Below are 57,671 nucleotides of genomic sequence, written 5' to 3' on the forward strand. Positions count from 1 at the left end.
AAAGAAATATCGATTAATAGACAAAGAAAATCATTATCGAATTACAAGATTATCATTAAAATTTTTAAATCCGAAAACAAGGGAAAAGCAATATGAGAAGATTTCTTTGGTGGAGATTTTGGATTGAATTAAATATCTTATAAAAACGTCTTTTTGTATTTTATGAACATCATTATTTGCTTCCAATAATATACCCTTCTTTGGAAATTATATAATTCTTTTTGCTAATGATTTTATTATTATCACCAGATATAAGTGATTCTGTTATATCAATTTTATATTCTTTAGTGATATTGTATGTAAATGTCCTTGCTCCTTTTTCGGTTTCTATACTTGTATAAAGAATAATATTGGAGACTGGCTCGAATTTTTCGTTTAAAGTAAATAGATGTCAAGTGGATTGACCGGCTTCATTATATTTAATTAATATGATTGGCTTAATATTATTAATAATAGGTAGTTTAATAATTTTATAGTTATCCTCATGTTTAATTGGAAAAATACTATAACTTCCTTTATTAAGGTCTTTAAATCCTTTTTCTTCACTTATTTCATCATAATTATACTTAATTGGTAATGAAAGCTCTTCACAATCATTATAAACTTTTTCTAATATATTTTGATTTTCAACTTCTGCTTTTGTATCGCTATTTTCTTTTTTAGAAAAACATGAATCGAATAATTTTTTCCATTTTACATCATACTTTAATTCAAGAGGATTCTCAAGATTTGCAGAAGTATTGAATAATTTTCCATTTTTTTTGTGATATTCTATCCATCCAACAGTACCTGTTCCATCAGTATCAAACAAAAGCTTACACAATATAATATCATCATTCTCTTCATCGATTAAAAGATTTATTTTATTTTTATCAATTTTCCATTCTGAAAAAGGAAAATTACTACTTCTCACAAGTTCAGTTAAATATTCGTAACAATTCGTCGATATTTTATTTGAAGATGTTGTAGCTTGTACTGTAGCACTACTCTTTGTATTAGTATTAGTTTTAGTATTATCAATAATTTCTTTTTTAATAGGTTCTCCCTTACAGGAAAATAGAAATAAAATAAGAAATAAATTTATTGTTTTTTTCATTTTTTATTAAGTTTATGCCACTCATAATCAATAAATCTTTTACTTCTAATATAATATTGAGTTCCTTCCTTTTTAATATCAAAGCTACTATCTTCTATATTACTTGTACAGATCCCTGTTTCTCCTGTATGAATTAAATGTATAAATTCATCTTTTTGAGACAGTGAATATTCTCCCTCGCAATAAATTTCATTTGGGTTTGTACAACTAATACTTAAAATGGCGTTGTTTTTATTAATATTTATAAAATATGCCATATCAATTTGATCATCACTTTGTATACTCTCAACTTTTATTTTAAGGTAATAATCCCCATCCCATTCTTGAGGAATATTATTTTGAGAATTTGAATCTAATGAAGAGTTGTTCTCATCAGAACTACAATCTTCTTTTTTAAGACTTGCTGATTTTAGTTTTAAATTTTCAATCGCATAAAAAGATAAATCTTCATTCGTTTTATTATTTGAAATATTTTCCCAATATGTAACACCCAGTTTATCATCAACATTAGTTACTTTATAATAAAATTGTTCATTTTTTAAAAGTACCTTATAATATCCATTTAATTGTTCTATTTTATTAACTTCATAGTTAATTGGCTCAACTATTTCAAGATGAAGTATTTTATCTGTAAGTTTTACGTGATTGTAATTTTCTGGTTTAGCACAGCTCAATTTAAATTCATTATTTTGTTTTATAATTTCTGTATATTCTTTGTTGATAATTACCGTATTATCAGAACTAATATGTTCTGATTTAATTTCTGGCTTATTTTGTTTACACGAAATAAATAAAATTAGAATGATTATTATTGTCTTATAATTCATAATTGGAGTATATTTTGTTAAAGGTTTATTTTTTTTCAATAGGAAAAGTATCGCTAGATAGATTTATGAAATAAATTACTTTACCAGAAATAAAAAAATCTCCATTCTTATTTTCAATATAAATAACACCCATATTTTCATATTTGGGGTTAAATACAATTTCAATTTTATTAGAATTTATAAGTTTACCCGTTAAGTTTTTATATTGTTCTGAAGCATTTCCATCACTAATATAATCTAGAGAAATATTATTTAAATCCTTAATATTTATATCAAAACTATTTTTTTTATGATCTCCATTATATAATTCGAAATAATATTTCCCGTTCCAATTATTATTTTGAACATCGTCTTTTTGGTTTGTTACTTCATTTGTAAGATAATTTATATTTGAATATTTAACATCTTCATCATAATTTTTTACTTGGATTGTTTTTTTTAATTTCCATAAATTATCTTTATTAGTATACAAATTGAAAGTGTAAGGAAAATTGATTATATAGTCAGATCCATTTTCAACTGTCAAATATTTTTTTGCTATAAACTTTCCAAAAGAAGTAAAATCTGTTGGTTTTTTGATTTTTTCCTTTAAGATAGTATTAATTTTTTGTTGTTGTGAAATTGAATAAAAGTAAGATGAATTAAGTTCATCATATTGTGGCTTTATTCCTGTTTCCTTTTCAAAATTTTGGTAATATTTTTTTACGTTGACTTTTGGTATATAATAAATGGTATATTGTCCATAATTCTTCAAATAATAGATTTTATATGGTATTTTATTTTCAATGTCAAAATAATATTTAACATTGAAATTATTAAACCCGTTTTCAATTCCATTAATCTGATAACTTGATGTTTCTTTTTCAGTAATTTTAATTTTGGCGTTTTCTTTATCTTGACCTTGACAATTCCCTAATAATAGAATAAGGAACATATAAATTATCTTTTTCATCATTTTAATATATTTCCCTTTGTAGTTTCATCAAATTTTGTTTTCATAAATTGTTCCGGATCTATTCTATTATTTCCAAATGAACTGTCTCGACTTGCTTCAATGTGTACATGTCTATATTGAGGATTTATTCCGTGAATCAGTTTTCCATCTCTATATACTGAAGCCGCATTTCCCGTACTTCCTGACTTCCCTATTTCATCCTTATGTGAAATCTTATCTCCTTTTTTCACCGAGACAGAATCCAAATGGCAATATTTAATATATACGTCTTTCTCGTCCTTATCTTTAGAGTATATAACTACATAATTACCTAAACTATTTGCAATGTATTCATTTGTCTTTAGAGTATTCTTTAAATCATATACTTCACCACAAAGCATTGAATGAACACTTGTTCCGACGGATGCTAAAATATCTACTCCAGTATGATAATATCCATTTGGATGTGTACTGTTAATTCTTTTTGATCTGTGAAATCTATTTTTATTAACATTATCACTTTGATTATTAATTCTTGGATTCTCAATAGGATCGGCATAATTTACACACTTATTATCTCTACATTTCGTAATTATAGGTTTACTCGAACTAATTTTTTGACATGAATATTCTTTTGTTTTATTTTTTAAGCCCATATCAAACCATTCTTTGACATTTTCGGCAATTTCCCAAACATAAGTTTTTCCTTTTTCCTTCTTTCCCTCTTTGTGAAAGGCAGGATTTGCCGCATAGCTTACATTTCTCCAATAATTGAGATTTTTAATTGGTTTACCATTTTTATATGAAATAGGCAGACTATTATCAAAGACAATATGATTTGATTGATTACCTTTTCCGCAATCTACAGGAAATAATACTGCTAAATAAAAATCTGTAAGAGTATTTAATTTTCCTTTAAATTTTGGAAGAGAGATATAACTTTCCATAGCGTCTAATTGTTCTTCTGCTGTCTTACTCAACAATTCTGTGCGAGTAATTTGAATGTCTTTTGCTGAATCTTTTCCTATTTGTAACAAACCTACATATCCTTCTCTAGATTCATCTTTATGTTTTTTAAACGTTCCACAAGTCGGGTCAAAAGTTCCTCCCGTTTCGTGAGCCATCGCTGCCATAAAATTATTTGCATCCACTCCATTTCTCCGACTTATTTCAATTACTTTTTTTCTAAATTCGCAACTCACCTTATTTCCCCATATTAAATCGTATTGTTTACATAGGCATCTCTCGTCTTCTTTCTTCTCTTGTTTTGGTTCTTTCACAATAGCCGGAGATTTCCCATCCGGTTTCTGTACAGTAGGCTCTTGTTCTTTTGTAGCAGTTCCTTTACTTTCCCACCAATCCCAAAGTTCTTTCCCTTTTTCCATCATCGTTTCTCCAATTCCTTTTTCCTCTTTTTTACTTACCGGTTTAGTTTCTGCAGGTGAACCTTTAGCTTTTGGAATAGCTGCAGGTTTCGATGGTTGTTTTGAAGAAACAGGTGGGGTTTGTGGGGTCTGTTTTGGAGTTTGTGGAAAAGGATTATTAACATCTACATTTTCAGTAGCATGCTTTTTATTTTTGTAGTATTCTACAGTTACATAAAATTCTAATTTCTTCGGGTCGATTTCTCCTTGTATGGCTTTTTGCATTAAAGCTTTGGTAAGTAAAAACTCTGCAACAGCAACCCCGTTTTCATCAACTCTGGCTTTCTTTGTATCTATTGGCTTATTACTTTCATTATGTCCAGAATTTTTAGCATCATCTTCCCAAAGAGTAAAGACCAAGTCTTTATTAAACATGTTAACACAATAAGCTTTAGTTCTCAGCTTTTCCCTAAAACTAAATGTACTGCCTTTACTGTCATCTACATACAACAACTCAACTTTACTTATTTTGGAGATTTTAGATTGTTTTGGTGTAATAATCAATCCGCCTCCTTCCGGTTTGTGAAGATAGCCTTCTAAACGATATGTGTTTCCTAAAGAGCTTTCTCCGAATGTAAAGTCACTGTCTCCCAATTTTTTAATATGGGTAGATGTAAATTGACCATTGCTCCTCTTCCTGAACAATTCCCATGTTACTTTTGCCGGATTTCGTTCTGCCGTTGGTGTATCAGGATAACATCATTAAAAACATATTTATTCTTTGCTTGGCAAGATTTATTTTCAATAGTTATTTCCATTTTAATCTTTATTTAAATGTTAAAATTTCACCTGTTTCACTGATTTTAAGTTTTTCAAAAGCAACATCATTAGTTTCATTATTGTTATACCTTTCTATATTATAATTAGGTAACACTTTGAAAGTAATAGGTTCACTCTCTCCAATTGCACCTATTTCTTTATAATCAATAATATTACTATTTTTTATAGTTACTAAAACGAAATATTCTGAATCTCCACGTTGGATAGAAATAATTAAATATAAAAATTTAACATCCGAGCGTATTACAAAACTTTTATAAGATTCCGCATCGTAATTTTTCTTTTTTAGAAAATCTATTAGATAAACAGTAGGCTCATAAGTTGGATATTTGATTTCAGAAAAATCATCTTTAAAATATTGCTGAAAACTGAATGGCAAAATAATTTTTTTTGGATTATTAGCAATGATGAATTTATTATTATCTAAGACATTTTGATCATTAGAAACTAATGAACCATTTAAATTTTCACTAAACTCTACAAATGATTTTTGAGCACCTGTTGGTAGAGTTTCTAATATATTTTGTTTTTTACCATCCTGCAAGATCTTATCAATTTTTCCGAATCTATCATACTCAAATAAATAAGTTTCATCATATGTATCTGATAAAACCTCATTTATATACATTTCCACCGTAAATTTCACGATGAATTTAGATTCTTTTTTTTGTATTCCAATAGCTTTATAAGTCATTGCGCAACCACCGCCACAACTAACTACAAATGATTTTTCATGAAGTTTTTTTAAATAATCATCATTATTCTTTGACGTTGTATATTTTTCTGTTTTAGTTGTATCTAATTTAGAGATATCTTGAGCATTTACTTCTTTTTTACAGCCAACTATTAAGAATAAAAGTATGTTTAAAAAAATTATTTTATTTATTCCCATTTTTTGAATTTATTATTGCTGTTTTTATTTGTTCAGGTGTGATATGTGATTTATTCAGTCAATAGTAGATGTTGTGAAATTATCCGTAATAATATTTTAAATTATTTTTTACCTTGAAATATAATTTATCCACAAAATTCATATATGTTATTTAATCTTTTCCAAAGGCATTTCGTTATTTCCAGGGTTAATAAAATATATGGGATTGCCCGAAATGAGATACCCATTATCTGATTTTTCTATATAGATAGTCCCCATTTCACCTTCTAATGAGGAATCATATATTATTTTAATTTTTTCATCGCTAATATTTTCAGATTTTATATGTGAATAACTACTTTTTGTACCATCTTCATTAATGCATATTGATAAGTCATTCAATGATTTTATGACAATATCAAAAGACGTTTTAGAATCATCTCTATTTGAAGCTTCAAAATGATAAACACCTTTCCATTGATTATTGACTTGAGAAATGTTCTTTACATTTGAGGCAACTAAAATATCATTAGCATTCTCATTACTTTTTACGGTATTTTGCTTACAACAACATACTATTAAAGAAATTGATAAGATTAAAATTTTATTTTTCATTGATCTTTTTTTAATTTAATTTTCTAAGCATCATAATATAAATCTAAAATTAAAGCCCCATTTTCATTACACCACTTAATCCAAAATTTCTCTTTATTATCATCCTCAACCATTAACCAGTTACCATTAATCTTAATAGGATAATAAAAACTATTTTTATTTTTTGAAAATTGTTTGGCTTTATCATCAGGTTCTGACTTTAAAGGATTTTTCTCTTCATTAAAATCAATAGAAAATACTGTTAAAATATGTTCTTTAATAGTCTGATATTTAAAATTAAGATCAGACTCTTTTATATATTTAAAGATATTTTTTTCATCATTAACCACTATTTTATAAAAACCATTTTCTCTCCCTAAGCATTTAAAAACCAATAAAGTATTTTCAGGTTTTATAGCATTAGGAGCTATATCATCATCATTAAATTGGTCATTAAATTTAAAAGACTTCCATTTTGATTTATCTAAATTATAGATTGTCAATATATTATTTTGGTTGTATGTGTTTTTTAATACCAAAAAGCCTTTATCCTCTTTTGATTTCGTGGTTTTAATTTGTAATTGATTATTATGTTTGTTATTTGGATTAAATGCAGAAATATTATCTGCTTTTTTATTGGTACACGATAGAAAAAGCATACTCAAAAAAAATTTTATATACATAATATTACTTTTTATTACACATTAATATTTGTCAGTATTTAGAAATTACTTTAATATTTATGTTCTTGTTTAATTAAAATTTTATCTTGTGCTTTTTGCTTACATGAAACTAATAAACACAAAAAGATTATGATATTTATTATATTATTTAATTGCATTCCCATTTTTATTCAATTTCATTTCCATATAATGAAATTTTATTCAAAAAATTAGTATTCCAATTTTCTATATATATGTCTTGAAGCTCTGACGCCCAACCTGAAGCTTCTTTTTTCTCTTTATTAAAAGAGCATGAAGAATAATATTTCCCTGTGATAAAATTAAATGATTTAACATAATTCCCTTTTTTCTCTTTCGTGTAACTAAGATCATATCCAATAATTTGTATTTTCTTATTTTTAGCATTAAATCTAAATTTAATCTTCTCTATAAGATTTTTTTTCTCCCCAGAATTATTTGGTACCGTAATTTGATCTGCATAATCCACCCGAAGTTCCATGATTTTATTTTTAATAACAGGCTCACTGATATAATATGCCGAATAATCATTATTATATAAAATACTGTTATTCAATATAGGTATTTCAATTGCTTTATTTGAAGTTGACAGATGGAAAGATAACTCATAATTTAAAACCTCATTATTTGGCTTTGCAAGAACTTCTGCTTTGTCTTTAATTCTGTCATCATCAAAATATAACACTTCAGGCTCTTCACTTAAAGTGTCGATAGTAGATCTTGTGAAATTATCCGTAGTAATTTCTTTTTTCTGACATGAAATGTTAATAACCGTTACACATACTACTAAAAAAAATATTTTTTTCATTTTCTTTATTCTTTACCTCTAATCATACTTTATCAGCAAAATCACTATTGTATTTATTTAATTTTTTCCAAAGGCATTTCGTTATTTCCCGGATTAATAAAATATATAGGATTACCCGAAATAAAATAATCACTGTCTAATTTTTCTATATAAATTGTTCCCATTTCATCTTCTGAAGAAGGATTATATATTATTTTAATTTTAGTATTATTTAATTTTTCTGCTTTCAGATTTGAGTAATTATATTCGTTTTTATCTTCATTAATTTTAATAGAAATATTTTCTAAAGAATTTATTGTAATATTATAAATTGTATTAATATTATCTCTATTTGTTGATTTCAAAAAGTATTTGCCATTCCATTCATCATTTTTAAAGGCATTATCAACATTGTTTTCCGATAAAATGTCGCTCTTATAATATTTGAAATTTTTCCCATTATCAGAGGATGTCTTAATTAAAAGAATATCATTTTCTGCCCATGCAATTTGATAGATTTTAAAATTTTCGGAAATGAAGCTTTTGAATTCTTTTAGATTATTCTTTGTGTCAAATTTAACTATTCCTAAAAAACTATTATTGTCTGTATAAACTTGATTATAAAAATATGCTAAATATTGATTTTTAGAAGATGGCACAGGATTTTCTATTTTACCATCACCAAGTGAAAGTATATTAGATATTTGTCCATTTGATTTATTTATTAATATAAATTCACTAAAATTTAAATTTTCAGTAATAGAATTCTTAGAAAAAGCGTACATATTCAAAGTTGGATAAAATCCTAAAAAATTGTACCAAGCTGCTCCATCAATATTTTGATTTGTTACTGTCTTTTTTATTTTTCCTTTCAATTTGATAATTTTATTATCAAGTTCTACGTGATAAAAGTCTGCTTTATAATTTATAGGAATTTTAGCAATTGGATTTTTTGTTGTATTCAATTTATTAAATTCTTCAATAGAAATCTCTTCAAGACTTAATTTAGGAAGTGATTCATATTTATCAGAAAAACCAACTGAATTCTGTTTTATTTTATCAATATTTATAATTGTCTTAACCTCAGAATTGTTCTCTTTTTTTTGGCAATTAAGAAAATTTAGAAGTAATATTATAAGTGCTATATTTATTTTTTTTTTTGTTCTCATCTAAAAAATTAATTTTAGTATAATTATTATTTGTAATTATAGATTTCTTATTTGGAGAATCTATTTTATCTTGTGTTTGACCATTACAACTGTTTAGAACAAGCAAAATTGTAAGTATAAATATTTGTTTCATAATTTAATTGGATTTCCCATAGAGTTCAATCTATATTCTTGAGACTTATAAGGATGCTACAGTAAAGTAATATTTGATCTTGCTATTTTTTATAAACTCTATATCCAAATTTTGTTAACTTATTCAATGCTTCTTCAGGTTTTAGAGCAGTTGTTTTAGTATAATAGAAATCTTTAAATTTATACATCTTCATTATTAGTTCATTGTCATCATAAATTTGATATCCATCAATGTATTTTTTCGAATAAATGAAAATCACATCTTTATCTTCTTTTACAAAACATTTATATTTTGTATAAAATTGAAAACCTGTTCCTTCATAATTACAAGAATCTTTTGATAATGTAAAATTATGCTCCCAATACATTTCGGGAGCATAATTTCTTTTCCTTGAAAAATTTAATGAATAACTACCAATCCATTTCGCTGAAATTTTTTCTTGTGCAAAAGTGAAAGCATATATTAAAACAAAGAAAATAATACAAAAATAATTTTTCATATATTTTTATTATTTAATAATTAGTAACAAAAATTTAGTTTAATAAGTTTACAATTTCCATTTTTCCATTTTATCCATTTCGAAATATCCTTATAGTCTTCAATATAATCACAGTCCGTTTTAGAAACTGACTTTATTAACATAGAATCTGCATTTATCTGAATAGCTTTATACCAGTACTTTTGTTCTTCTTTACTAATATTAATAATATCTGAATCTAATTGTATAAATGCAGATTTTATATATTTATCCCAATTTGAAAAAGTATATTGTAAATTTTTTTTTCGTAATAATTTTTTCTCTTTATTAACATAAATTATTACAAATTCAGAAGCATTATCAGGTTGTTCCGCATCAAAATCAAAAATTCTAAATTCTATATCCGGAATAATCTCTCTTGCAACAACATTTTTGGGTAAATGAATATCATAAGGAATTAAATCATTTTTACTTGGAGATATGCTTCCATATATTGTTTTATCCAAATTAAGAATCTCAATCTTAGTATCTACAGATATATTAATAACTCCTTTACCTCTCATCGTATTTTCAGAATAAAAGTTGATACCATTAAATTCCGAAATTTTCATTTTCATGGAATCGATTGGACAATCATTTATAGACTCAGTAACTCCAATATTTTGTTTATAATTTTCATCTTTTACTTCTTGTTTATTTACTTTTTTACATGAAATAAGTACAATTACAAGGAGCATAATGTTTAATGTTTTCATAGGTTCTATTCTTTAATTTCTTTATATTTTGGATTATATCCTTCTCTTCTTATATGTAAATGATGATTATGATCGGCTAAATGTGTGGAGTTTTTAAGAATAAATGGTTTTCCATTTACTTTAATATTATAACTATAAAATTTAGAATAACCAAATTTAATCAATGCATCAATAAATTTCTCTTCTCTCAATATATCTAATGAATTTGGCTCTGTGTCAATATGCAGATTATTACCTGTTCTATCTTTTCTTAAATATCTAAAATCAAATGAAACTCCATTTACATGCGTTACACTAGGCGCACCAGTTCCATCACTGGAAGTTGAACCATTAAAATTAAAATCATTATATCCACATTCAGCGACAGCTCCTAACATTGATGCAAACGCCTTAGGATTTATATATTCCCTATCGGTATTATCTCCAATTTTAATATTTACCCCTTTTTGATTATAATTTAATGGAACTTTAACTTTAACTAATTCAACCTCTCCATTGCCTTTTTGATAATATCTTGTTTTTCCACCAGCAACTCTCTTTTCCCAGCCTTTTCCACCATTGATTTTTGATCCAACAATCCAATTTTGAGCAATTATAAAATCTACTATACAAATATTATGTTCTTTTCCATCTTTATCATGATACGTGTATTTGTACTTTTTCTTATATTCTTCTTTTATATTTTTAGGAATATGTTTTTCTATTTTGCCATCCGCATAAATATGAAAAGTAATAACGTCTTTGGCATTTATAGGTGTTTGAGATGTATTACAAGTAAAGTTAATTTCTTTATAATTTATCCCTGAAACTTGTTTTACTTTTAATCTTGGACGTAATTCTCCTTTTGTAATTTCTCCGTTTCCATCACTTTTCCCAACAGTATTATATACTGTCTTTCCTTTAGCGTTGATATATTTTTCTCTATAATATTCTCCATCAATACTTTTATTAGCATTATAATTCTTAGAGCTATTTTTCTCACTATAACATATAAATGAATCTTCTTTTCCTACAGCAGCAGGACACCAAATACACATATACATATCAAGTGAATCATTTATTACTTTACCAGAATCTATCCACATTTTAAAATATAATTTTACATACTCTAATTGTTGTAGAATAGTCATGTTTGCTAATGCTTTTTTTGTTAAAATTTTGCCATAATTATATTTGTTATTTTTATTCATCCCATCTATTGCAGATCCCGTCCATTGAACTAATCCTGTTGCTCCTCCACTAGAATAACCTGTATCAGGTTTAAACTTCTCTCCGGTTTCTAAAGCCATACAATTCATTAAATGGTCTGTCATTTCTTTTTTTCTAGACTCACCCCATAATTCGGCGCAGATCTGAACAACTTTCTTTCTTTCTTTCTTTCTTTCTTTCTTTCTTTCTTTCTTTCTTTCTTTCTTTCTTTCTTTCTTTCTTTCTTTCTTCGCAAGTAAATTTATTACCCCATGACAAATTATATTGTTCACAAATACAAGTCGATTTTGTGCTATCCCTTTTCACTCCCTTCACTACCGCCGCACTTTTCACCTTTTCAACCTCCATCAAACCATCCGAGCTCACTCCAATTTTTTTGGAATAAGCCGATACATCCAATGGTAAAACTTCTATAAAATAGTTCTGTGATTCAGAATCTCCCACATCTGCACCTTTCTCAAACATTTTTTCAGTAATGGTAAAACCTCCCGTTGTAATAACATCTCCTTTTACTTCAAGTCTTCCACTTCTTGAAATTTCATCATTGGATATTGTATCATATTCCCAAACGACATACTGAACATGCTTTCCAATCATATTACTCGTATGGATACAAACTCTTACCCAATCACCAACTACGGCTTTTGATAATTTCTGTCCACTATTATTCACAAAATACGCATCCGTTATTCTTGCCTGTGCATCTGCCTGTCTTGGCGCAGTAGAAGTTTTTGTGGCAGGAAACTTCGGTGTATTCTGCTTAGGCTGAGATTTTTGAGGTTGTGAAACAGGTTTCTTTGGCTCTTGTGGTTTGGGAGTTGAAGGAGATTGATGTTTTGGATGAGTCTGTTGTTTAGGCTGCTCCTTTTTATAATCAGGATTGGAGACATCTACATTTACCTGACTTTCTTTCTGTATTTTACCATGATAACTTGCTGTTATATAATATTCATGATTTTTGCCTTCACTTTTATCACCTTTCATCAAATATTTATTAGCAATCTTCCTTAAGATTCTTTCATCTCCACTTAAAGGAATTCTTACTTCTGCAATCCCTTTTTTATTGATTACCGCATCATGCCCTCCTCCCGGAGCATCATCTTCCCACAGCTGAAACTCAACCTCCTGATCAAACATGGCGGTACAAAATGCCTTTGCAACTAAGGTATCTCTGTAATTTGCTTTATTTACATCTTTCGAACCTCTGTTTAATAAAACAACTTTATCTATTTGTGCTGTTTTGCTGTTGCTTGGGATAAGGTCTAATTTTGCAATCTGTTTTTTTATTGGTGCTATTCCTGTGATCGATCCCGATTTTGTTTCAAAAACCCGTAGTTCAATTCATTTCCCAAAATAGGTTCATGAAAAGTATAGCTAACTGATCTTCCTACCTTGGGAGTCGTTGTAACATCCCGCCAACTTCCGTTTTTTTGTTTCTTGAACTATTCTAATTTATATAAAAAGCATATCTATTCCATTCCAGGATAGCCAATTCCTCCGGTTCTTGTTTCGTCCCAAGCTTTTTTAAAATCTGAAATATTATAATAATTATTTTTACTAAATTCTTTTTCATAAGCCTCACCTCCTTCTACACTTCCTATAATGCTGAAGAATTGATATTGCATGTCAATTTTCTCACCGATTTTTTCAGAATAATAAGCTAATTTGCCAAGTACTTCAGCTTTTTTTGAAAAATTATCATTAAAAATAGCATTGTTATTTTTTACTTCCTTAACAATATAATCAGAAATAATATTTAAATATTTGGTTTGTTTATCTTTGGGAAATTCTGCTATAATATCTATAATATCCTTATTAAATTTGATTTCTCCATTACATCTTTTATTCCATAATATTTTTCCAAATTCATCTGAATCTGAATTCTTTTCTAAAACATATATACTTAATTCCTTATTTTTAGTATAGCCAAAAGTTTTAACTAATGATTCTAAGAAGGTTGAATCATTTGCTTTTAACCATGCATAATCAGCTTTGCTGTCATTGAAGATATATTTATTTTGAGCAACTATATTTTGAGGAACGTGAACGGAAAGATTTTGACCATTAACTTTAACAATATTTTTCAATAAAATAAAATTTGTAAATAATGTATTTTTTTGATCAAAAAATATATTTCCAGTCTCAATGTATGGTTCAAATAGATTATCCTTCAACGTATTTTGTGTTCCATCCATAAGATTACCATGATATACAAGATATCTTGTATCAATTTGTCCATGCTGGTTACATTTGGTATCTAGATTGAAAATAGAGTTTATTTTTTGTAAGAAGACTTCGCTGGATGGTTCTTTATACCCTTTATTCTTTAAATCTTTACTAATTAGATCTGATAAAATATCAATATCTATTTTTGATAAGTTATATTTATCTTCAGTCTCTTCATTTTCCAAATATGATTGTTTGTCAAGAATTTCTTTGATTTGACCATTATTAATATTTTGTTGCATGCTTGTATTTGTTGGCTTAATAATATTTTCTTGTTCTTTTTTATTTTGACATTGTATAAAAAATGTAGTCAATACTAAAAGTTGAAAGATTCTATTCTTCATAATTAATTTGTTTTTCCTGTTGCTTTTCCTGCAACAATACCATATTTAATGTTAATTTCATTGGATGTAGCATAGGTATCTGCATCTGTTAAATAGTCTACATCCTTTATTTCATAATCTATCGGAATATAAAAGCCGTAGAGTTTCTTTTTTTTACTACTACTAGTATATTCTCCATAATTATCAAATCTTATCGTATTATCCTGATTACCACCTAGTAAAATATAATTTCCTGATTTAGTCATTCCATATAAGAAACCAGTATGCCCTTTCCATTTGGTTTTATGTTTATAAACAACAATACATCCATATATAGGCTTTTTTATTTCTTTATATTTTTTTCCAGCCACAGCGTCTAATGGAGCGAGAGAAGCGGCTGATTTTGCATGTGAGTAAGATACTTGCCCAATTGTCCAATTCATAAATGCAGCACACCATGGACCGTTTTCTCCATCTGTTGGTTCAAAAGAGTTATTACAATATCTTAAATAACTTTTGGCTTTACTATACATTGGATCTTTGTCTTCAGTACAACCTTTCATTTCTTTTGCAATTTTTATAGCGACATCCATCCAAGGAGCTCTTGCACCTTCCGCTTTTGTATTAGTTTTAGGTTGGTTTTCACACACACTATTAAATATCTGTGATTTTCCTAAATCATAATGCTTCTCTTTTAATATTTGTGTTACTTCCCACACATATGTTTTTCCTCCTGCAAATCCTCTTTTTTCTTTAACGCCCTTACTGTACGTTTTAAATTGTCTTTTATTAGAAAACTCTCCATTTTCTGCCATATAGGTTGGATTTGCAGCATATCCATATTTTGTAACCCATGGTTCTTTACCTAAGTTATCTTTGTCAAAGGGTACATCTGGTACTGAAATACTTTCATCGAATAAAATATATTTAGCAACATTTCCTTGACCCACAGCATTTGGTTTTAATACCATTAGATATAAATCAGTCATTGTTGTTAATTTATCTTTCTTTTTTGATAAATATTTTTCTACATAATCCATTTGGTCAATAAAAGTCATAGCCTTTAATTTAGCCCTAGTAGTTTGTACACTTTTAGCTGATGCATCACTAAATTGTATCAACCCAGAAAAACCAGCCCCATTGTCTGCAGATGGCGAAAATGTTGTAGCGGTTTCTACATGCATTATAGACATCAATTCACTAGCCTTTTGAACTTTGTTTGTTTCTCCCCATAAGTTTGCACAGACTTGTAAAATTTTTATTCTTTCTTTACATGTTAGCTTATTTCCCCAATAAAATTGATTTTCTTTACAAATACAAGTACCATTCGCTTTATTTTGTTTTGAATTATTTACCACCGCCGCACTTTTCACCTTCTCAACCTCCATCAAGCCATCCGAACTCACTCCAAATTTCTTGGAATAAGCCGACACATCTAATGGTAAAACTTCTATAAAATAGTTCTGTGATGTAGAATCTCCCACATCTGCACCTTTTTCAAACATTTTTTCAGTAATCGTAAAACCTCCTGTTGTAATAACATCTCCTTTTACTTCAAGTCTTCCGCTTCTGGAAATTTCATCATTTGATATTCTATCATATTCCCAAACGACATACTGAACATGCTTCCCAATCATATTACTTGTATGGATACAAACTCTTACCCAATCTCCAACTATGGCTTTTGCTAATCTCTGCCCATTGTTGTTCACAAAATACGCATCCGTTATTCTCGCCTGTGCATCTGCCTGTCTTGGCGCAGTAGAAGTTTTTGTCGCAGGAAACTTCGGTGTATTCTGCTTAGGCTGAGCTTTTTGAGGTTGTGAAGTCGGTTTCTTGGATTCCTGTGATTTAGGTATTATCTTATCTCGTTTAAATATCGTATAACAAATCGTTTGTGATATTTAATAATGAAAAATTAGTATTATTTTATTAATTGTAACAAAAATTCTTGTGTTATATTTTCAAATTTTATGACACCAAAATCATTTGATGTTTTTACAATACTTTTTATATTTTTATCTGGATTACTTCTATCAGTATATTCTTCTCCATATTTATGAAGTAATATACTTCCGTCAACATTTATTTTAAAAGTAGTATAAGATTGAACAAACAGAAAATCTTTACAATATGTTTGTTCAATTGTAAAGTAATTATTTTTTGACACTATCCTTTGAAAACCATCGGCAGGACAATTATCATTATATGCAAAAATAAGTTTATTGTTCTTAGCTTTTTCAATATATCCTTTTTCTGTTTTCCTAAGTATCTCAATTGGATTAGAATTATGTTGAAAGTTTTTTTGATCTTTCTTTTTATTGTTTTCCAAAATTAATATTTCATATTTATCTTTTTCTAAATTTATTTGAGTACTATCTAATTTGAAATAGTTCTTAGGAAGAATATATTCTTTATTTGATCTAAATAACTGTGGAAAATTCTGAATAAAATAATTATTATCAACATATGGTGGTAATATTTTAGATTTAATCGTTTTTAAAAATTCCCATTTTTTACTTTCTTCATCGTAAAGATAAATTTTTGCACTACTTTCATTTTTTAAAAAAACACTTTCAATTGTACAACCATTATTTGAATCTAAATATTTTTTTTCTATTTGATATGAAAAAATATTATAGTTATTAAAATGGCTTTTCAGCTTTTTTCTTATGTATTCATTATCTTTTTCTAGGTCAAAGTTATTAAAGTCATAATTTTTAAAAAAACCTTTCTTCCAAAATTGCATCAAGGAATCTGATTTTGGGACAAAGTGAATAGAAAAATACCCTTCATCTTCACAATTTAAATAAGATAAAATAGGATGCTCAGAAATAGTTGATTCATCAATTAGCATACTGAAAGTTTCGTTATTATACTTTTGGTCAAAGAAGTCTATTTGTAATTGTTTTCTCTCAATATCTTGTTTAATTAAAATTTTATCTTGTGCTTTTTGCTTACAGGAAACTAATAAACATAAAAAGATTATGATATTTATTATATTATTTAATTGCATTCCCATTTGTATCAAATTTTGTTTTCATATAATTTTCTGGCTGTAACCTTGTTTTTCCAAAAAATGTCACCGCTTCAGCTCCATCTGAACAAGCTTCTATGTGACAATGCCATTTTTCTTTTTTTATTCCATGTCCCCTTTTACCATTTGGAAATTCATCTGATGAAGCATTTCCAGTAGATCCGGACAAACCAATTTTTTGACCGTGATGGACAAAATCATCTTTTTTCACATAGACTTTATCTAAATGACAATATAATATATAAACTATATTACCATTCTTATCTTTTGATTTTATATTAATAACATTCCCTAATTTTAAATGACCATATTCATTTGTCTTAAAACTTGTAACAATATTTTCTACCTTACCACACATCAATGAATGTACATCTTTGTATATTGCACCTGTTAATATATCAACTCCTTTATGACCTCTTGCAGAGCCATGACCATATCTGTTATTGTTTTTCCCTCCATTATCACTACTTATTTCTGGATTTTCCCAAACATCGGCATAATCAAAACATTGTGAATAATCTTCGGTACATTTTCTTTTTTGTGTGGTGTCTATTGAATCTTTAGAGCATTGATTTACTTTAAACACTTTATAGGTATTCTTAAAATGGTTTTGTCTTGCAATATAGGAATCTGTTAGAGGATTTATTATTTTTGTGATAGAATCAACATTTTTATTTTCATTCCCTGCTTTAGCCTTTTCGTTAAGTCCATTTGCCGCCCAGTACGCCATAGACGCAATAGTTCCTTCTCTATTGTTATTAACATTATTTGCATCAATTATAAGACTAATAACTTTTTCCTTTAATTTGTTATTTACTAAAATATACTTATCCTTACCTGTTAATTGAATTAATCCTCTTCCTCTATATTTCCATCCATCACCACTTTCTATATTTCCATTACCATTTGAGTTTGCATAAGCTCTATTTGCAATTGCTTCTTGATTTGCTTTTTGAATAAGCCCATCGCCATATTTATTTAAATCTTTTCTACCATATAAATTTGCCTCTGAAGGGTTTCTTTTAAAATATGAAAATGGTCCTGTTTTCCATGTACCTGAAGAATAATGTCCTCCATTTATCAAATCTTTTATCCAACCAGAACCCGTGACATAATCTCCATCTTTAAGTCTTCTTGCTGAATAATTGATACTTTCAGGTTCGTGAGGTGTAAGTTTTGTACCTGACTCCTCTCTAATTTGCGCAAAGAAATGCGCTTTCTTTTGACATGTATTTATACCAAGTTTTATATTTACTTCATTAAACGCTGCAGCCACTTGGTTCAATGTAGTATCAGATGCTTCGGTAAAAATTTGTTTTAATTCTTCTTTGGTTACTTTCTTACATCTAAGACATCCTACAATTGTGTTATCTTTTTTCTTCTGTTCTAATTTTTTCACCATCGCCGCACTTTTCACCTTCTCCACTTTCATCAAACCATCCGAACTCACTCCAAATTTCTTAGAATAAGCCGACACATCTAATGGTAAAACTTCTATAAAATAATTTTGAGAATCTTTATCAGGATCACCCCAAAGATCAATCCCTTTATTGAACATTTCTTTTGTAATATTAATTTCAGGCATATCCGCCAAATCGTAACCTAATTTTATCTTATTACTTCTATATATTTCATCATTAGAACCTAGAGCATCATATTCCCAAATTACATATTGAATATGTTTATCTTTCATATTACTGGATGCAATCCGTACTCTTATCTTATCTCCAACCGTAACTTTTGAAAGTTTTTGACCGCTGCCATTCACAAAATACGCATCCGTTATTCTTGCCTGTGCATCTGCCTGTCTTGGCGCAGTAGAAGTTTTTGTTGCAGGAAACTTCGGTGTATTCTGCTTAGGCTGAGATTTTTGAGGTTGTGAAACAGGTTTCTTTGGCTCTTGTGGTTTGGGAGTTGAAGGAGATTGATGTTTTGGATGAGTCTGTTGTTTAGGCTGCTTCTTTTTATAATCAGGATTGGAGACATCTACATTTACCTGACTTTCTTTCTGTATTTTACCATGATAACTTGCTGTTATATAATATTCATGATTTTTGCCTTCACTTTTATCACCTTTCATCAAATATTTATTAGCAATCTGCCTTAAGATTCTTTCATCTCCACTTAAAGGAATTCTTGCTTCTGCAATCCCTTTTTCATTGACCTTTGCTTTATAAATTCTGTTGTGGCGGTTATTTTTATTGATTACTGCATCATGCCCTCCTCCCGGAGCATCATCTTCCCACAGCTGAAACTCAACCTCCTGATCAAACATGGCGGTACAAAATGCCTGTGCAACTAAAGTATCTCTGTAATTTGCTTTATTTACATCTTTCGAACCTCTGTTTAATAAAACAACTTTATCTATTTGTGCTGTTTTACTATTGCTTGGGATAAGGTCTAATTTTGCAATCTGTTTTTTTATTGGTGCTATTCCTGTGATCGATCCCGATTTTATTTCAAAAACCCGTAGTTCAAATTCATTTCCCAAAACAGGTTCATGAAAAGTATAGCTAACTGATCTTCCTACCTTGGGAGTCGTTGTAACATCCCGCCAACTTCCGTTTTTTTGTTTCTTAAAAAGATACCATTCATATTTTGTATTTTCTCCAAATATGGATAATGAACCAGAGGAGATCTCATAGGCATAAGCTTTGCCTACCACTGGATTTTGACTTCCTATAATAAATGCAAACATAATTAACTATAATATAATTGATCGGTATTATTGGCTTCTTCTTTAAATTCATTGTAATCCATTACTGGATTATAGACTTGCTGTTCCTGCGAATTGGCATTAGTTGCCTGGCTTTTCCCCGCCTCACTCTGCTGCCCATGCTTAAAAATGGTAATCTTTCCTCCCGTACTGCACATCAACTCTGATAATTCCGTTACACAGCTTTTATCCATAACTTTTACTTTTTCATACGTTTTTTTCCATTTCCCTGCCGGTGCATAAGCACACGGAAGATAACCTCCGGAAGAGGGTTTCAACTTACATTGCCCGAAAGGCTGTGCGGGAGGATCAAGCTGCAGATCATCTTCTGTTACGGCAAGATAATCCGCCTGTCCGTCTTCATCATTCCAATAATGTTTCTGGTGACTGGTTACTTTAAACTTAGGAAATTTAAATCCCTGATTACATTGACACATCCCTTTTTGGATGACAAAATATTTACCGTCATGCTCACTTGAAGCACTATCTTCTCGCTTTTCTTTTTTTTCAGTTGGTTTTTCCTGTTTATCTTCTTCAGGATCCAAATCATCTTTTTCAGCAGATTCCTGATTTTCTGCTTCTGCTTCATTATTATAAAGCCTTCTGTTGTGTAATGTTTTATCATCAACCTCTTCATCGTCCGTTTCTTCACTCTTCAGATATTTCGGATCATCCGGAATCAGAATTTCTTTTCCCGGAACGACATCATATCCCAGCAAATCATCCAAAGGACAATAAATATTATGAAAATTTCGTAGTGTTGCTCCATCCTTTACAGAAAACTGCTCCGCAATGGAAGAGAGAGAATCTCCCTTTTGTATAAGGTGTTTTTTCATCGGATTACTGCGTTTTTATTACTCTGCTAATGTACTAAACTTTTTAATACGTTTTTCTTCTTTTTTGGCGATAAGGATCAATTTATATGTATTATATATTTCTCCTTCGTTCATTAAAACAATATCAAATTCTGCTTCCAACAGATGTTTTGTCTGTTTATTTGTTTTGTATCTGAAATTTATTTCTCCTACAGCCGGTTCATCATTACATTCTGAAAATTTCACTCCTTTCAGCAATTCCTGCAGGCAATATTCGTCTGTAATATTTCCGTGAATTGTCGTTTCAATATATTCTGAATTTTCATGATCACATTCTGCTTCCAGCAAACATTTTACAGGAAAGGAATTTTGAATAAGGTATAATTCTTCTTCCCAGGGTTTGTTTTTATGAAGCCAATCCATTTTTAAAAACAAAACCTGATACATCATCGTCGATCGAAACTGATTCAGAAGAAAATTCTCATCTTTAAGACAGTTCTGAAATTTATCAAAATAGATCTGTGAAACTTCTCCAACGAAAAAATCTTCAAGATCGGGTCTTTTATCTTTAAACTTTTTAGCAATTTCTTTATGATCGTAAAAGCCATTTATTCTTCCCTGAGCCGGAATAATAAATGAAACAGGATAAATACTTTCCATCGATGCAATTGATAACTGGCTTATTTTATCATCCGGAGTTTCATCATTTTTTTTAAATCCTGAACTTTTTACTTCGGCAATAAAGCCTCTACCTTTGATCTCCCGAATATTGACAGAAACGGTGTAATCTATGATTAAATTCTCTGCATCCGGTTTTTCAAAATGTTCTTTTACTTCATATTGTTTTGCATAAAAATTTTCGAACAAATATTTGGATGGAAGTTCATTATTCCGGGAAACTAAGGTTTTATTTTTCTTAAGCTCAGCAATTTTATCTGCTGAAGGAATTAATATGCTTCTGACATTCTTAAGATCATATCCGATAAGTTCTTTCAAATCACAGTAAGAATTGTGATAACGCTTCAGTTCCTCGGAAGAAATTCCCAACTCTGCCGCAACAGATTCGAGGGTATCTCCTTTTCTTACGTCGTATGTAGAAATGCTGATGTTTATCATACCGATTGTTAAAAATTATTTATTTTTTTTATAAAGTATTGATAATGAAAATTTTATAAAATCACGTTTAGGTCAAATGTATTTTCTCAAAACTCTTTTGTAAATAACTAAAGCGCAGAAAGAAAATTTTCCCGCGCTTTAGATAACTATGTGAAAAATTTTCACCTATTATTTTTGTTGTTCATACTCAGTATCCCATTCATTACCATCATCACCTTTATGACCGTCCATTTTAATCAGGAAGTTTTTAGCCGGGAAGTAAGGTTTCATGTGAATATCCAGATGAATTCTGTCTTTTTGCACAGGATCCTGCTCGAATCTTCTAATCTCAAAATTTTCAATTAATTTACCCGGACCTGTAATTGCATCTAAGAAACGTACAATCTGATTCATGATTTCTTTTCTTGTAACTGCAGTAAAGTTCTCAAATGCTCTTCTGTTAAGGAAATCCATCAATACTTTAGTCACATAATCGAAAACCCTAACTACAGAGTAAGTCTGCAATCCCAAATTATCTCCGTTGAATAATGTTTTTCCAGAAAAAGCCATTACTTTTCCATATTCGTTTACCATTGGAATCAATCCCAAATTCTCAAGATTTGCGATTTCGCTTTTCTTAAGATCGAATTTCACTCCGTCGATTTCATTAATTCCTCCGAATTTTTTTCCGGCTGTAACCTGAGACATCAAAGTTTTGTATACTTTTCCAGCCAAAGCTCCTGAAGGCGGAATAAACAAATCATCAAGTTCATCGATTTCTTCAAATCTTCCTCTTCCAACCAGCCAGTTACAAGTCATCAATACATTAGATCTGTAGATTTCTCCACCTGTAAGATAAGCTTGGTCAAACATTTCCATTACGTCATCCGGTTCATCCAAATGTTCGAAATCCGTTACCAGCATTACTTTATTTTCATGTGCAATTTTTGCCCATTTTTCAACCACTGTATTAGATCCCAAATATCCTGGAATTACCAATAATCCGTAGTTATTCTTTAAATCCAGTCTGTCATAATTATCAGAAAGCTCTGCGTGAATAGTATCAATAAAACGCGTATTATCAAGATCTTTCAATTGTTCAAGATCTGCATTTACAACGGTTACATTTTTAACTTTATCCGATTCTGTATTTTTATAGAACATCGCAACAGTTCTGTAATTACCTTCCAATTCTCTTGTAGCTTCAACAGCTTTAGAAAGATTCTTAGATAAAAGTACCTCTGCAGATTTTCTCTGGTCTTCACAATGAGCAACCATATCTGTCAAAGAATCACTCTTGCTGATTACACTTGCCCAAAGTTCAAGCGTTTTTTTCAGAGTTTCTCTTTCTTTTTCCTTTCCTTTTTCTGTCAGGAAAATCTTTCTTCTTGCTTTTCTGTCAGGATTAATATTCTGAACATTTTCTATAGAAGTTTCCAAAAGATCAAAACTGCCGTAACGAGCAAGTTTCTCGATTGATTTTTCTAAACTAACCTGTCCTTGTACTTTTTTCTGTTCCAAAACCGGAGCTTCTACAGCTGCTTGTGGTTGTGCTTCCGGCTGTTTGTTATTGTTGTTTGACATAAAATATTTGCGTTTTTTGATTATTTGTTTTCTTCTAATTCTCTAATTAATGACTGTAAAGTATCATGTAATGCTTTTTTTGCATCCGGATCTTCCAAAGCTGCCTTCAAAATTTTGTTTGTTTTCAATTGCTTTACAATCTTCTGATATTGATCTTTTTCAGTTTCCATTCCTGTAAGGAAACTACTTTGACCTGTAATACCTTTTGTTCCGAAATCTCCAAGATTTTTAAATCTAAGATTTTCCATTTTGATAGCTCCGTTTGCATCTTCAAAATCAACCTTAACTTCCGGTTTGTAGTGTTCGAACACTTTCTCTACCGTCGTAAGTCCTTCCACCAATTCCGGTCTTACCGGATCTTGTGCTGTAAGTTTTTGTGCGATAATTGTTCTGTTCTGAGGAATTTCCATAATTGCCTCATTTGCGTCCAATGGTACTTCATTACCACCGATTCCTTTGTTTGATAGCATAGTAATATGTTTTTAAATTAATTTGATAATTCTAGTTTTTTAAATAAATTCATAATAATCTAAATATATACCTAATCATATAAATATATATTTATAAAAATCATCATGCTTTCATTTGAATCTCTTATATTTATTTAAAATAATCATGTTATTTTTATTTTTCAAATAATCTGTAAGGATAAATATTTGCCGAAGCATTTTTCAGTTTCAATAAAAAACTTTCACATAAATATTCCCATTCCGAATGATTAATATTTTCTGTCTGTTCCTTATTTTTCAATAAAAATATATCTATCGTGCGGCTAAAACCTCCTTTCAGCGACACTTCTTTTTTTGTTCCCTTCTGAACTTCAATTCCGAGAAGCAGGCTTTTAAAATGATTCATTCCGAATGCTTTAATATCTGCAACTGTCACAATTCTGCCTCTCGTTAAAAGTGCATTTCTATATTCCAGAATTTTATCTTGTGGAGACAGTTTCTTTCTCCCTCCAACAGAGGCTTGAATCATCACAGCCGTATTATTCAGAACTCCATCTCCGCTATTTTCAAGAGTTAATACAGTTGCGGGTTTCAGACTATTTGCTTCTTCAGCTGTCGTAGACCAATACGAAATTGTTGTCTGTACATCTGTATCTGTATTTCCTGAAGAGATAATTAAGTATGGATTATTCGTTTGGGTAAAATTCTTTTCTTTGGCAATCTGATGTAATGAAGCAACATTCTGATTAATTTGTTTCAAAACTTCAGTTGCTGAATTTCCTCCCATCGCTGCAAAAGCTGCCGTTTCATCTTTAATTAATTCTAAAAGATATTGTAAAAGTTCGGATGCATTTCTACGGTCAAAACGGGAAACTCCTCCTTTTCTTAATAAAGCAGTCATTCCTTCGTTTTCCGCTTCATAATTTTTAATATCGAGTCTTTTTCCTCTTTCATCAGAAACAAAATCTAAGTCTAAAAAATGATCTTCTTCATCAATAGGAATAATATTCAATCTTCCTTTTATTCTTCGACTTATGCTGTTATTTTTAATATTAAGAACCGGAATACAGTTCAACGCAAAACGAACATTCTGAAGAATATCCGGAACAATAGCTTCCGAAAACTGAAACTTTAACCAAATAATATCATCTTCTTCACTTACTCTATGATCTGGAAAGTAATCTGTAAATAACTTTTCTTTTTGGGGTTTATCATTAAAATCCAGCTTCCCTTTCAGTGTAAAAAAATGTGATTTATAATATTGATTAACTTCGTTATAAATATGTTCAAGGTCAGAATAATTTTCAGTAATGATATTTTCAAGATTCAGGCTGTCGTTTTCTACATTATAACCTTCTTTTAAAATATATTCTTTATCTCCAAAATAAACTTTTACCTGCTTAAGATAGTAGAAGAACAATTCTTTTTGATATGTATTATTGATGTCAATAAAAAACATCAGATCTTCCGGATTTTTTTTGCTGGGTGAATGAATTCCCAACCAAAGTTCGCCTGAAGGGATATTCCTTTCTGCTTTTCCAATCACATCATCAAAGAAAAAACTTTCTAAATGAAACAGAGTCTCATTATATGCAAAATATTTCACCTTAGAAGTCGTCAATTTTGCTTCAACAGATGGGCTGAAATATATTTCTTTAACAATATTTTCAGTAGGATTATAAATATTATGTTTTCTTATTGATGTTTTAAAACTGTTATATAATGACGTTTTCGCATTATCTTCCAACGGATTGATCTGCAAAAGCGCTCTTGCAGGAATCACTCCCGAAACTTCTTCAGGAAACATAACCTCTAAAACTCTTTCGATAATTCTGGAGCGGGAACTTTCCAACTCGAAGCCTAATTTTTCGAGCTCTGCAGCACAGGCGGAAAGCAATAAACCGACAACGGGATCAAACGAAGTCTCCGCTTCAAGCTCATTATAGCCCCACATTCGGGCAGCTCTTCTTAATATCCTGTCTTTAATACGTTCTTGATTCATACGTTGTTTTCATTAATAAGAAAGTGGTCCTACAAAAAATGCATTATTAAATGTAAAAGACCTGTTTGTTTCCAATATCAATCCCTTAACAGCGATTGTGACCTTTTTTTTCATTCTTTTTTTTCCTAATGTTCCTAAATTATGATCATTTACAAACACTTCAACATCCTCTACCACAAGTCTTTTTTCATGCATTGAGATTGATTTTTTTAGTGTTGCCGAAATCAGTTCTTTTAATTTGTTATCACTTTTCATTAAATCAAAATCCATTTCCCAAATTTCGGAACCATAGGTTTCATCGAATTTACATTCTCCCAAAGCCGTAGTTGCCAAAAGGAACAAATGCTGACTGACAGAACTGTCCAAAGAGATCTTCTCAGCATCATTTTTCTCCGTAAGGCTTTCAAAATCAAATGGTATTTTGTAATAGGCTTTCATTAGGATCGTTTAGTTTTCTTATTTTATGTTTTTAGTTTTTTTATTTTTAGAGATAAATCAATTTTTTGATATTTCCTTTATCATCATATTCAAAATTTTTAGGAACTTTTTTCCTTTTAATTACTTCCAATTCTACTTTTGGAGTCAGTTTCAGAAACTTTTCGCGATACAAGATATCTCCGATAAAACTTCTGCCTTTGTTATTATCAACTACAATAAAATATTGTTCTATATTTTCAGGTTTTTCAAATTCATTAATATCTCCTGCATACAATAAAATCTTTTTGTCATTTCCCTGAAGTTCATAAGTGAGAATTTCTTCTGAAAGCTTTCTGTGCTTTGAAATATCAAACTTTTCTACACTTTCCAAACTTGGCTCAAAAGCAATATTTTCATAGAAAAAAGAAGTTTTATCAAAACGTTTAAATCCGAAAAAAGAAAGAAAACTTTTCTTGGTTTTGCTTTTTACAAAACTCAATGTATCTCTTGTAACCTGATAAGATTCTGTTTCTTTCGTTTTATCATCTGTCACCGTTAGTTTGTAAGTAGGAACTTCCACTTCTTTTTCTCCTATTTTTAAATTTACATTTCCTACCTCCTGATCAGAAATAAGTAATGTAATGGTGTGCTTTCTCAATCCCGAATCAGTACGTACCACAACTCCCTCTCCATTTTCTCCATGTAATGAAGAATTTGAATTAGTTATTCCTAAGTTGAGATTAAGTTCCGGTATTGGGCTCATTTCTAAAATTGTTTGTTATTGATTTTGATTATTCGCTTCCGAATTTTTCTTCTTTTTTATTTTTACCTCATCAGATTTTTTAACCTTATAATTGGATAAGCAATCGATATAATGTTGAATATCCTGATTTTGAACTTCACTTACATACATTTCGTAATTCTTTTTGTAAGTATAAATTTTAATTGAGGTAATTTCATTTTCTTTGAATTTTTGCAGTTCTTTTTTCTTCATTTGTTTGGCAAAAAAAGCTTCACAGTTCAATGGATATTCATTTTTTAGGGTAATAACCTCTCCCGATTTAAAATAAACATCCACATTCTTGTCTTTTTTGATACATACATTATCCGCCAAAATTCTCAGATAGAGATAAATTTTATTCTTTCTTTTCCCCAACTGAAACGTCGTATAAATGAATTCCTCATTGTTTACTCTCAATTCAATCGCTGGAGTACTTGCAAAAAAATTCTTATCCAGCTTTTGTTTTGTCTGCGTAATTCCACAGTCAAAATGTGCATACTCCGTAGAATCCGACACTATATTCTGAGCATTAATAAAAACTGTTAAAAACAACAAACTGAAGAATATTATTTTTTTCGGTAGTTTCATAATTTATATGAGTTTCTATTGTGCCTGATACAATTGTCTGCAAACAGCAAGATCTGTTTTCATTTTATCATACTCAGCTTTTAAAGTCGTATTAATACTACTTAAGCTGTCCATTAATACCTGATTTCCTGAAAGCTGCTTAATCTGTTTTTTAGCATCTATCAAATCCTTATAGGTCATAATGGTATTATTGTACATATTCTTATTCTTCAAAGTATCCTTCGGAAGCTGCTTATACATATCTGCAAGGATCGACAAGGCTAATTTTTCATTAAAAAAATCATTTTGTTTTGGAGCTCCTATCGAATCTACAGATACTTTTACTTTTTCCAGCTGGAAAGAAAATTTATCCTGAGTTTCCATTTCTTTTCTCATTTTGGCATTTTCAGCTTTTAAAAGACTATTTTCTTTAAACGGAAAGTAAGCGTTAAAAAAAACAGCTGTCACAAGTACTGAAACTGTAAGTAGGAAGAATAGCACAAAGAACCAATAAGCGCTCCTCCTCTGACTTTTATTTAAAACTTCCATATTTGTATTTTGAGTTATGCATTTTTAGATTTCAATGATTTTATATTAATCTGCCAAAAAAGTTCTGCTTCTTTTAGCATGAATTACAGATTCTCTCTCGTCCGTATTCTCGGAGACGAAAATACTTCCGTCACGTTTTTTACCGATATAATCAAGTCTGCTCAGTACAGAATACAGATCTTCAAGTGTTTTCATGAATCTTCTGATCTTCTCAATGGTTTTATCCATTTGATTATGATTATAGTCGGTATTAATTGTTTCCGAAAATATCACTTCAAAATCACCTTGACTCACATTACACCACTCCGCAAAATAATTCAGCAATTCTTCTTTTCCGGCTCCTGAACGCGAATCGATAAAATTCTTCAAAATTCTGGCTAATGCCACAACAGAAACCAGCATTTCAGCAGGCGGAGTATGTGGAGACATCCAACGGAATTTATTGATTTCCATTCCTAAGTAATTCAGGGTTTTATCAGACATCATTTCCATCATCAAGGCCAAATCGTTGCTTTGTTTCTTTGCATGAATCTTTTGGGCAATCTGTACCGCATACAATTCTATCTGTCCATAAAAATGGTCGATCTCAACAAATAATTCCTGAAGTTTCTTATGGCTTGAAACACTTACTGCGGGAGGAATATAATTCTCATCAATCCTTGATTCTCCGGAATTGACCAATATTTTTCCTATGGTGAGGTAATGCGTTCCAAAGCCAACCGTATTTTTTAATTCATCTTCAGGAATAAGATTAAGCGTATATTCAGGAAGAGTATAAGGATATCTCGGTGGGTTTTCTTCTGGATCAGGCTCTCCATAAGGAGTTCTTTTAAATGGATTAACAGAAATACAAGCCAGTAAAACTGCATTTTCATTATCCTTTAATTCCCTAGCTGTTTCTGGATAAGGAATTGAAAGACTCAAACTTTCAGACACGCCGCTTCCAATTTCAATTCTTGAACCGTTTGGTGTAATTGCATGACATTCCTCAACTTTAATTCTTAATAATTTATGATTATCAATGATTAAATTTATTTTAATAGGATCTTGTACCGGCAACAAACCATAGCTGATCATTGAGGTATGAACTCCAACAGAATCTCTCACAGAATCGCTTACAAAATTCTGTACGTCTGAGAAATGGGTCTTATTTATCTTCATCCCGTCTATCCAATTTACGGGAAAATGTGTTAACTTTTCTATCATTATGGTTAGTTTTTAGTCCTGCAATGCAAGTTCATTGTCTTTTTCACGGTTATATTCATAATCAGTCTTTCCAGAATCTTTATTTTCTCCTATCATTTGATCGGCTCTCATACAGAAAATAACACTGTTTTCTTCAATTCCATTCATATAAAGAGTCAGCTTAGGATCTATGTATTTTGTAGATTCGTACCATTTTGGCTGAAGGAAAAATACCCAACTGAACAGTCCGTTTTCATCTTCAATCTGAATTTCTTCTCCTGGATGTCTTTGATTATAATCGACTATGAAATTGTAAAATAATCTTCCGAAATCTATTCTTGTTGGGCCTTTAGCTCTATATACACTGTATTTTACCGCGTCTTTATCTCTGTCCATAATATAAGTGAATACCACCATATCTCGCCATTCTTCATCACTCAAACCAATAGTTTCTTTGTAATTTTCAGGAAACTGCCAAGTCACATATACTTTAGGAGGAATGTTCATTGCTTTATTAAAAGTATCATTTAAGAAAGTTGGAATAAAGAAAACGATGAAATGTCCTAACATAAGATATACAAGGTCTACTCCATTTAAAAATGTATAAATCAACATAAATGGTATGGAAGCATAACATACCGATAAAAAAGCAAAAAGGTATTCATTACCTGACTTTTTTGAACCGAATTTTTCAAAATATCCTCTGTAAGCATAACAGTGAAGAACTCCTATTATCAATGAACATATCTGATAAAATATAAATTCGTACAGATTATTATTCTGAAAAAGTTTATTATATCCCAATAACGCAATAATCGCATATACAAAAGCAAACGAAAAAATATAGATATAAAATTTTGATCTGTATTTTTGTTTGAAATCCGCCGACTTTTGCGAGAAGATCATTGTAAGAATGATACATACGGCTACCACCACCAAAACGATGATCAGCAACTGAGGATCGAATAAATTGGTAAAATATTTTTTTATTTTGCTCATATGCTCGTGTTATATCCTAAAACAGGCGAACCTGTTTCATTATTAAACTCAAATTTTTGTTTATCCTCTGGAAGTAGAATGATCGTATTTATTTCTACTTCTAATGGAAAGAAATGTTCATAAAACATATCCACAAATTTTTTCTTTCCGCCCTCATGTATAAAATCTGTAAATGAAGATTTCTTCAAAGGACCTATTTTAATATCCAGATGTCTGGAATAATCATCATACCTCGTTCCTGTAATTGAATCTAATCCCAAACGAGTTTCGCCCAACAAAACACCTTGACTTTCATCACTGTATTCCTGATATTCACGATCGCTTACACGCACGTCTTCTTCAAGCAGTACAGAGAGAATATGACAAGCCTGTTGAATATCTCCCACAATTTTATATGAAAAAGGAAGCAACCTTATGAATTTGGAAACCAGTAATGTAGGAAAGTCCCTGTCTATATCCCAAAAATCATAGAACATATCAGGAGCTTTTCCATTATTGAATTCAAACAGAAAACGACTTTCAAAACTTTCCGTTTCTACTCCGTAATGGAACATTTCATTTTCAAAAGGCTGAAAAAATAATCTTGCGGCTTTCTGTTGTTTCTTCTGCTGATAATATTCCTTGATCATAGAATCAACACCTTTTCCGGGAGCTTCATTTTTTGAAATATGCGAAATCCCTTCCGGCAACATATCATATATACTGTCTCTCGAAAGATTCAGTTTCAGCATTTGCATACTGTCGTAATCATAATCAGTTGTCTGGGCATCCAATACATCAAAACGGTAAGCTCTTGCAAACTGCCCTTCTTTATATATCACATATTCACCTTCTTTAATATCTTTATGTTCCAAAAGATCGTTAACGATGACTTCAGCTCTAATGTCATGTTTCAGAGTTCTGATAAGTCCGGCTATGTTTTCCAAATTATCCATACTCTATTTCTTTTCTTTTAATCTTCCTGCCGCTACATAACGCAACTGAAAGTATTCATCGTTAAAATTATAAATATTTAATCCCCTAGCTGTACACGCCAAAATGCGATCATTATGAAGATAGATCCCAACATCTGAGATAGGATGAAACTTATCATATCTGAAGAAAAGAATATCTCCCTCTTTCAAAAAAGTTCTTCCGGTAAATAACTGAATTGCTTTTGAACGAAAAATCCCGTCGGGAGTCTTTGAAAATGTCTCGTTATACACATCACTGAAAAGTGCCTGTACAAAATAAGAAGCATCTACTCCTTTCTGTTTTTCCAAAGATTGTTTTTTATAAGGAGTTCCCATCCAGTCATCAATATAAGAATACAGTTTATAGTCACGTATTTCTTTAGGCATCACCTCCATGATGATAGAATATTTTTCTTTGATCTTTAGCGTATCATCATTAAGACCTTGTGGATTATCATCTACAACAGAATACTGAGAATCACTCTCAGACTTACTTTCCTGAGTAGTTTTAGAAAACTCGTTTGAAGAGTAATTGTATGGAATTTCTTTGATATATTTTTTACCTCCACATGATAATGCGATAATGCTAAAAAATATACAGAGTACAATATAAAAGAATTTACGTTGCTTCATCAAAATGTGTTTTAACAAATATATACATATTATTTTAAAATAAACAAACTCGAATAACAAAATTCACAATTTTATGATAAATCATAAGTTAAATTCATAAATCATTGCATATAATCCATTATCAAATCACAACTATAATTAATTATTAAAAACATAAAACCAACAATAATTAATCTTCATTTTGCTTTTAATAAAAATAACCCACTTTTATTTGAAATAACTAAAAAGACAAAATATTATAATTTATTCCAAAAAATTTCATTATCTGTTAAAGAAACTTCCACTTTATCACCTTCTTTGAACTCTCCTGAGACTATTTTCTTAGCCAATGGTCTTCTCAATCTTCCTCTTATCACCCCTTTTAAAGGTCTTGCTCCATATTTTATATCGTATCCTTCCATCGAAAGAAACTCTTTGGCTTCCTGTGTAATGGATAATTCTATATTAAGATTCTTCACCAAGTCCAGCAATTCTTTTTTCAGATGAATCTCAAATATTTTAAGTGCATTATTTTTACTTATCGGTGCAAAAGGAATCGTTTCTGTAAGTCTTCCTAAAAATTCAGGACGGAAAAAACGGCTCATCATTTCAAGCAGTTTTGAAGATTGAGGAATTTCATCTTTTCCAAAAGATTCTACAATAAAATCTGAACCAATATTAGAGGTAAACAAAATAATAGCATTGGAAAAATCCCCTTCTTTACCAAGACGGTCATGCAGTTTTCCTTCATCCATAATCTGTAAAAATACATCAAAAACTGAAGCATGAGCCTTTTCAATTTCATCAAATAATACAATAGAATAAGGCTTTTGACGAATTTTATTGACTAATAACCCTCCTTCTTCATACCCAACATATCCAGGAGGCGCTCCGTAAAGCAATGCTGCAGAATGCTCTTCTTTGAATTCAGACATGTCAAAACGAATGATAGCATTTTCATCCTGAAATAAGAACTCTGCCAACGACTTTGCCAACTCTGTTTTTCCGGTTCCGGTAGGTCCTAAGAAGAAAAATGAACCAATAGGTTGTCCGGCTTTACTTAATCCTGAACGGGTTTCCAAAACAGCTTCTGAAACAATAGAAATCGCATGATCCTGCCCTACAACACGTTTTGCTAAAACACTTTCCATTTCATTCAGCCTTTGTTTTTCTTCTTCTTTCAGCTTACCAATAGGAATATTTGTTTTTTGAGAAATAATCAAAGCTAAGTCAAACTCTGTGATATGCGTTCTTTTCTCCTGTGCTATTTTTTCTGTCTTCTCAATAAGGTTTCTTGCAAAATTAAGAAGCTCTTCAGTTTTTTTAAACTCAGGAAGCTCATTTTCTTTTTCTTTTGCCTCTGCTGTACTGATCAGATATTTTGTTTTTTCCGCCAAATCTTTTAACAGCCAATCTGCATGCATTCTTCTTTCCTCTTCATTATATTGGTTTGTATTATCCTCAAGATAAATGATTTTCGTTATCAAATGATTTTTTTCCTTTAAAAAAGATTCTCCCGTTGTTTTCAATACAGACATGGTATGATCAATAAGATCAATAGCTGAAGCTGGAAGACTTTTCTCCTTCATATATCGTTTAGAAAGACGAATCGCCTCCTTCATTGTAGCATCATCAATAGAAATCTTATGATGATCCTGATAATTTTTAAGCGTCTGCTTTAGCATTCTGAAGTGCATTTCATCGTCAGTTTCTTCAAGCTTTAACAACTCAAACATCCCTGCCAATCCTTGCTCTTTCTCAATTTTTTTCGTGTATTCTTCAATTGTTGAAGTGGCAATAATTGTCAATCCGCCGGATAATTCACTTTTTAGCAAATTCACAATACCGGAATCCGAGCCATGACTTCCGAAAAGAGAATGAAATTCTTCAATAATCAATACTGCTTTTGGAATCGATTTGATTTCCTGAGCAACATTTTTAATCCTGTCTTCAATTTCGCCTTTATAAGAAGCACCGGCAATAAGTGCTCCCATATCCATTTCAAAAACTTCAAGCCCGGAAAGAATATCAGGAATCTGTTTCAACAGAACTTTTTGAACAAAGCCTTCAATAAGAGCTGTTTTTCCTATTCCATGATCGCCGATAACAAGAACATTCTGCTTACTGAAACGACAAAGAATTTCAGTAATTTTATTTATTTCATTATCTCTTCCAACGAGTAATTCACTTTTATTCAGTTTTTTAACCTGTTCTTTTTTATTAATACAGTATTTCTGAATAAACCCTTTACTTGTTTTTTTTGTAGAATCAAATTCCTGCGTTCCATGAATTCCGTCAGAAGAAAAATCTTTTAAAAGCTCATTTCTTGATACAGGAAAAGATTTGATTTGATCAAAACTAAATGCAACTCCCGGTGAACTGATCGCAATCATTATAGCAAACAGGGAAATTTCTTCCTCACCAATCAATTCCCTAGCTGCATCTGCTTCTGCAAAGATCTCATCAATAATTTCGTCTGGCTCGCAAGAATATTTATTAGGTGATTTGGGAAGTTCTTCAATACGCACTTCCGCCCATTCTTCAAGATAAAAGACATCTACGCCCATTTTTTCAAGCTGTTTGAGAAGAGACAAATCTCTGTTCAACATTGCTTTTAGAAGATGACCTCCTGTATAATAAGCATTTAGATTTTCACGTCCAATTTTCTGAGCTATGTTCAGAGCCTTACTAACTTCTTGGCTGTAAGTAACTTCTTCGTTCATCGTTATTTGTGTGTTTATATGGTTATTCTTTTATCCACATCATCCATTTTTTCACTTTATACTGGATATTGATATTTTGAATGCAGTTTTTAGAATTTTTATTTAATCTCAATGCAGAGATCTTGATTTTCTTTCCGGAAATACTCTGACAAAACTGATCAAAAGGAATTAATTTTTCATCATTTACCACAACCGGTATATCAAATTTTCCACAAAGATATTCTTTGAAATCATCCTTCGTTTTTGCCTGTAAAGCAACCTGATTAAGAAGAAGCTGAAACTGTTCATTAGAAATTTCAGGTACTTTTTTCTCAGCTATTAAAGAATCTTTTTTTGATTTTGTTTTAGGAGAAACCGGAATATACTGCAGCATATCAACCAAAGGATCTTTTTGTGCATCACCTTGTGGAAGAGAAAAAGCGGTATGAGGCTTCTCGAATTCGTAAGACTCAATATCTATTTTCTGTTTAGCCTTGATTGTTTTAGGAGCTACATAAATTGTTTTTACTGCAGTATGTTCTACGTCTCCGTTTACAATAAGCGTAATTTTTTTATCGCCTACTTTTTTAAATCTGTAAACAGGAGATTTCCCTAAAGCATCTGTGGCTGCGCTTTCACCAAAGCTCCATTCCCAAGATTCGCCACCATCTTTTTCTCCATTAAACTGAATAGGATCTCCGACAAAAGCAACATCAGGAGCCATAATAATAGGCAGATAACCCGTTTGCTGACTGATACTTGTAATTGTAACAAGCTTTTCGTGCGTACAGTTTCCATTGATCGTCAACTTTACGATATATTCGCCGGGCTTTTTGTAATAGTGGATTGTTCTTTGTCTTGTGTCGATTGCCGTACTATCGCCAAAATCCCATTTCCATGATGTTGCACCTTCGGTGTTATCATTGAATTCCACTACTCTGTTCACCACATATTCGTCTGCATGTACATAATAATTTGCATTCTCGCAATCGACATGACGAAAATATTGGAATGATAAAAACAGTAAGCTTAGCAGTAAAAAGATACCAAAAATGATATATATTTTAGGATCAATATTGGGCAGAAAATTAAATTTCTTCTTTTTCATTGAAGTATTTGTGTTTTTACAAATATATCCAGCATTTTAATTTTGACCAAATTTTTTTTCAATAATTTCACATATTTTTGATTTTTATTGAAAGAAAATCCCAAAACCCTTTCTGAACAACGTATGAAGCGGTATTTATACACTACTGTTTAGCTCTAAGATAGTTAAAAGAGAAATGAGGAAATATTAAACAAAGTTATTAGCATAAACAAAAGAAGGATTATATCCTGTCATTCTAATTTAACTTTTTTAAATTTTGAAAGAAACAAGTCATTATTAGGAAAATAACCAACAACATTAGTTATTAACCATTCATCATTTTCATTTGTGACTATAAATTCACCAACTATGCCATATTTGTAATTTGCAATATAAACTTTTGCTAAATTTAATGTGTGATAATTATCTACTTTGTCAATTTTAAACAATCTAAATTTATTTTTATCTGAAATTATATCATTTAAAAATGAAATTTTTAGATTTAATGAATCATTTATAGTAAAGGAACCTGCTTGTTTTTTAGAACTAAAATCAAATAATATACTATTTTTATCATCATAGTATATACTGTCTTTAATATAAACTTGATTTTTAATAGAATAATTATTGGAAAAATATTTGAATCTTCCAATCATATAAGTCTCATTTTCCTTATTGCTAGAGTTAATTGTAAGACTTGTCTTGTTTATTTTATATCTCTTAGAAAAAGAACTATCTATTGTAGCTAGTTTCTTTTCACAATTTAAGAAAAACAACCAAAAAGTACATAAAATTATTATATTTATTTTCATTTTTAAGATTTCAAAAACCCGTTCCAATTCTTTTAATTTCCATTAGAAGAACTATATAGAAGTATAAAATTTTTATCACAAAAAGATAGCAACTTCAGATGTACGATGCTCCATCTCTCAATATCACCCTTGATCCATAATCACACATTCCAGATTCAACCTGTAACTCCTTTCCATTATAGTTATATTTATACGAAGGGTTTCCAGCCAAAGTATTATATCCTTCTTGCCTCATTCCAAATAGATACTAATTATTTTCTTCAAGAACTTCTGTGCTACCAGATGCGTTTTTAGAATAACTTAAACGCACATTTCCAAAATGATCTGTATAGCTGAAAATCGAAATATCTGGAATATAATTCCGTTAATTTCAATTCCATTTCAAAATATTACTATCAAGACTTCCAGAAAATAATTTATAGCGTTTAACACTATTTTTTTGTTTTTCTGTTAAATATTGATAAATGCTATCTTTAATACAATATTTTATAGAAAACTCATATTTATTATCCATTATTAAATTAAAATAGTCATAATCATCTGATATAGAATTTAAATTGAATTTTTTAGGATTAAAATATTTATAAAATTTTATTTGTTGTTTAGCCTTAATAAAAATCATATTTGACATCAAGTATTTATTTTTGATAATCCAGCTATCAGTTTGCTGAATTTTATTTTGCTATTTCCATAATATGATTTTGCTATTTTGCAACTTTATTAAAGAATCTCTTTTATTTATCTCTTTAATAAAATATTTACTTTCTCATCAATTTGTCCCGTCATTTTATAATGAGGAAATGACATTTCAGATATACTATCATTTATATTTTTCAAATTAACTTTTAACATAAGATCTCTATGTTCATCTGTATCTGAAAAATTAATGCATTGTTCTGCAGAATAAAAAGTCTTAAAATCTGTAGTATCAATAGGCAGTATATAATCAAAATTAGAATTATTAAGAATTTTAATTTCTAAAAGTTTTCCTCTATCAAATTCATTGGTTGTTTTAATTAATCTTACATCAACTTTAACTTGTGAAAGAATAAGTGATGAATAAAAAAATATTACATATATAAATTTTTTCATAATTATGGATTTATAAATATATTTGAAAAAGTTTTTATATTATTATTCAGATAGTTCAAGGTTTTCATAGGAAGATTCCACATGACACTGTATTGTTCAAGCTTATTTTCTACATTAACTTCATTTCCCAATCCTTTTTCCCAATTATATGACCTGTACTCTTTAAAAAGCATATATATAGGTATAGTGTATCTATCTCTTTCGAAATTAGGGTTATCCGTTGAAAATAAAATTTATAAACCTTGAGTAATTGTACTTATCATCAAAGACATGTAACATCTCATGACCTATTGTAAATGCATAATTTAAAATATCACCCATTTTATCAGTATTAATTTTAACTTTATTAGAAAATGGAGGGTCTTGTTGTCCTAAATAATACAGTTCTTCACCTTCTCCACTTACAGGCATAAATACCGTACGAGCTTGTGAATAAAGGTTCAATAATTCTGGAACTTTATCTACCAATTTTGTCCAATCTTCAAATTTTGCTTTAGAATCAGGTTTTAATTTGGCATTAATTATTTGTTGTCTCAAATTCAAAGCCCGAATTACATCTTTATAATACCCAATACTTTCACTTGGATTAACACCCAGCCCTCTCATCATATCTCCGATAGTGGTATGGCTTTTTCCACTTCCCCCACCACTAGCGCCAAATATAGCTAGATTATAGAAGTTCCCCAACATATCTTCCTGTCCCAAGAATTTCAAAACATCTGCCGTACTTCCTCTACCTCCGTTTGCATAATAATCCATCATTCCTCCTAAAGTCATTGCAGGTGGCTGAGAATCCGAGCTCCCTTTCGGAGCCATCATCTTTCTACCATCGGGATCAATAAAGTTGATGGATTGTTCGCGACATAATTATAAGGAGTCAGTCTTCTGTATTGCTCGGCTAAAGGATCAATCACACCCCATCTTGCAATATCAGACATATACATCCTTGCTCCATAATCACTCCAACCTGTTTCCTTCTGGAGTTCCTTACCGTTGTACTGATAATTGTATGCAGGGTTTCCAGCCTGAGCATTATACCCTTCATGTTTTAACCCAAACGGATAAAAATTGTTTTCTTCAAGAACTTCTGCGCTTGTTCCATTATTGAAATAACTTAAACGTACATTTCCCAAATGGTCTGTATAGCTGTAAATATATTGATTATCTTCAAAAAATTTGTTAACATAAAATAAAAACAGGCAACCATTTGATTACCTGCTTCGTATTAATTTTATTTTAAATTTTTCCGTTATATTGATTAATAAAAAAAACAACACATTTGGAACATTACAAATTATATTGAATATAACTTTATTGTTTTAATTCAATTTTATTACTTTCCAATGAACCTGTAAATAATTTGTATTTTTTTAATTTTCGTTTTTGATATGAAGTTAAATAATTGTATACATCATTTTTAACGTGTAAACTTAAAAATAATGTATAGCTTTTATTTTTTTCGAGAATATAAGAATAATGAATTGCATTATCTTGATTAGTAATGTTTCTTAAATCAAATAAAATAGAAAACTCTAAACTCTCATTAGGTTTTAGATAAATTAAATTTTCTATTATATAGTAATTTAATTGAGCTTCCGAATTACTTAAAGTTATATTATTTTTTTTCCAAATATTTATTTTTGATTCATAATTTTTAGTGATTGAATCTAATTTTAATCGATCCTTTTCGAAGTTAGATATATCTAAATATGGAGTACTAGTATTAATTTCTACTCTATTTTTTGAAATCTTGTCAAAAACATTAATTTTGAATGCAAGAAATGGATATTTTTTATCCCATTCTGAATTATTATAAATATTAATAAAATATGCCTGGAATGACTTAAGATCTATTGGGATTATAACATTTTGTTTACTTTCATTGTATATTTTAATAATTGCTTTTTCATTATTTTCTTTTAATTCCCATTTAACAACTAATTGAGAGTAGAGAATATTGGATAAAATTAAAAAAAGAAAAATTTGAAATTTATTTTTTATGTTAATCATTTAATTGTTGTTTTTTAATATTATATATTACATCACGTGCTTTTATTAATTTATTAATGTATGGACTTAATTTATCCACTGTATTTTGATCATAAAGTCCCCATCCATTTGGTCCATAGTAATAAGATGCAGCTTCAAAACCATTGAATCCACATAATATAGAGTTTCCCATTTTCATTTCCCAACCTAAACCTGTTGATTCTTTAAATAATCCAAAAGTATTAAGAAAGGGTATACTTTCTTTTCCTCCAAAACGTGTTGTTTCTATAAATGTATTTATAAAAAATCTATTATCAAATACGTGATTCATTTCATGTCCTAATGTATATGCAAAAAATAATAGGTTATCAATTTTTGACATATTAAAATAAACATATTTGCCTACCGTTTCAGCAGGGTGTTTACCTTGAGAATCTTTCATAAATTCAGATTCGGTAATTCTATATAATTCAGTAAGGGAAGGCACTCCTATTAATAATTTTCCTAGATCCTTGTAACTTGCTTTAGAGTCTGGATCTAATTTAGCATTAATTATTTGTTGCCTTAAATTTAATGCCCCAATCACTGATTGATAATACTCCATACTTTCACTTGGATTAACACCCAGCCCTCTCATCATATCTCCGATAGTGGTATGGCTATTTCCCCCACCACTAGCACCAAAAATCGCTAGATTATAGAAATTCCCGAGCATATCTTCCTGTCCTAAAAATTTCAAAACATCTGCAGTACTTCCTCTGCCTCCGTTTGCATAATATTCCATCATTCCTCCTAAACTCATTGCAGGGGGTTGAGAATCCGAGCTACCTTTTGGAGCCATCATCTTTCTACCATCAGGATCAATAAAGTTGATAGGATTGTTAGCAACATAATTATAAGGAGTCAGTCTTCTGTATTGCTCGGCTAAAGGATCAATCACGCCCCATCTTGCAATATCAGACATATACATCCTTGCACCGTAATCACTCCAACCTGTTTCCTTCTGGAGTTCCTTACCGTTGTACTGATAATTGTATGCAGGGTTTCCAGCCTGAGCATTATATCCTTCATGTTTTAACCCAAACGGATAAAAATTGTTTTCTTCAAGAACTTCTGCGCTTGTACCATTGTTGAAATAACTTAAACGCACATTTCCCAAATGGTCTGTGTAGCTGTAAATATACTTATTATTTTCAAAATTTTATCCATCACTAAATCTGATACACGAGGAATGATCTTCAATTATTTGCGTATGTTTTTTTCGGCTAAAATAAACAAGAGTAAGGATTCTCTTACTCTTGTTGCTAACAATTTATCTTTAACGGATATTGAAATTCAATGAGTTAATTATTTAAAAATCGTCATCACTAAATTTGATACATTGCCAAAAAACTATTCTAATTAGTCTATAATTACGTCCTTCCAAACAGTTTTACAACTGTCTTTCCATTCTTTAGGAAAGTTTTTATCAATAAATATTGTTTTAGAAATTAAGGTATATTTAAGCTTTTTAGGATTTTTACCCTTTTCTAAAATAAAAAAAAAGGGTGAATTTTTATTTTTTATAATACTATCTCCAATATTAATAAGTTTATTATTTGCTATTCCTAAAAGAATTAATGTATCTGATTTCTTATACCTTGATATTTTTGCATGTGTTATAAGTCCTTCCCTAACAGCAACCTTCTTTTTTATTGTTCCATATATTTCAACTTTAATATCTGCAATAATAAATTTATTCTCATTTTTCGGTGAATAAATTAATAAAAATAATATAAAGCCTGCAGCTAATAATGCCAAAGAAAAATATATTAAATTTGCTTTTTTCATTCGACAGTTTCTTTTATTATTAAAGCTTTCCAACTAGAATTTAAACTATCCTTCCATGACTTTGGAATATTTGGACTTTTTAGCATCTTTTCGGAAAAATAAGTAAATGGAATTTTTTTAATACCTGCATTATTGATTCTATAAAAATAAGGAGAATTGTTTTTTTTAATTATTGTATCTCCAATACTTATCTCTGAAATAAAATTACTTGCCTCTATTATAGTATCATTTTTGTTCTCTTGCTTTAATTTAATATCTAAATAAAGATTTTTTCTTTTTGCTATTTTTTCTTTTATAACACCTCTAAATTCAGCCTTAACATCTCTAATTGTAAATTTTTCATCTGAATTTTTAGTCAAATAGCTTGTTAATATTAATAATAATATGAAAGATATTATTATTAATAAACTTACAATGATTTTTTTCATTTAAAATACCTTTTTAAAAATCTACAATTTAACCAAAATTACTTTTCTCTATTTCTTCATGTACAAAAATTATTCATATTCAATTCACAACCACACCTTTCCAAATAGTTTTACAACTGTCCTTCCACTCTTTAGGAAAATTTTCGTCATATATTACATTTTTAGAAATAGATACAAACTTTAGTTTTTTAAATTTTTGATTATTTTTTACATAAAAAAATGGAGAATTCTTACTCTTTGACATATAATCTCCAATATTTATACTATCTATACTTTCTCCTATAAAAATTACAGTATCTTTTTTATTACTTATTTTAAGTTTTACATGTGAAATTAAATTTTTTCGTACTTCAATTTTTTCAATCACTTTGCCTTTAATTTCAAATTGTAATCTTTCAATTGTAGATTTAGTTATATTATTAGGTGAATAAATAATCAAAAAAAGTATAAAACCAGCCAAAAATATTGACAATAAAATTAGTAATAGATCTTTTCTTTTCATTTAAAATACCTTTTTAATATTGTATAATTTGACCAAAATATTTTTTCTCCCATTTCTTCATATGCAAAAAACTATTCTAATTAGTCTATAATTACGTCCTTCCAAACAGTTTTACAACTGTCTTTCCATTCTTTAGGAAAGTTTTCATCATTGAATATACTTTTAGGTATTAATACATATTTAAGCTTTTTAATTTTATCTCCTTTTTTTAAAATATATAAAAAAGGAGAGTTTTTATGTTTAATAATATTATCACCAATATTTACACTATCAATATTTTCTCCTAAAAATATTAAAGTATCAAATTTATTCTGTCTAGATATTTTTGCATGCGTTAAAAGTCCTTCTCTAACTGCAACTTTCTTTTTTATTTCCCCTACTATATCTACTCTAATATCTGCAATAATAAATTTATTCTCATTTTTCGGTGAATAAATTAATAAAAATAATATAAAGCCTGCAGCTAATAATGCCAAAGAAAAATATATTAAATCTATTTTTTTCATTTTAAAATACTTTTTTTAATATTGTATAATTTGACCAAAATACTTTTGCTCCCATTTCTCCATGTGCAACACCATTAGTAATAGTAACCCATGTTGTTTTACTTTTTTGCCCTTCCCATAATTCTCCATCATTTGTTCTATTGCCCCAAGATCTAGAGTATCCCCAAATTCCGACTCCAAAACCATGTCCTGAAGATTTGCCAGCATAACCTAATGCATTAAAGTTCCTATTATTTTTATCTACGTATTTTGCATAAAACTTACTAAGACCTACTGATGCTTCGAAACCCGTATTTCCTCCGGTGTATCCATAAACATATCCGCTTCCTGCATCATCTCCTCCCATGAAATAAACAAATGCTAATCCTCCATTCATTCCGCCTCCTAATGTAGCACTATAATCTAAACTAAAACCAACAGCATGGGCACCCATTTTTTCATAATCGGCTAAGTTTATTGTCACAGGATTATTAATTTCAATATCTGTATCAATTCTTACATCTTTATATATCTTTTTTGATAATATTCGATACATGATATGTCCTTTTTTATTCCTAATAATTACATCATCAGGATCAATATTACCATATCCAGAAAAATCAATTCCTTTGAAATAAGTTCCAGAGCTTATATAATCTGTAAAAGACATGGCTCCGTTTTGGCTAACTTTCACAGCTGTTTCATAAGGAACTCCATTATTTACAAAAGTCTGAATATTTGCTTCAGCATTTGTACTTCCCCCACCACTAGCGCCAAAAATCGCTAGATTATAGAAATTCCCGAGCATATCTTCCTGTCCCAAGAATTTCAAAACATCTGCAGTACTTCCTCTACCGCCGTTTGCGTAATAATCCATCATTCCTCCCAAAGTCATTGCAGGAGGTTGAGAATCGGGGCTCCCTTTTGGAGCCATCATCTTTCTACCATCGGGATCAACAAAGCTGATAGGATTGTTCGCAACATAATTATAAGGAGTCAGTCTTCTGTATTGCTCGGATAAAGGATCGATAACACCCCATCTTGCAATATCAGACATATACATCCTTGCACCGTAATCACTCCAACCTGTTTCCTTTTGGAGTTCTTTCCCGTTGTACCCATAATTGTATGCAGGGTTTCCAGCCTGAATATTATACCCTTCATGTTTTAACCCAAACGGATAAAAATTGTTTTCTTCAAGAACTTCTGCGCTTGTACCATTGTTGAAATAACTTAAACGTACATTTCCCAAATGGTCTGTATAGCTGTAAATATATTGATTATCTTCAAAAAATTTATTAACATAAAATAAAAACAGGCAACCATTTTGATTACCTGTTTTATATTAATTTATTTTAATTTTCTCCGCTAATGTTGATTAGTAAAAAGAGACCAATACGTTTGGAACACTAGCTAAATGTTAATTAATAAAGGATATTAAAATGCCTTGAACATATTTATCATCTATTTTCCTTTATAATTGACGATGAACTTGGTATTTTTAAATTCTTTTTTACAAATAAATCTGTTATTTTGTCTTTAGCTGTCTGATTATCCAGTTCATATGCTTTTAATAAATAAAAAAGTGATAAGTCATTGTCTTTTTCAGATAAATATCCATTTTTTTTATCATTTAAATTTATAATATAGTATGTATCAAAATATGCTTCACCATATTTATGTATTTTTGCCATCTTTATAGAATAATATAAAAACTCTTGTAAATGCCTAGATACCATATAATCTTTAAAAGCTTCCTGATAAGATAGTGTATCACCATTTATAATTGCACTATCCAATAATTTTCTCATCTTTTTTTTATTTTCATAATTTTCCATATAGGGGTTTTCTTCTTTTAAAATACTTGTTGTATCTTTAGTCAAAGAATCTTTATCAATACTATTTTTTTTATCAGTGCAAGACACTACTAATAGCAATATAATTAAGTTTAATAAATTTTTCATAATTGTAATATTTAATATTTAAGCATTAAAAAAGAAGAATATATCATTCTATTAATTTCCCAACCATTCATATAAAAAACCACAGTTCCAATTCCATCATCAAATTCTACATCTTTATGAACTTTTTTAATGTATGCAGAGTTTCCAGTCTGAATATTATATCCTTCATGTTTTAACCCAAACGGATAGAAGTTATTTTCTTCAATGATCTCTTTCCTGAACCATTCTTAGCGTAACTCAAACGTATATTTCCCAAATGGTCTGTATACCTGTAAATATACTTATTACCTTCAAAAAAGTTTATTAACATAAAATAAAACAGATAACCATTTTGATTACCTGTTTTATATTAATTTATTTTAATTTTCTCCGTTAATGTTGATTAATAATGGAAATCAATATCCTTGGAATATTACTCATTATGGTTTGTCAAATGGAATCTCCAATTAAATATAATACTAAAAAATATTCTAAAAAAATATTAATTATAAATAAGCCAATTAACCATTTGAATTTTCTAATATAAAAGAAAGTCAAAAAAAACAATATAATGCCTGAAAAATAATTAAAAAAGAAAAGATAACCAATAAGGTTACTATTCAAGTTGTATAAAATATTATATTTACTTAAATAAAATATAATAAAATCTATATTTTGAAACAAAATTAATATGTGTAGAAAATAATAAATTCTTAAAACCCAATTTTTCATTTTTTATATTTTAAAATATTATATAATACTTCATTCCTATATGCTTCATCAATGTTAGAGTGATTAATAGAGGAAGAACTTCTACTACCTCCAGGGAAAAAATAGCTTCCAGTTACATTAAAGTTCTGAATACTAGTATGTGAATTTGCAGATCTTATAGCAGCTGCACCATGAGAGCCTAAAAGATTAGATCCACCATCGGTCTGATAGTAATTAAGTTCTCAACATTTCCTGATATCACTCTATTAACTTTATCAGAATGAGGACCATTTGCTGCATCAACTAAAATCATGAGCTTTATGGGAATACTCCGTTTTTCCAATAATCTAGCTACCTTCATGACCTCAACGCCACCTCTACTATATCCATAAAGAATAACATCACTTTTCAATATAGAATATTGTGCAGCTATATAATTTGCAAATCCTTGCGTAACATCAGAGTTACTTCCAAAGTAGTCATGATTATATGAAGAGACATTTATTCCATTTTTTTTAAGGGTATTTTCGATACTTAGTGTTGTGTCTGATTTACCCATAAGACCAAAAGCTAAATCCGCCCCTCCAATCATAAAAACAAATGGATTGTTCTTTCCGCTTCCAAACTGCGAAAAATCAATTCCTTTAAAATATTCTGTTTCGGGCTCTGCAAGATAAGCCATTATATCTTTATAAGCTTGGGTTTCTCCCATAGTCTTTGCATTTCCCCCACCACTAGCGCCAAATATCGCTAGATTATAGAAATTCCCGAGCATATCTTCCTGCCCTAAAAATTTCAAAACATCTGCCGTACTTCCTCTGCCTCCGTTTGCGTAATAATCCATCATTCCTCCCAAAGTCATTGCAGGAGGCTGAGAATCCGAGCTTCCTTTCGGAGCCATCATCTTTCTACCATCGGGATCAATAAAGTTGATAGGATTATTCGCAACATAATTATAAGGAGTCAGTCTTCTGTATTGCTAGGCTAAAGGATCAATCACGCCCCATCTTGCAATATCAGACATATACATCCTTGCACCGTAATCACTCCAACCTGTTTCCTTCTGGAGTTCCTTACCGTTGTACTGATAATTGTATGCAGGGTTTCCAGCCTGAATATTATACCCTTCATGTTTTAACCCAAACGGATAAAAATTGTTTTCTTCAAGAACTTCTGCGCTTGTACCATTGTTGAAATAACTTAAACGTACATTTCCCAAATGGTCTGTATAGCTGTAAATATACTTATTACCTTCAAAAAAGTTTATTAACATAAAATAAAACAGATAACCATTTTGATTACCTGTTTTATTTTAATTTATTTTAATTTTCTCCGTTAATGTTGATTAATAAAGGAAACCAACATACCTGGAAAGTTATCCATTGGTAAATTAGTTTGATACCTTTTCCATATTAATTTCGCTTGAAAGATTATATTTCTCATAAGAATCATTCTTACCATCTTTAAAAAAAAGTAAAAGTCGATACTTTAAAATTGTGTAATCAATAGTATTTAATGTCAACCTCAATCCATTATATCTGGCTTTGGGTAAATCTTTTTTTAAATTAATATTTATTTTTTTTTGAGAATATGGCTTAATATGAATGATCTTGGGTTTATTATCCAAATATTTTTTATAATGAATATTCAAAATATTTTGTATTTTATCATTATCATAAAAAGTAATTAAATTAGAAAAATCAGAGCTTTTCGAATTATTTATTTCAATTTTTTTATTGTAATAAAAGTTTTTTTCAGATTTATTGATTATTTCAATTTTTATGATAATATCTTTTTTGCTAGATATTTTTGTATCTAATATTTTAATATCTAAATCCTGACAATAAAATAGCACGGATAATATTAATAGTATTAAACTTAATGTATTTTTCATCTATTTTCTTTGATTATTTAATAAATTTTCATAAAACTTTATAGCCTTAGTTGCATTAGGATCACCTGCTGGATAATTAAAATTTTTCCATACACTTATTTCTTCTTTAAAAATAGAGGGAGAGTTTACATATTTAGTCCATTCAGAAAAAGACATACCTTGCTCATTTAAGATATGACCAAATTCATGAAATATTCCAAATGCAAAATCTAAGTTTGTATTAATAAATTTTGTTGATAAATAAATATTAAACTTACCATCTTCTTGCATTACCGTTCCTGCACTAGCTGGTAAGCCATGATGATCAAATAGCTTTTTTGTTGCAAAAATGTCATTAATCGACAAGTGAACATCAGGATATAACATTTTTATTTCTTTTACTGAGTTTATTACGCCATTTACATTTTCATCCTTAAATTTAAACTTATCACCAGATTTAAAGTTAGATTTATCAAGTTGTTCTTTAAATGAGGTTATTTGTTTTATCATACTAAAGAGACCACTCACAGTATTATTTGGATTTGCAAAATACTGTTGTAATACTGCAATTGCTTTAGGATCTGTAAAATTCATTCCGCTAGTGTCACTTCCCCCACCACTAGCGCCAAATATAGCTAGATTATAGAAATTCCCGAGCATATCTTCCTGTCCCAAGAATTTCAAAACATCTGCTGTACTTCCTCTGCCTCCGTTTGCGTAATAATCCATCATTCCTCCCAAAGTCATTGCAGGAGGCTGAGAATCCGGGCTCCCTTTCGGAGCCATCATCTTTCTACCATCGGGATCAATAAAGTTGATAGGATTGTTCGCGACATAATTATAAGGAGTCAGTCTTCTGTATTGCTCGGCTAAAGGATCAATCACGCCCCATCTTCCAATATCAGTCATATACATCCTTGCACCGTAATCACTCCAACCTGTTTCCTTCTGCAATTCCTTACCATTGTACTGATAATTGTATGCAGGGTTTCCAGCCTGAGCATTATACCCTTCATGTTTTAACCCAAACGGATAAAAATTGTTTTCTTCAAGAACTTCTGCGCTTGTACCATTGTTGAAATAACTTAAACGTACATTTCCCAAATGGTCTGTATAGCTGTAAATATATTGATTTTTTTCAAAATCGTAATAGCCTTCTGCAGTGGGTATAAATTTAATTATTGTTACAGGCATCGGGTTTGCCAGTGTAGCATCAGCTTCGTATTGAAAACCATCCAGATAATCTGTTGTTTTTGTGGCAAGATAAGCATTGGCTCCGTCTTTATACTGATATACTTTTCTCAGCTTATTACCTTGCGCATTATACGTGTAGGATGTATTCACATATCTTGCACCGCCTCTGCTTGGGACGCTTTGGTCAAACTTAATGTACTTTGGAAGATTCAGGAAGTTATAGTCGATCTGCAGAATGCCTTTATCTTTATGATCTTTCATGTTCCCATTGTCGTCATAAGCGATCCTGTTTCCTGATGTATCGGGATATCCGCTGTAATTGGTAGAAGAATCCGTAACGGTTTTGAGCCTGTTTCCATCATACGTGTACGCAAGATCATCTATTCCTGTTTTCAATCCCAGCGAATTCTTTCCGTTTCTCTGTAATGACATGATATTGGAGTTCATATCATAGGTTACCGATTCATTATAAAAATCGTCTTGTGGAGCAGTAGCTTCCGGTTCCGAGTACAGTCCTTTTGTCAATCTGTTCAATGCATCATACTGATAGTTGTATCTTCTTTTTACTCCGTCTGTTGCTGTTGCCCATGTAACTTCAGCAATATTTCCATTGTATTTTCCTATAGAGTTTGTGGTATTCTGAGGATTAAAATATTTCAGCTCATATCCGAAGAGTTTAATTCCTAAATTTGCAGGATCATTCACTTTGGTTACAGCTCCTCTGATGTTGTAGGTATAATCGATGCTTTGAAGATTATTTCCTACTTTTTTGTTGGAAAGCTGTGAAAGCTCGTTATAAGTATTTTCAGACAATAATTCCTGTGGCTGGTTGTCGACCTTGTGCCATTGTTTTATCAGACGGTTTTGGCTGTCATATTCAAAATTTTGGGCGATCACTTTTTCTGTATCGGTAGAAAGTCTTTTGTGATAAACCCTGGTCTGTTGTACAACACCTGCAAAATCAAGCTCAGATTCTGTTTTGGTGTAACCTCCTAAATGGTTGATGGAATACGTGGAAATCGCTCTTGCTTTGGCATCGTAATACACGTAGCTTTTTGTCCAGCTATCATTCTCAATATTTTTCACAAGGCTCATCGTCGGCAAAGCTTTGGTGCTGATCGCCGAATTCGGAACATCCGTGATCACAGCCTGACCAAATACCGAAGCCGGAAAGGAAGGATTGAAGCTGTAAACAGGATAGGTATCGTAATAATTGACACTTAATACCTTAATTCCTGTTGAAGGAAAAGCATTCTGGGTATAAAAAATATCCGTTCCGTCCGATGTAAAAGAATTGGAAACCCTTGCTTCATTGTTTTCAGGATTTACAGAAAGATTATTGACATCATTCTGCAGGGAAGCCCTTGTCGCGGCGGAAGGAAAGAATCCTGTATAGACCACTCTCCCGAATTTGTCGTACTTGGTAAACATCCATCCTTTTGCCAGAAAAGTATTGGTTGTCGTTCTCAGATTAGCATCCTGGGTCATAATGACACGGTCCTGTTTGTCGTAGATCACGTATTCCCAGCCTTTGCCCGGTATCTTTTTCTCTACCATTTTTCCCATACCGTCATAGCGGTACTGATAACACAGATTATCCAGCATCGTCTGATCCGGTGCCGTATTTCCGACTGCCATCGGTGGGATCACATAAGCCAGCTGACCGTATTCGTTATAGAGATAATATGTATCTAAATCCTGGGTTCCGTCATTTTTCCTTACCAGAATGGTCTGCCCTTCACCATTCTTAAACTCAACGGTTGTATTCCCATCTTCATCGGTTGCCGAAGATTTCATGAGCTGATTGGCTGCATAAGGTGTAGAAACTGTGATGTGTGAATCGGTTCTGCCTTCCGCCCAATCGGTCGTGATGATATACTTTTTTACTTCACCGCCGATATTGGTTTCATAGCCTAAATTTACAGGCTTTTGCGTCCACGCATTGCCTACAGGAACCACCTGCTTTACTCTGTTGGTATAAACTTGGTCGTAGATCTTTTCAGAATAAATCTTTTCACTTCCATAAGCCACTGAAACCCCGTCGAATGGTGATGCATAAAAGGCTCCGTTTGAAGTCCCGGATTGTGGAACCGGAAGATAATCTTTCACCAGTTTTCCAACGGCATTATATTCAAAAGGGGTTACCACATCTCTTTTGAGAGGGGTTGCTTTTATAGCAACCGACTGAACAGGTCTTCCGAGCCCGTCGTAATACTGTACCGCTTCTGCTTTTTTTACGCAGTCTGCATCCAGACAGCTTTTGGCGTAGACGAAATTGTGATCCGTACTCAGACTACTTTGTGCAGATGTTATTAATGAAAAGAGAAGAGAGAAAAGTGAAAAATATTTTCTCATCGCTGATTTTTCATTATTCATTATTAATTTTTTATTATTCATTCTCATCAGTGTTTATAATTGTATTGATACTCCTGTAATGTTTTCCCTGCAGCATCCGTTGTTTTGATCAGCCTGTTTGCCGAATCATACACGTTCACGGTTCTTATTCCGTTGGCTGAAATACTGTTCGTTACCCCGATCATAGGGTCATAAGTAGTTGCCGTTACGGTGTAATTCTGCAATGCAGGATCTTTACGGAGATTTTCCAGTGCTGTCAGTAATTGCGGTTCCTGGGAAGGATCGTCACGGTCTGCATTGGAAGCGGTTATTGCTGCCGTTACCGTCGCCAGTGAGGAAATCTGAGCATAAGAAGCTCCCGAGATCACCGCAATAGGCTGTGTTTGATAATATCCCCACACTGTTGTAGTAGGAATTCCGTTCTTGCCCGTTGCCTGTACAAGATTTCCTTTACTGTCGTAGATATCCAGCGTTGTAGCGGAAACAGGAGTCTGAGTCTGCATATTGTAAGTAAGTACAGAAGTAGGATAAAGATGGGAGGCATCATCAAATTTTGTTTCTGCTTTTCCTACCAATTTCCCGTTTCTCTTGGTAGATGTTTCCAGCGGAATATCAATCATATTGGCGGTTATAAGCTTTTGAATTCCTTTGTCTGAAGGATAAAGCAATGTTTTCTCAACAACAGTTCCATCTGCTAGTGTTTCTTTTGAAGAAGTCATATTATTATACGTATCATCAAAATTACTTTCTGAGGTCGTTACAAGTTTTTTAGCCGTTCCGTTGATATAAGTTTCAGTAGTGGAAGACTGCTTTGAAATATTGATTTTTTTTACAGGAGTTCCACTTGTTGTAATATTCGACAGAGGAACCGTTTTAAATTCAGAATTGATTTCAGTTTTCTGCAAAAGCTGATTGGAAGAACTGTAGTCTTCTTTTTTTTGTAAAATACCCATTGATCTGAGATACCCACTCATATCTCTGTCGCTTCCGCCTAGCATAGGATTGTTATCAAGAGGAATACTATGTGTATAATAATACTTGGAATAGCTGCCGTCGATCATATTTTTTACCTTGATATTGTTATATCCTATAGGTGGAGTATCTTTTCTTTCGTCTACAAAATCTATATAATCGCCAACACCTACATCATTCCCACTGGAAAGAAGCGGGTCGGTAAAAGTACTGTATTCATAATCGGTATAACTGACGGGAGACGTAGAACCGGGATTAAAGTTTTTCATGCTTTTTAATCTTAGTCCGTACCCGTATTCATTACTGTCTCTCCTTTGCTGTTTAGGGGCATAAATTTCTACCGTACCATATCCTTTTTTTACTCCGGAAAATTTAACATTGAGAGAACCCGGATTCACTGTGAAAGTTTTAATATCAGGACATTCTATTTCCTCATAAGAATGTGAAAATGGACTCCCGGAATCATCATTGATAGTATAGTCGATCGTATAGGGAATTCCCGGATGCCCCGGCTGGTTGGGGTGAAGAGTATAGTTATATTTAACATATAAATGATTCTGATATCCGGCCGGTAAATTTACCGTGTACTGATTGGTTACATTGGTATCAAAATTTACAGTATATATTTTATCGAAGTCGTAATTGTCATAATAGCATTTGGGCTCCATGCAAGTAGTATTGGGATCAAAAGGGATAGAATGAGATTCAAATTCGTATTCAGTGATTCCGCCTGTAGGAAGGATAATACGCTGTAATGTGCCGTAATTTACCGTATTGCGGTTAGTGTGATAAGGAGTTATCAGCTCACCGGTATCTATATTGCAAAATTCATAATAAATAGGATAGCCGTAATTATCGATGTAGGTATTATAGCCCCCTAGGTAATCCTCATTCTTATATTCAAAAGCGAATTTCTGAACGAAAGCATTATCTTTATCAAGATTGATCAATTTTTTAAGATACGAGGTCTGCTCACGGTCAAATGCATATTGATTGATGATCTGGTTTTGTGTGTTTTTAAGCACCAGCTTATTCATCATATACCGGTCTTTATTCGTTTGGTATGATAAAGGATCAGAAGGATAATCATCAGTATATTGGTATTCAATACTTCCCATTCCGCTTACTGTTATCCTTTTAATCTTTTGATTCTGAAGAGTACCCGGAACATTATTTCCATAATCAGGAATCACCTGTGTGGTCGTTAAATATTCAACATTGGCTACTTCTTCATTTTTAACATTGTAAATTTTTGACAGGAAAAATCCACTGTTAATAAATTTTGTATTATGGATCGTTTCTATTCTACTAGCATCAAATGGACCCCATTTATGAAGTTTACTTACATTGATTTTATCAAATAGATAGCGGTTTCCTTTAGTATCAATGATAGTAAAGGATTTTACTCTGTTGGGAGTTACAGGGTCTTTTGTAATGATGATCTTATCGTTGGAAGGAGAGGTATGTACACAAAGTAGCTCAAGGCTTACAGTATCCATTCCGATATAAAACCGTCCGCTTCCTCCAGGATAATTATAATAATAAGTATCGGACGATGCTTCATGATTACTGGTTCCTGTGGGTATAGCAAAGTCATCAAATTCTCTTGTCTTGCTTCTTACTACACTTCCTATGGGCGAGAGATTCCAGCCCTTTCCTACATCACTGATCAGATTGTATGCAGAAGCACTCTCTGTGGTGTAGCTTAAAGATACCCCAATATCAATTCCTGCTGTAGGAACTCCAAGACTCAGCAAAGGAAAGGAGATATTTGGGATTCCCTGATACATATTGGTTTCTCCATTGGTAATATAATCATATTTTGACAACTCCATTTGCCCTGAAATCGTAATGCTTCCTAGAAAAGAAGCCAATAAAAAGGCACTTAAGATTATTTTCTTCATTTGTATTTATTTTTTAATCAATTTAGCATTAGCTGTTTTATTCGCATCGGTTTTCACAGAAATCAGATACGCTCCCTGAATGAGTGGCTGGGTATTGATCTTAGTCACCTTATTCTTCGTTTTAACACTCTGCAGCTGTCTTCCTCCCATATCATACATCACAATTTCAGCATCTTTAAAATCAAAACCGATTTCTACATAGGTATAATCCGAAACAGGGTTCGGATAGATCTTAATATCCTGTTTCTCAATCAGCTGATCAAGTTGTCTGTCTCCCAGTTTTACGATCTTCCAGTTCTCTTTTCCGAGTTCTTCTGCGCTTGTTCCGGCAAGAATAATCGAACCGTCTCTGTTCAGTTTAATATCAGACAGCCTTTCTTCACGTTTTCTTGATTCTCCTTTTACATGTTTTCTCCACTGTTCATTACCGTTCTCGTCTAAATACAGCATCCAGAAGGTTTCATCATCTGTCTCAATTCTTCCTTCTGCCTGAGTATAGCCTCCAAGTAAAATGCCTTTGGTTGATGGTTGATTGTTGTTGGTTGACGGATTGTGAATCACACTCATTCCCATTAAAACATCCCTGTTTTTAAAGTTGTAAGACTTCTGCCAGATTTCTTCACCTCTTTCATTCAAAGAAATTAACCAAAGATCAGTACCTTCTTCAATGCCAACGGTTTTGTTTCCCGATCTTTCTGATCTTGATTCTCCTCCGATTAAATATCCCGTTGAAGTCAAGGCAAGTGTTCTCAAATGATCATCCCCTTTACCTCCAAAATTCTTTTCCCATTCTACTTTGCCTTCTTTGGTAAGCTTGATGATCCAGTAATCGCCTTCTCCGTAATTGTCAGTTTTCTTTGAACCAGCTACATTGCTTCTTGAATAAACTCCCAGTAAAGCTCCTCCGTCTTTTGTAGGGATCATTTTCTCAACTTCATCGAGCCCTTTTCCGCCTAAAACAATCTGAGATAATTCTTTCCCGTTCTTATCCAGTCTTACAACCAAAACATCTTTGGAACCATAGCCTTTGGCTGAGTTCTGAACATTACCCGCAATAAAAAATCCGAAATCGGTCGTTTGAATAACCGATTTGGCTTCTTCATCTCCTGTAGAACCAATCGTTTTCTGCCACAGTTCATCCCCGAATTCATTAATTCTAATCAGCCAGATATCAGAACCTCCTTTCAATTCTTCTTTTTTGTCCAGTCCTTTTCCGCTGTACGAAGTGCCTGCCAAAACGAAACCCCCTTCCTGCGTATTCACGGTTGCCGATAAAAAATCATGGTTCTTTCCCGAGAAGTATTTCTCCCAGACTTCATCGCCCTGTTGATTGAGCTTGACCAAATGGAAATCGTAACCATTATTCTGTTTTTGGTTGTTAGTTGATGGTTGACTGTTGTTAGTCTGAAGCTTACTGCTTTGAATACTGCTTCCTGTAATCAAATACTGCCCGTCAATTGTTGTGGTGACCTGGGAAAGGAAATCCTGTGTTGAGGATTTGATGTCCTTTTGCCAGACCACCTGTGTTTCCTGAGCGTGAATACCCAGAACAGTGCACATGGAAAGTGCAGTCACATAGAGTCTTTTCATTCTTAGTGTTACGTTTTTAGTTATTATTTGTGTCCGAAATTATGAAGAGTTTCGCGTAAGAAAATATGGGAAACCCTATTCTTAAAGAATTGTTATTGCTGCTGATGGAAATTATCCGAAAGTCATTTGTGTTGATCATGGTTTTGTTTTTTTAGTTTTTATTATTTTAGATTCTTAAACGGTTTATAGTTAATCTGTCCTGCAAAATTAATCCGCATACACGACAAACTGTGTCGTATTATATACAGATGCAGTTTTTTTACTTTAGGTTGGAAATTAACATAAAAAAGCACGGAGCAAAAGTCAATCTGGCAAAGAGGTACCGCTAAGAACCTAAAGGACAAGAAAGACTCCGCCCGTGCCGATATGGGTACACGGGCGTAAGTCTATCAAATTTTGTCCTTTTAAGAAGATTAGCGGTTTTCTTTGACCAATATGATAGCTTACGCTTGTTTTCGTTAAAATCTTGAGGCGAAATTAGAAAAAATAATTACATCTGCAAAAAATAGATACTACAGCCTGTCAGTAATAAAATAATTGATGGTGAATAATATTTATATTTTCTTGTTATTAAGATATCCTAATTCTTCATATTTTATATTTTAACAAATAATTTTCTACTGTAAAACAAAATAAATTAATTTCAAAAAAGTGTAATTTATTTGCTTATCCTATTAAAAACCAGCCCCAAACAATATCTTTTATTTCTTTTACGTTTGAAATAAAAAATAACACAAAAATCATTTCGTTTCATTTACTAAACACCATTTAAGATGAAAAAGAAACCCAATATTCAGGTCTGTGATGATCAGTTAATGCCCAACGTTCTGGCTGTCTTTGCTGAAATTCTGGATACCCTCAGACAAAATCAGGTGACCAATTCCCAGTATTATGACAGTGCCGATGTCAAAAGGTTGCTGAATATCAGCGACAGCACCCTGTTCCGGATCAGGAAATCACAGAATATTCCGCACATCAAAATCGGAAGGAAAATATTTTATCCCAAATCGTTTTTCAATACTGCCCTCAGAAAATGAGGGCATTTTTTTGTTTAAATGAAAGGACTTTTTATTTAAAGTATTAAGGAAATTGAGAGGTTAAGATGTTGCAAGTATTGATCATATTTGTTAGAAAGAAAGGTGTCGTTGGTTGGCTTTTAGCCTTTTTGTTGGAAAATCGCAAAGGCGCAAATTTATTTGTAAAATACCGCTTTTAAGGCGCAAGGATTTTATCTGCGATAAAATTGATATCGTATAACTAAAATACTTCTGAAAATCTTTTGTTACACTGAGACTTTCGAAGGGTTCTTTTTTTTGTATTATTTTAAGCTCAAACAAATACAAAGATTTTTTTAATTAATTAAAATTAAGATAAACTTAAGTGCGAATAAAAAATAAAAGAAAAAATAAGAAAGCCTGTGATATTTAATCCGGTATATAAGTACCACAATTTACAAAGACTTCTCTATTGATGCACTATTGTTAATAAAACTTAATATGAGACAATAGAATTTTTTTACGTCATTTTTTTTACACTTTTTTGTGAGTTATTTTCAGTATATTTTTGATTTTCAGTTTTTTATTTATGTTAAATCCACTTTACTTCTCATACAAGTGATTAAATTGGATATTATTTTAATTTTTATTTAATATTTTAAGAATAATCAAAATCCAAAAAAATATAAATATCGTTTATATATATAGTTTATTTTATAAATTTGCCCAGTGATTAAAGCCAACAACTCAATAATTATCGAATTAATTCTATTATTTTTTTCTATTTTTTATTTGTATTATATTTTATTTTTTCATAATAGTTAATTATATACAATATTATTTTACAAATAACAAATACTAAAACAGACAGCCTTTTATTTGAATTTATTTTAATAGCTCAATAATTCAATTCATAATAAATTAAAAAATTCTTCAGTGAATAAACTTATTACTTCTTCAGATGATAACTTCTATTAACAGCCACTAACTATTCAAAATAACAACTGCAACTATTCATTAAAAAAATATAATGACGAACTTCCTCAAATTTGGTGTATTTTTTTTCCTGATCAACACTCTCTCAGGTCAAGTAGGAATAAATACCCCTTCCCCCGATTTAAGTGCTCAGTTTGACATGT

53 protein-coding genes and 1 pseudogene (2 of these 54 only partly in view) are annotated in these 57,671 nt (G+C 30.8%); 3 read left to right on the forward strand and 51 right to left on the reverse strand.

The features are described 5' to 3' along the window. Nucleotides 1-127, forward strand: the 3' end of a protein-coding gene (locus ABD940_RS01655; RefSeq protein WP_345199897.1) for an ArnT family glycosyltransferase. Its footprint begins 1,502 nt before the window's first position; only the last 127 of its 1,629 coding nucleotides appear in the window; its start codon lies beyond the left edge, outside the window; the stop codon is at nucleotides 125-127. 264 nt (nucleotides 128-391) lie between these two features. Here the strand turns inward: ABD940_RS01655 and ABD940_RS01660 are convergent, their stop codons facing one another. The 51 genes and pseudogenes from ABD940_RS01660 to ABD940_RS01910 all read right to left on the reverse strand — a co-directional run bounded on the left by ABD940_RS01660 (nucleotide 392) and on the right by ABD940_RS01910 (nucleotide 55,537). Next, a complete protein-coding gene (locus ABD940_RS01660) occupies nucleotides 392-1,096 on the reverse strand; it encodes a hypothetical protein (RefSeq protein ID WP_345199898.1) in 705 nt (234 codons plus the stop codon). Further along, nucleotides 1,093-1,923 (reverse strand): hypothetical protein, encoded by an 831-nt coding sequence (locus ABD940_RS01665; protein WP_345199899.1) that lies wholly within the window; start codon nucleotides 1,921-1,923, stop codon nucleotides 1,093-1,095. The genes ABD940_RS01660 and ABD940_RS01665 overlap by 4 nt, the downstream gene beginning before the upstream one ends. Before the next feature lie 25 nt (nucleotides 1,924-1,948). Further along, a complete protein-coding gene (locus ABD940_RS01670) occupies nucleotides 1,949-2,857 on the reverse strand; it encodes a hypothetical protein (protein WP_345199900.1) in 909 nt (302 codons plus the stop codon). Nucleotides 2,858-2,874: 17 nt separating this feature from the next. After that, the gene (locus tag ABD940_RS01675) at nucleotides 2,875-4,875 is read right to left on the reverse strand and encodes a M23 family metallopeptidase (RefSeq protein ID WP_345199901.1); all 2,001 of its coding nucleotides are present in this window, start codon (nucleotides 4,873-4,875) and stop codon (nucleotides 2,875-2,877) included. Between the two features lie 172 nt (nucleotides 4,876-5,047). Then, the gene (locus tag ABD940_RS01680) at nucleotides 5,048-5,953 is read right to left on the reverse strand and encodes a hypothetical protein (RefSeq protein ID WP_345199902.1); all 906 of its coding nucleotides are present in this window, start codon (nucleotides 5,951-5,953) and stop codon (nucleotides 5,048-5,050) included. A gap of 147 nt (nucleotides 5,954-6,100) precedes the next feature. Beyond that, a complete protein-coding gene (locus ABD940_RS01685; RefSeq protein WP_345199903.1) occupies nucleotides 6,101-6,547 on the reverse strand; it encodes a hypothetical protein in 447 nt (148 codons plus the stop codon). 23 nt (nucleotides 6,548-6,570) lie between these two features. Further along, nucleotides 6,571-7,209, reverse strand: coding sequence for a hypothetical protein (locus ABD940_RS01690; RefSeq protein WP_345199904.1), 639 nt, complete (start codon nucleotides 7,207-7,209; stop codon nucleotides 6,571-6,573). 166 nt (nucleotides 7,210-7,375) lie between these two features. Then, nucleotides 7,376-8,035 carry a hypothetical protein gene (locus ABD940_RS01695; protein WP_345199905.1) on the reverse strand — a complete coding sequence of 220 codons (660 nt, stop codon included), beginning with the start codon at nucleotides 8,033-8,035 and terminating at the stop codon, nucleotides 7,376-7,378. Nucleotides 8,036-8,088: 53 nt separating this feature from the next. Then, nucleotides 8,089-9,183, reverse strand: a complete 1,095-nt coding sequence (locus ABD940_RS01700; protein ID WP_345199906.1) for a hypothetical protein — start codon at nucleotides 9,181-9,183, stop codon at nucleotides 8,089-8,091. Between the two features lie 215 nt (nucleotides 9,184-9,398). Continuing rightward, nucleotides 9,399-9,815 (reverse strand): DUF5991 domain-containing protein, encoded by a 417-nt coding sequence (locus ABD940_RS01705; protein ID WP_345199907.1) that lies wholly within the window; start codon nucleotides 9,813-9,815, stop codon nucleotides 9,399-9,401. Nucleotides 9,816-9,835: 20 nt separating this feature from the next. Beyond that, nucleotides 9,836-10,549 carry a hypothetical protein gene (locus ABD940_RS01710; protein ID WP_345199908.1) on the reverse strand — a complete coding sequence of 238 codons (714 nt, stop codon included), beginning with the start codon at nucleotides 10,547-10,549 and terminating at the stop codon, nucleotides 9,836-9,838. A gap of 5 nt (nucleotides 10,550-10,554) precedes the next feature. Next, nucleotides 10,555-12,030, reverse strand: a complete 1,476-nt coding sequence (locus tag ABD940_RS01715) for a hypothetical protein (RefSeq protein ID WP_345199909.1) — start codon at nucleotides 12,028-12,030, stop codon at nucleotides 10,555-10,557. A 1,197-nt stretch (nucleotides 12,031-13,227) separates the two neighbouring features. Continuing rightward, complete coding sequence (locus ABD940_RS01720; RefSeq protein WP_345199910.1) at nucleotides 13,228-14,328, reverse strand: hypothetical protein; 1,101 nt, start codon at nucleotides 14,326-14,328, stop codon at nucleotides 13,228-13,230. A 2-nt stretch (nucleotides 14,329-14,330) separates the two neighbouring features. Further along, nucleotides 14,331-16,019 (reverse strand): C40 family peptidase, encoded by a 1,689-nt coding sequence (locus ABD940_RS01725; protein ID WP_345199911.1) that lies wholly within the window; start codon nucleotides 16,017-16,019, stop codon nucleotides 14,331-14,333. A gap of 212 nt (nucleotides 16,020-16,231) precedes the next feature. Beyond that, nucleotides 16,232-17,329 (reverse strand): hypothetical protein, encoded by a 1,098-nt coding sequence (locus ABD940_RS01730; RefSeq protein WP_345199912.1) that lies wholly within the window; start codon nucleotides 17,327-17,329, stop codon nucleotides 16,232-16,234. Next, nucleotides 17,310-20,042 (reverse strand): peptidoglycan DD-metalloendopeptidase family protein, encoded by a 2,733-nt coding sequence (locus ABD940_RS01735; protein WP_345199914.1) that lies wholly within the window; start codon nucleotides 20,040-20,042, stop codon nucleotides 17,310-17,312. Before ABD940_RS01735 ends, ABD940_RS01730 begins: the two co-directional genes overlap by 20 nt. Before the next feature lie 2 nt (nucleotides 20,043-20,044). Further along, the gene (locus ABD940_RS01740; RefSeq protein WP_345199915.1) at nucleotides 20,045-20,896 is read right to left on the reverse strand and encodes a DUF4280 and LysM peptidoglycan-binding domain-containing protein; all 852 of its coding nucleotides are present in this window, start codon (nucleotides 20,894-20,896) and stop codon (nucleotides 20,045-20,047) included. Nucleotides 20,897-20,914: 18 nt separating this feature from the next. After that, complete coding sequence (locus tag ABD940_RS01745; protein WP_345199916.1) at nucleotides 20,915-21,991, reverse strand: LysM peptidoglycan-binding domain-containing protein; 1,077 nt, start codon at nucleotides 21,989-21,991, stop codon at nucleotides 20,915-20,917. Between the two features lie 168 nt (nucleotides 21,992-22,159). Continuing rightward, nucleotides 22,160-23,554: a DUF5458 family protein gene (locus ABD940_RS01750; RefSeq protein ID WP_345199918.1), complete on the reverse strand. Its 1,395-nt coding sequence runs from the start codon at nucleotides 23,552-23,554 to the stop codon at nucleotides 22,160-22,162. 20 nt (nucleotides 23,555-23,574) lie between these two features. Next, complete coding sequence (locus tag ABD940_RS01755; protein WP_345199919.1) at nucleotides 23,575-24,024, reverse strand: hypothetical protein; 450 nt, start codon at nucleotides 24,022-24,024, stop codon at nucleotides 23,575-23,577. 154 nt (nucleotides 24,025-24,178) lie between these two features. Continuing rightward, entirely contained in the window at nucleotides 24,179-26,005 is a 1,827-nt protein-coding gene (locus tag ABD940_RS01760) for a hypothetical protein (protein WP_345199920.1), read from the reverse strand. 12 nt (nucleotides 26,006-26,017) lie between these two features. After that, a complete protein-coding gene (locus ABD940_RS01765; protein WP_345199921.1) occupies nucleotides 26,018-26,443 on the reverse strand; it encodes a GPW/gp25 family protein in 426 nt (141 codons plus the stop codon). A gap of 46 nt (nucleotides 26,444-26,489) precedes the next feature. Beyond that, on the reverse strand, nucleotides 26,490-27,185 hold the full coding sequence (locus tag ABD940_RS01770) for a hypothetical protein (protein WP_345199922.1): 696 nt from the start codon (nucleotides 27,183-27,185) through the stop codon (nucleotides 26,490-26,492). A gap of 15 nt (nucleotides 27,186-27,200) precedes the next feature. Continuing rightward, nucleotides 27,201-27,791 carry a hypothetical protein gene (locus ABD940_RS01775; protein WP_345199923.1) on the reverse strand — a complete coding sequence of 197 codons (591 nt, stop codon included), beginning with the start codon at nucleotides 27,789-27,791 and terminating at the stop codon, nucleotides 27,201-27,203. A 15-nt stretch (nucleotides 27,792-27,806) separates the two neighbouring features. After that, nucleotides 27,807-28,319: a type VI secretion system TssO gene (gene tssO, locus ABD940_RS01780; protein ID WP_345199924.1), complete on the reverse strand. Its 513-nt coding sequence runs from the start codon at nucleotides 28,317-28,319 to the stop codon at nucleotides 27,807-27,809. Between the two features lie 45 nt (nucleotides 28,320-28,364). Continuing rightward, nucleotides 28,365-29,525: a type VI secretion system baseplate subunit TssK gene (locus ABD940_RS01785; RefSeq protein WP_345199925.1), complete on the reverse strand. Its 1,161-nt coding sequence runs from the start codon at nucleotides 29,523-29,525 to the stop codon at nucleotides 28,365-28,367. A gap of 12 nt (nucleotides 29,526-29,537) precedes the next feature. Further along, nucleotides 29,538-30,503 carry a TssN family type VI secretion system protein gene (locus ABD940_RS01790; protein WP_345199927.1) on the reverse strand — a complete coding sequence of 322 codons (966 nt, stop codon included), beginning with the start codon at nucleotides 30,501-30,503 and terminating at the stop codon, nucleotides 29,538-29,540. After that, nucleotides 30,500-31,438, reverse strand: a complete 939-nt coding sequence (locus tag ABD940_RS01795) for a type VI secretion system baseplate subunit TssG (RefSeq protein WP_345199928.1) — start codon at nucleotides 31,436-31,438, stop codon at nucleotides 30,500-30,502. Before ABD940_RS01795 ends, ABD940_RS01790 begins: the two co-directional genes overlap by 4 nt. A 3-nt stretch (nucleotides 31,439-31,441) precedes the next feature. After that, nucleotides 31,442-32,089, reverse strand: coding sequence for an NlpC/P60 family protein (locus tag ABD940_RS01800; protein ID WP_345199930.1), 648 nt, complete (start codon nucleotides 32,087-32,089; stop codon nucleotides 31,442-31,444). A gap of 236 nt (nucleotides 32,090-32,325) precedes the next feature. Beyond that, the gene (locus tag ABD940_RS01805) at nucleotides 32,326-34,791 is read right to left on the reverse strand and encodes an AAA family ATPase (RefSeq protein WP_345199931.1); all 2,466 of its coding nucleotides are present in this window, start codon (nucleotides 34,789-34,791) and stop codon (nucleotides 32,326-32,328) included. Nucleotides 34,792-34,813: 22 nt separating this feature from the next. Beyond that, on the reverse strand, nucleotides 34,814-35,878 hold the full coding sequence (locus ABD940_RS01810) for a PKD domain-containing protein (protein ID WP_345199933.1): 1,065 nt from the start codon (nucleotides 35,876-35,878) through the stop codon (nucleotides 34,814-34,816). Between the two features lie 230 nt (nucleotides 35,879-36,108). Then, the gene (locus ABD940_RS01815) at nucleotides 36,109-36,669 is read right to left on the reverse strand and encodes a hypothetical protein (RefSeq protein ID WP_345199934.1); all 561 of its coding nucleotides are present in this window, start codon (nucleotides 36,667-36,669) and stop codon (nucleotides 36,109-36,111) included. 94 nt (nucleotides 36,670-36,763) lie between these two features. Continuing rightward, nucleotides 36,764-36,904 carry a hypothetical protein gene (locus ABD940_RS01820; protein ID WP_345199935.1) on the reverse strand — a complete coding sequence of 47 codons (141 nt, stop codon included), beginning with the start codon at nucleotides 36,902-36,904 and terminating at the stop codon, nucleotides 36,764-36,766. 135 nt (nucleotides 36,905-37,039) lie between these two features. After that, complete coding sequence (locus ABD940_RS01825; protein ID WP_345199937.1) at nucleotides 37,040-37,300, reverse strand: hypothetical protein; 261 nt, start codon at nucleotides 37,298-37,300, stop codon at nucleotides 37,040-37,042. Between the two features lie 107 nt (nucleotides 37,301-37,407). Then, the gene (locus ABD940_RS01830; protein ID WP_345199938.1) at nucleotides 37,408-37,761 is read right to left on the reverse strand and encodes a hypothetical protein; all 354 of its coding nucleotides are present in this window, start codon (nucleotides 37,759-37,761) and stop codon (nucleotides 37,408-37,410) included. Nucleotides 37,762-37,974: 213 nt separating this feature from the next. Next, nucleotides 37,975-38,580, reverse strand: a complete 606-nt coding sequence (locus ABD940_RS01835; RefSeq protein WP_345200720.1) for a hypothetical protein — start codon at nucleotides 38,578-38,580, stop codon at nucleotides 37,975-37,977. Beyond that, nucleotides 38,577-38,894: an RHS repeat domain-containing protein gene (locus tag ABD940_RS01840; protein WP_425550344.1), complete on the reverse strand. Its 318-nt coding sequence runs from the start codon at nucleotides 38,892-38,894 to the stop codon at nucleotides 38,577-38,579. Before ABD940_RS01840 ends, ABD940_RS01835 begins: the two co-directional genes overlap by 4 nt. Before the next feature lie 178 nt (nucleotides 38,895-39,072). Beyond that, entirely contained in the window at nucleotides 39,073-39,771 is a 699-nt protein-coding gene (locus ABD940_RS01845) for a hypothetical protein (RefSeq protein WP_345199939.1), read from the reverse strand. Between the two features lie 817 nt (nucleotides 39,772-40,588). Then, nucleotides 40,589-40,939, reverse strand: a pseudogene (locus tag ABD940_RS01850) (RHS repeat domain-containing protein); the annotation flags it as partial. A gap of 212 nt (nucleotides 40,940-41,151) precedes the next feature. After that, entirely contained in the window at nucleotides 41,152-41,580 is a 429-nt protein-coding gene (locus ABD940_RS01855) for a hypothetical protein (RefSeq protein WP_345199940.1), read from the reverse strand. Next, nucleotides 41,577-42,008: a hypothetical protein gene (locus ABD940_RS01860; RefSeq protein ID WP_345199942.1), complete on the reverse strand. Its 432-nt coding sequence runs from the start codon at nucleotides 42,006-42,008 to the stop codon at nucleotides 41,577-41,579. Before ABD940_RS01860 ends, ABD940_RS01855 begins: the two co-directional genes overlap by 4 nt. A 79-nt stretch (nucleotides 42,009-42,087) precedes the next feature. After that, nucleotides 42,088-42,510, reverse strand: coding sequence for a hypothetical protein (locus ABD940_RS01865; RefSeq protein WP_345199943.1), 423 nt, complete (start codon nucleotides 42,508-42,510; stop codon nucleotides 42,088-42,090). 80 nt (nucleotides 42,511-42,590) lie between these two features. Further along, nucleotides 42,591-43,016 (reverse strand): hypothetical protein, encoded by a 426-nt coding sequence (locus ABD940_RS01870; RefSeq protein WP_345199944.1) that lies wholly within the window; start codon nucleotides 43,014-43,016, stop codon nucleotides 42,591-42,593. 1 nt (nucleotide 43,017) lies between these two features. Next, entirely contained in the window at nucleotides 43,018-44,247 is a 1,230-nt protein-coding gene (locus ABD940_RS01875; protein ID WP_345199945.1) for an RHS repeat-associated core domain-containing protein, read from the reverse strand. A 208-nt stretch (nucleotides 44,248-44,455) separates the two neighbouring features. After that, entirely contained in the window at nucleotides 44,456-44,959 is a 504-nt protein-coding gene (locus ABD940_RS01880; protein ID WP_345199947.1) for a hypothetical protein, read from the reverse strand. 889 nt (nucleotides 44,960-45,848) lie between these two features. Beyond that, nucleotides 45,849-46,553 (reverse strand): hypothetical protein, encoded by a 705-nt coding sequence (locus ABD940_RS01885; RefSeq protein ID WP_345199948.1) that lies wholly within the window; start codon nucleotides 46,551-46,553, stop codon nucleotides 45,849-45,851. 75 nt (nucleotides 46,554-46,628) lie between these two features. Further along, on the reverse strand, nucleotides 46,629-46,922 hold the full coding sequence (locus ABD940_RS01890; RefSeq protein ID WP_345199950.1) for an RHS repeat domain-containing protein: 294 nt from the start codon (nucleotides 46,920-46,922) through the stop codon (nucleotides 46,629-46,631). A gap of 117 nt (nucleotides 46,923-47,039) precedes the next feature. Beyond that, nucleotides 47,040-47,543, reverse strand: coding sequence for a hypothetical protein (locus ABD940_RS01895; protein ID WP_345199951.1), 504 nt, complete (start codon nucleotides 47,541-47,543; stop codon nucleotides 47,040-47,042). After that, nucleotides 47,544-51,092, reverse strand: a complete 3,549-nt coding sequence (locus ABD940_RS01900; protein ID WP_345199952.1) for an RHS repeat domain-containing protein — start codon at nucleotides 51,090-51,092, stop codon at nucleotides 47,544-47,546. 26 nt (nucleotides 51,093-51,118) lie between these two features. Beyond that, nucleotides 51,119-53,947 (reverse strand): hypothetical protein, encoded by a 2,829-nt coding sequence (locus ABD940_RS01905; protein ID WP_345199954.1) that lies wholly within the window; start codon nucleotides 53,945-53,947, stop codon nucleotides 51,119-51,121. Between the two features lie 6 nt (nucleotides 53,948-53,953). Further along, entirely contained in the window at nucleotides 53,954-55,537 is a 1,584-nt protein-coding gene (locus ABD940_RS01910; protein WP_345199955.1) for a T9SS type A sorting domain-containing protein, read from the reverse strand. A 773-nt stretch (nucleotides 55,538-56,310) separates the two neighbouring features. On the opposite strand from ABD940_RS01910, the gene ABD940_RS01915 reads away from it, so the two are divergent. Further along, the gene (locus ABD940_RS01915; protein ID WP_345199956.1) at nucleotides 56,311-56,574 is read left to right on the forward strand and encodes a helix-turn-helix domain-containing protein; all 264 of its coding nucleotides are present in this window, start codon (nucleotides 56,311-56,313) and stop codon (nucleotides 56,572-56,574) included. Between the two features lie 988 nt (nucleotides 56,575-57,562). Continuing rightward, nucleotides 57,563-57,671: the 5' portion of a C-type lectin domain-containing protein gene (locus tag ABD940_RS01920; protein ID WP_345199958.1), read on the forward strand. It continues 776 nt past the right edge of the window; 109 of the gene's 885 nt are visible here — the first part of the coding sequence; its start codon is at nucleotides 57,563-57,565; the stop codon falls past the right edge of the window.

Origin of the sequence: Chryseobacterium ginsengisoli (assembly GCF_039542325.1) — a bacterium.
GTDB classification, from domain to species: Bacteria; Bacteroidota; Bacteroidia; order Flavobacteriales; family Weeksellaceae; genus Chryseobacterium; species Chryseobacterium ginsengisoli.

What these genes read in the sequence shown, in the direction of transcription:
- ABD940_RS01660 (WP_345199898.1), bottom strand. Translation starts at nt 1,096, where the DNA reads ATGAAAAAAACAATAAATTTATTTCTTATTTTATTTCTATTTTCCTGT.
- ABD940_RS01665 (WP_345199899.1), bottom strand. Translation starts at nt 1,923, where the DNA reads ATGAATTATAAGACAATAATAATCATTCTAATTTTATTTATTTCGTGT.
- ABD940_RS01670 (WP_345199900.1), bottom strand. Translation starts at nt 2,857, where the DNA reads ATGTTCCTTATTCTATTATTAGGGAATTGTCAAGGTCAAGATAAAGAA.
- ABD940_RS01680 (WP_345199902.1), bottom strand. Translation starts at nt 5,953, where the DNA reads ATGGGAATAAATAAAATAATTTTTTTAAACATACTTTTATTCTTAATA.
- ABD940_RS01685 (WP_345199903.1), bottom strand. Translation starts at nt 6,547, where the DNA reads ATGAAAAATAAAATTTTAATCTTATCAATTTCTTTAATAGTATGTTGT.
- ABD940_RS01690 (WP_345199904.1), bottom strand. Translation starts at nt 7,209, where the DNA reads ATGTATATAAAATTTTTTTTGAGTATGCTTTTTCTATCGTGTACCAAT.
- ABD940_RS01695 (WP_345199905.1), bottom strand. Translation starts at nt 8,035, where the DNA reads ATGAAAAAAATATTTTTTTTAGTAGTATGTGTAACGGTTATTAACATT.
- ABD940_RS01700 (WP_345199906.1), bottom strand. Translation starts at nt 9,183, where the DNA reads ATGAGAACAAAAAAAAAAATAAATATAGCACTTATAATATTACTTCTA.
- ABD940_RS01705 (WP_345199907.1), bottom strand. Translation starts at nt 9,815, where the DNA reads ATGAAAAATTATTTTTGTATTATTTTCTTTGTTTTAATATATGCTTTC.
- ABD940_RS01710 (WP_345199908.1), bottom strand. Translation starts at nt 10,549, where the DNA reads ATGAAAACATTAAACATTATGCTCCTTGTAATTGTACTTATTTCATGT.
- ABD940_RS01720 (WP_345199910.1), bottom strand. Translation starts at nt 14,328, where the DNA reads ATGAAGAATAGAATCTTTCAACTTTTAGTATTGACTACATTTTTTATA.
- ABD940_RS01730 (WP_345199912.1), bottom strand. Translation starts at nt 17,329, where the DNA reads ATGGGAATGCAATTAAATAATATAATAAATATCATAATCTTTTTATGT.
- ABD940_RS01735 (WP_345199914.1), bottom strand. Translation starts at nt 20,042, where the DNA reads ATGTTTGCATTTATTATAGGAAGTCAAAATCCAGTGGTAGGCAAAGCT.
- ABD940_RS01740 (WP_345199915.1), bottom strand. Translation starts at nt 20,896, where the DNA reads ATGAAAAAACACCTTATACAAAAGGGAGATTCTCTCTCTTCCATTGCG.
- ABD940_RS01745 (WP_345199916.1), bottom strand. Translation starts at nt 21,991, where the DNA reads ATGATAAACATCAGCATTTCTACATACGACGTAAGAAAAGGAGATACC.
- ABD940_RS01750 (WP_345199918.1), bottom strand. Translation starts at nt 23,554, where the DNA reads ATGTCAAACAACAATAACAAACAGCCGGAAGCACAACCACAAGCAGCT.
- ABD940_RS01755 (WP_345199919.1), bottom strand. Translation starts at nt 24,024, where the DNA reads ATGCTATCAAACAAAGGAATCGGTGGTAATGAAGTACCATTGGACGCA.
- ABD940_RS01760 (WP_345199920.1), bottom strand. Translation starts at nt 26,005, where the DNA reads ATGAATCAAGAACGTATTAAAGACAGGATATTAAGAAGAGCTGCCCGA.
- ABD940_RS01765 (WP_345199921.1), bottom strand. Translation starts at nt 26,443, where the DNA reads ATGAAAGCCTATTACAAAATACCATTTGATTTTGAAAGCCTTACGGAG.
- ABD940_RS01770 (WP_345199922.1), bottom strand. Translation starts at nt 27,185, where the DNA reads ATGAGCCCAATACCGGAACTTAATCTCAACTTAGGAATAACTAATTCA.
- ABD940_RS01775 (WP_345199923.1), bottom strand. Translation starts at nt 27,791, where the DNA reads ATGAAACTACCGAAAAAAATAATATTCTTCAGTTTGTTGTTTTTAACA.
- tssO (WP_345199924.1), bottom strand. Translation starts at nt 28,319, where the DNA reads ATGGAAGTTTTAAATAAAAGTCAGAGGAGGAGCGCTTATTGGTTCTTT.
- ABD940_RS01785 (WP_345199925.1), bottom strand. Translation starts at nt 29,525, where the DNA reads ATGATAGAAAAGTTAACACATTTTCCCGTAAATTGGATAGACGGGATG.
- ABD940_RS01790 (WP_345199927.1), bottom strand. Translation starts at nt 30,503, where the DNA reads ATGAGCAAAATAAAAAAATATTTTACCAATTTATTCGATCCTCAGTTG.
- ABD940_RS01795 (WP_345199928.1), bottom strand. Translation starts at nt 31,438, where the DNA reads ATGGATAATTTGGAAAACATAGCCGGACTTATCAGAACTCTGAAACAT.
- ABD940_RS01800 (WP_345199930.1), bottom strand. Translation starts at nt 32,089, where the DNA reads ATGAAGCAACGTAAATTCTTTTATATTGTACTCTGTATATTTTTTAGC.
- ABD940_RS01805 (WP_345199931.1), bottom strand. Translation starts at nt 34,791, where the DNA reads ATGAACGAAGAAGTTACTTACAGCCAAGAAGTTAGTAAGGCTCTGAAC.
- ABD940_RS01810 (WP_345199933.1), bottom strand. Translation starts at nt 35,878, where the DNA reads ATGAAAAAGAAGAAATTTAATTTTCTGCCCAATATTGATCCTAAAATA.
- ABD940_RS01815 (WP_345199934.1), bottom strand. Translation starts at nt 36,669, where the DNA reads ATGAAAATAAATATAATAATTTTATGTACTTTTTGGTTGTTTTTCTTA.
- ABD940_RS01820 (WP_345199935.1), bottom strand. Translation starts at nt 36,904, where the DNA reads ATGAGGCAAGAAGGATATAATACTTTGGCTGGAAACCCTTCGTATAAA.
- ABD940_RS01825 (WP_345199937.1), bottom strand. Translation starts at nt 37,300, where the DNA reads ATGTCAAATATGATTTTTATTAAGGCTAAACAACAAATAAAATTTTAT.
- ABD940_RS01830 (WP_345199938.1), bottom strand. Translation starts at nt 37,761, where the DNA reads ATGAAAAAATTTATATATGTAATATTTTTTTATTCATCACTTATTCTT.
- ABD940_RS01835 (WP_345200720.1), bottom strand. Translation starts at nt 38,580, where the DNA reads ATGATGGCTCCGAAAGGGAGCTCGGATTCTCAGCCACCTGCAATGACT.
- ABD940_RS01845 (WP_345199939.1), bottom strand. Translation starts at nt 39,771, where the DNA reads ATGATTAACATAAAAAATAAATTTCAAATTTTTCTTTTTTTAATTTTA.
- ABD940_RS01855 (WP_345199940.1), bottom strand. Translation starts at nt 41,580, where the DNA reads ATGAAAAAAGCAAATTTAATATATTTTTCTTTGGCATTATTAGCTGCA.
- ABD940_RS01860 (WP_345199942.1), bottom strand. Translation starts at nt 42,008, where the DNA reads ATGAAAAAAATCATTGTAAGTTTATTAATAATAATATCTTTCATATTA.
- ABD940_RS01865 (WP_345199943.1), bottom strand. Translation starts at nt 42,510, where the DNA reads ATGAAAAGAAAAGATCTATTACTAATTTTATTGTCAATATTTTTGGCT.
- ABD940_RS01870 (WP_345199944.1), bottom strand. Translation starts at nt 43,016, where the DNA reads ATGAAAAAAATAGATTTAATATATTTTTCTTTGGCATTATTAGCTGCA.
- ABD940_RS01880 (WP_345199947.1), bottom strand. Translation starts at nt 44,959, where the DNA reads ATGAAAAATTTATTAAACTTAATTATATTGCTATTAGTAGTGTCTTGC.
- ABD940_RS01885 (WP_345199948.1), bottom strand. Translation starts at nt 46,553, where the DNA reads ATGATGGCTCCGAAAGGAAGCTCGGATTCTCAGCCTCCTGCAATGACT.
- ABD940_RS01890 (WP_345199950.1), bottom strand. Translation starts at nt 46,922, where the DNA reads ATGTTAATAAACTTTTTTGAAGGTAATAAGTATATTTACAGCTATACA.
- ABD940_RS01895 (WP_345199951.1), bottom strand. Translation starts at nt 47,543, where the DNA reads ATGAAAAATACATTAAGTTTAATACTATTAATATTATCCGTGCTATTT.
- ABD940_RS01900 (WP_345199952.1), bottom strand. Translation starts at nt 51,092, where the DNA reads ATGAATAATGAAAAATCAGCGATGAGAAAATATTTTTCACTTTTCTCT.
- ABD940_RS01905 (WP_345199954.1), bottom strand. Translation starts at nt 53,947, where the DNA reads ATGAAGAAAATAATCTTAAGTGCCTTTTTATTGGCTTCTTTTCTAGGA.
- ABD940_RS01910 (WP_345199955.1), bottom strand. Translation starts at nt 55,537, where the DNA reads ATGAAAAGACTCTATGTGACTGCACTTTCCATGTGCACTGTTCTGGGT.
- ABD940_RS01915 (WP_345199956.1), top strand. Translation starts at nt 56,311, where the DNA reads ATGAAAAAGAAACCCAATATTCAGGTCTGTGATGATCAGTTAATGCCC.